Origin of the sequence: Leifsonia shinshuensis (genome assembly GCF_031456835.1) — a bacterium.
Lineage (GTDB): Bacteria > Actinomycetota > Actinomycetes > Actinomycetales > Microbacteriaceae > Leifsonia > Leifsonia shinshuensis_C.
This window is the reverse complement of the sequence record NZ_JAVDVK010000001.1, coordinates 3651808-3709478: the sequence shown is the minus strand read 5'-3', so window position 1 is coordinate 3709478 and position 57671 is coordinate 3651808. Positions and strand designations below refer to the sequence as shown.

Below are 57671 nucleotides of genomic sequence, written 5' to 3'. Positions count from 1 at the left end.
TCGGTCACCAAGGCGGCGAAGTGCTACGCCTTCGACATCCTGCACAGCGGGCGCTGCCCCGACGCGGGCTCGCAGGAGTTGACCACGTCGAAGCGCGGCACCTTCAACGACCACGGCTACCCGCCGGTGTTCTACCTGACGATGAGCGTGTTCGTGAGCCAGCACACCGCCGCCTCGGTGCTGGCGATGCGGGCGTTCAACGCCGTGCTGTTCGTCGGGCTGCTGACCGCGCTCTTCCTGCTGCTCTCGCCGCCACGGCGCGGCATCGTGCTGTGGGGAGGACTCATCGCGCTCGTCCCGTTCGGCATGTTCATCATCCCGAGCGTGAACCCGTCCGGATGGGCGGCGATCTCTGCCGTGACGCTCTGGCTCTGCCTGATCGGCTTCTACGAGGCGCAGACCCGCGGGCGGATGATCGGGCTCGGCGCGCTCGCGACGGTGGCGACCTTGATGGGCGCGGGCGCGCGATCGGACGCCGCGACCTACTCGGTGTTGGCGATGGTCGTCGTCGTGCTGCTGAAGGCCGAGCGGACGCGCGCCTTCTGGCTGAAGTCCATCCTCACGCTCGTGCTGGCGATCGTCTGCGTCGTCTTCTTCCTCACCGGCAGCCAGGGCGGTGTGATCAACCCGGAGACCGCCGCGCCGCTGTCCGGACGCCAGACGCTCGCCCTCGCCGTGGCCAACCTGCTCCAGCTGCCCTCGCTCTGGACGGGCACCCTGGGCACGTGGGGCCTCGGCTGGCTCGACACGCTGATGCCCGCGATCGTGTGGGTGCCGTCCGTCACGCTCGTCGCCGGTGTCGCGTTCGGCGCGCTGCGCTACGCGCCGCTGCGCAAGGCGCTCGCGGTGGGCCTCGTCGGCCTGGCGCTGGTCGCCGTGCCGCTGTACGTCCTCGTGCACGACCGGGTGACGGTCGGCAACGGCGTGCAGCCCCGGTACATCTACCCGCTCATCCTGCTGTTCGTCGGCGTCTGCCTCTGGGGCTTGCGCCGCCTCGGGCTGGGCCTCTCCGGCGTGCAGCTCATCCTGATCGTGGGCGGGCTGTGGCTCGCGAACCACGTCGCGCTCTACACGAACCTCCGCCGCTATGTGACGGGCGAGGCGGCGCAGGGGCTGAACCTGGATGCAGGCGCCGACTGGTGGTGGCACCTGCCGTTCGGACCGATCTGGGTGTGGGTGATCGGATCGCTGGCGTTCCTCGCCGCGCTCGCGGCCGCGGCCGTCGTGTCGTGGCCGGTCGGCACCTTCGGACTGCGGCGGCGCGCGGCCCTCGCCTGAGCGCCCAGCGACCGCGTGCGAAGATAGTAACGACCGAGCCAGGTAACCCAACCCGACGAAGGCCCCCTCCCCGACGTGACCATCGACATCATGATGCCGTTCTACGGCGACCCGGAGCAGCTCCGCGCCGCCGTGAACAGCGTCCTCGCGCAGACCGACCCCGAGTGGCGGCTGGTGGTCATCGACGACCAGTACCCCGACCGGGCGCCCGGTGAGTGGGTCCAGGGCCTCGGCGACCCGCGCGTCCAGTACCTGCTGAACGAGACGAACCTCGGTGTGAGCGGCAACTTCTCGCGGTCGCTCGAGCTCGTGGAGAGCGAGCACTTCGTGCTCATGGGCTGCGACGACGTGCTCGAGCCGGGCTACATCGCGCAGATGCGGGCCGCGGTGCAGCGCTTCCCCGGCACGTCGTACTACCAGCCGCAGGTGAGCGTCATCTCGGATCGCGGCGAGCCGTTCCTGCCGCTCGCCGACCGGGTGAAGCGCTGGTCGCGGCCGCGCAAGTCGCATCCCGTCATCCTGCAGGGCGAGTCGCTCGCCGTCAGCCTGCTGCGCGGCAACTGGACCTACTTCCCCTCGATCTGCTGGCGTACGGACGCCGTCCGCGCCGCCCATGGCTTCGACCCGCGGTACGAGATCGTGCTCGACCTGGCCCTGCAGCTGACCATCATCACCGGCGGCGGCACCATGGCCCTCCTGCCCGAGCGCACCTTCCAGTACCGGAGGCACGAGGCGAGCGTCTCGTCCGCGACCGCCCGGTACGGCGGCCGGTTCGACGAGGAGCGCCGCTTCTTCCACGACGTCGCCGCGCAGCTGGATGCGATGGGATGGCGCCGTGCGGCGCGCGCGGCCCGTCGCCACGTCACCAGCCGGCTCAACGCCGCGACCAAGCTCCCGGGAGCCATCCGCGGCGGCGACCGCGACGGACGCAGCTCCCTCCTCCGCCACGTGTTCACGAATCGGGCGGTGCGATGACCAGTAAGGTGAACCCCATGCCCCCGTCCCTCGAACGGACGCTCATCGTCATGCCGGCCTACAACGAGGAGGCCTCGGTCGCCTCGGTGGTCGCCGAGGTGCGCGAGAAGCTCCCGGGCACGGCCTGCCTGGTCGTCGACGACGGATCGCTCGACGCGACGGCGGAGCGCGCCGCGGAGGCCGGCGCCCTGGTCGCCCGGCTCCCGTTCAACATGGGCGTCGGCGGCGCCATGCGCCTCGGGTTCCAGTACGCCCTCACGAACGGCTACGACGTCGTCGTGCAGATCGACGCCGACGGACAGCACGACCCCGCGGGCGTCCCCGCCCTGCTCGAGGCGCTGGCGGACTCCGACATCGCGATCGGCGCCCGCTTCTCCGGCGAGGGCGCGTACGCGGTCCGCGGACCGCGTAAGTGGGCGATGCGCCTCCTCTCCGTGGTGCTGAGCCGCATCACCGGCACGCAGCTGAACGACACGACCAGCGGCTTCAAGGCGAACGGCCCCCGCGCCGTGGCCCTGTTCGCGCGGGCCTACCCTGCCGAGTACCTGGGCGACACGGTCGAAGCGCTCGTGATCGCCGCCCGCGCCCGCCTGACGGTGAGCCAGGTGCCCGTCTCGATGCGCCCGCGCACGACCGGGACGCCGAGCCACAACCCGTTCAAGTCGGCCGTGTACCTCGCACGCGCGTTCCTCGCGCTCGTCGTCGCGGTCATCCGCCCGCGCGCGGCCATCACCGAGACCACGATCGCCTGACATGTCGCTGCTCACCTACATCTTCGGAATCCTCGCTGCCCTCCTGACGCTCGGCGTCGTCATCGAGATGCTCCGCCGCGGCCGGATGCGCGAACGCCACGCGATCTGGTGGCTGGTCGCCGGCACGCTGGCGCTGATCATCGGCATCTTCCCGCAGATCCTGGACTGGCTCGGCGGCCTCATCGGGGTCGGCCTCCCGGTCAACCTCGTGTTCTTCGTGAGCATCGCCGTGCTGTTCCTGGTGTGCATCCAGCACAGCTCCGAACTGACCCAGCTCGAGAGCAAGACGCGCACCCTCGCGGAACGGCACGCCATCCAGCAGCTGGAGCTCGAGGAGCTGAAGGCACAGGTCGCCGCGCTGACCCAGAAGAAGGACTGAGCGGTGGCATCGACCGCTGACGGCCGCGCCACGGCCGCGGCCGTCCGCACCCCCTGGCCCGCCTCGCGCGTCTTCAGCGTCGTCTGGGCGCTGCTGTCGGCGCTGTCCGCCGTCTGGGCGCTCGCCACGCCGATCTCGGGCTCCCCCGACGAGCCCGCCCACATCGTGCGCGCCGCGAGCGTGGTGCGCGGCGAGCTGGTCGGCACCCCCTCCGCCGACGGCCACGTGGTGACCGTTCCGCGCTACATCGCCGACACCCAACGTGAGACCTGTTTCGCGTTCCACCCGCGGGTGACGGCGAACTGCCCCGTCGCGGACCACGGCGATCCGGGCGCGCTCACCTCGGGGACGACGACCGCCGGCCTCTACAACCCGCTCTACTACTACGCCGTGGGATGGCCGAGCCTGCTGTTCTCCACCGATGCCGGCATCTACGCGATGCGGATCGTCAGCGGCATCCTGTCCTCGCTCTTCGCCGCGCTCGCGCTGCTGGTGCTGTGGCGGCGCGACCCGTCCCCGTTCCTGGTGCTCGGCTTCGCCGTGGCCGTCACTCCGCTCACGCTGTTCCTCAACGGCTCCGTCAACCCGAACGGATTGGAGGCGACGGCGACGCTCGCCGTGTTCGCCGGCGTGCTGTCGATCGTGCGCGGCGGGGCGGACGTGCCACTCGGCCCGGCAGCCGCGGTCGTCGCCGCGGCGGGCTTCGTCGCGGTGAACGCGCGCGGCCTGTCCCCGTTGTGGGTGCTGCTCGCGGTCGTGCTGCCCCTGGTGCTGCTCGACCGGCGCGCGCTCTGGTCGCTGCTGCGCCGCCGGGCGGTCCTCATCGCCGCCGCCGTCGTCGCCGCGGGCACGATCGCCGCGCTCGCCTGGACGCTGGGAAGCAACTCGCTGCTCAACGCGGTCGACCATCCCGAGTCCACTCCGCAGCGGTTCGCCGGCGTCGGCACCAACTTCTTCAGCGGCTTCTTCATCACCATGGAGCGCACCGTCGAGTACGCCCACGGCGTGATCGGGCTGTTCGGATGGCTCGACACCCCGGCCCCACCCGAGGTGTTCTTCGTCTGGACGGCGCTGATCGGCGCCCTGCTGCTGGCCGCGTTCTCCCTCCTGCGGTCCCGGGCGCTGCTGCTCGCCGTGCTGCTGCTGGCGAGCTTCGTGCTGCTCCCTCCGCTCGTTCAGGGCGTGTACATCACGGGAGGCGGCGTGATCTGGCAGGGCCGCTACGTGCTCCCCCTGTTCCTGTGCCTGATCGTCGGCCTCGCCGTGCTGCTCGGCGGCCGGGTGCCGTTCACTCCGGAGGCGGCGCCCTGGCGGCGGCTCTCCTGGATCGTCGTGGTGGCACTGGCCGTCGCCCAGTTCTACGCGTTCGAGAACACGCTGCGCCGCTACTCCGTCGGCGACGGCGGATCGCTCAAGGCGTTCCTCCTGGGTTCGCCGCCGTGGGCGCCGCCGGGCGGGAACCTGGTGCTCCTCGTCCTGTTCGCCGCCCTCGTCGCCGCCGGCGCGTGGCTGGCGCTCCGCTCGGTGCTCCGCGTGCGGCACGACACGCCGACCCCGCTGGTGGCCGCCGGGGCCTGACGCCGGTCCGCTAGGGTGTGGCCGTGCTCCCCCGTCGGATCGTCGCGCTGGTGCGACCCTCACGGCGTCGCCCGCTGCGCGCCTTCCTGACCGCGTGGGCCGTGTTCGCCCTCCTCGGCGCCGTCTGGGCGTGGGCGACGCCGCCGTCCGCCTCCCCCGACGAGCCCGCGCACATCGTCCGTGCTGCCAGCGTCGTCCGGGGCGAGCTGTTCGGTCCGCCGTCCGCCTGGGGCAACCTCGTGCACGTCCCGCAGTACGTCGCCGACGCGCACCGCACGACCTGCTTCGCCTTCCATCCGGAGGTCCCGGCGGCGTGCCCGCTGCCCGCCGGCGAGGACCCGGCGGCGACCGTCGTCGCCCCGACGTCGGCCGGGCTGTACAACCCCCTCTACTACGCCCTGGTGGGATGGCCGTCCCTCGTGTTCCACGACGCCGCGGGGCTCACCGCCATGCGTGTCGCGAGCGCGGTGCTCTCCGCGCTGTTCGCGGCCCTGGCCTTCGCGGTCGTCTCGACGATGCGGCAACGGCGGCTCCCGCTGCTCGCCTTCGCCGTCGCGGCGACCCCCATGCTGCTGTTCCTGAGCGGCACGGTGAACCCGAGCGCCGTGGAGGCGACGGCCGTGCTCGCGGTCTTCTGCGGGATGCTCGCCGTCACCCTCTCCCCCGACCCGGCCCTTCTGCGTTTCCGCTCGACGGTGGTGGCCGTCTCCGCGGTCATGGCCGTGAACGCGCGCGGGCTGTCCCCGCTGTGGGTGCTGGCCGCCCTGGTGGTGCTGCTGCTGCTCGCCCGGGGCGGCACCGTGCGCCGGCTGCTGCGGCGTCCGGCCGTGCTCGTCGCCGTGGCGACGGTGGCACTGGGCACGCTGGCGGCCGTGGGATGGACGCTGTCGACGAACTCGCTCGCGAACGCGATCGCGCATCCGGACGACGCTCTGCAGTTCCCGGGGGTCGGCGCGTCGCCGGTGACGGGGTTCCAGCGCGTCCTGCTCGGCACCGTGGGCTACTCGCAGGGCCTCGTCGGGCTCTTCGGGTGGCTGGACACCCCGGCGCCGGATGCGGTCCTGTACGCGTGGGGCGTCGCCGTCGGCGCCCTCGCGATCGGGGCGCTCCTCGTGCTCCGCGGGCGGCGGCTGCTCGTCGCGGCCGTGCTGGTCGGCGGCTTCCTGCTGCTGCCCGCGCTCGTGCAGGCGGTCTACATCCACGGCGGCGGGATGATCTGGCAGGGCCGCTACAACCTCCCGCTGTTCCTGTGCCTCGTCGTCGGACTCGCCGCCCTGCTCGACGAGGACGCCTTCCGTTCCCGGCAGGCCTGGGCGCGGGTGCGCATCCTCATCGTCGGGGGCGCCGTCGTCGGGCAGCTGTGGGCGTTCGAAAGCGTTCTCCGTCGCTACGCCGTCGGATCGCAGGGGTCGATGAAGACCTTCCTGTTCGGCTCCCCCGCCTGGCAGCCGTCGGGCGGGGTCGTGACCGTGCTGATCGCGGCGACGATCGCCTACGCGGCCGCCGCCGTGCTGCTGCTGCGCGCCGTTCCGCGCGACGCCGCAGCGACCCAGCTCACGCTGGTTGCAGGAGATCCCGCAGCACGTCCAGCCGGCCTCGGCTGGCCAGCCGCGGATACTGCCCGCGGCGGGCGAGGCGCAGCACCGGCAGAGCCCGCGCCAGTCGACTAGCCGGGAACGCCGCCCGGGCGGCCTCGAACTCCGCCTTCTCCTCGGCGAGCGCGCGGTGCTCGCCGGGCACGTCGTCCGCCCCCGCCAGCCGGTCGGCCAGCAGCCGCGAACGGACCGCGAGCTGACGGTTCCGCTCGCCCCGGCGGCCCAGCACACGGCCGACCTTGTGACGAAGGGTCGGGTCGCCCGCGCCGATCTGGTTCTCGTCGTGGCGCCGGTAGCGGGTCAGCGGGCGCTCGCTGAGGTCGAGCCGGTCACGTGCGGCGGCCTGGATCGCGAGCCACTCGTCGTGGACCCACTCGGCGGGGAACGGCAGGGCCGCGGCGAGCAGGTCGGCGCTCACCATGGCGGTCGCACCCGTCGCGAGGTTGCGGCGCACGAAGACGTCGAAGGCACGGCCCGAGTGCACCGCCGCCCGCTCCTCGTCGCTCACCTCCAGCACGCCGAACAGGGTGCCCCCCGCGGGTCTGCTGTCGTCGTCGATCAGGGTGGCGTCGGTGTGCAGGAAGCCGAGACCGGGTCGGGAGGCGAAGTACGCCGCCATCCGCTCGAGCTTGTCCGGCTCCCACTCGTCGTCCTGGTCGCTCAGCGCGATGAGGGACCCCTCGCACGCGCGCAGCGCCTGCTCGAAGTTGGCGGTCACACCGAGCGGGTACGCATTGCGCAGCAGGACGACGACGGGCAGCGGCGCGCCCGAGGCGCGGTGGGCCGTCAGCTCCTGCTCGACGATCGCCACCGTGTCATCGACGGACGCGTCGTCCGAGATCACCAGCTGGGCCGGCGGGAGCGTCTGCGCGAGGATGCCCGCCAGCTGGCGCCGGACGAAGCGCGCGCCGTTGTGCGTGCAGAGCGCGACGGAGATCGCGGGAGCGGCGCCCGCGGGCTGCGGATCGCTCACCGCCGCCCCAGCCGGCTCCGGATCTTCTTCGCCACCACGGTCGGACCGCCGTTGCGCAGGTAGTGGAAGAACAGGCCGACGTCGTGCCGCACGCCGTGCTTCTTGCGCCGCGTCGTCGTGCGGCGCACGGGCGCACCCGAGCCGACGACGCCGCGCGCGATCAGGTCAGCCGCGTGACGCGGGTCGGCCACGAAGCGGACCAGCGGCGCGAGCACGACGCCCCAGAAGTAGCGCTGACGGACGCGGGCGACGTTCCGCTTGGCGGTGCGGATGAACTTCTCGTCGTACAGCACGGTCTCGAGGGCGGCGACCAGCGCATCCACGTCGCCGGACGGCACGACGACGCCGAGCTTCTCCTCCTCGACCAGCTGCGCGAAGTGGTCGCCCTCGGTCACCACCATCGGCAGCCCGGCCCAGAGGTAGTCCAGGATGCGCGTGCGGAACGAGAAGGTCGTCTCGACGTGCGAGAAGTGCGTGCTGACCCCCGCATCCGCCTCGGTGAGGTAGTTCTGCCGGTCGGCGTAGTCGACCCACGAGCTGTTGAAGAACACCGCGCGGTCGAGCACCCCGAGGTCGCGGGCGAGCTGGCGCGACTCCGCCACGATGCCCATCTCCGGGACACCGGGATGGGGGTGCTTGGTGCCCTGGAAGAACAGGCGGACGTCGTCGTGCGTCTCCGACAGCCGGGCGACCGCTTCGATCAGCGACTTGGGGTCGAACCAGTTGTAGAGGCCGCCGCTCCAGAGCAGGAGCTTGTCGTCCGCGCCGATTCCGGGGAGGACGCCCTTCAGCACGTCGCGCTCGTGCGCGGGCGGCGTCTCCGAGAGCCCGAACGGCACCACGTCGATCAGCCGGTCGAGGTCGGGGTCGTCGTCGTAGTTCGCCGGGTTGATGCGGCCGAGGGCGGCCAGCTGGCCGAGGTAGAAGTGCCGCTGCCGCTCGGAGGCGCAGAGGAAGAAGTCGCCGCGCTCCAGCTGCTCGTTGAGCACGTCGGTCGCATCCAGGACCTGCTTGTCCCACTGCGCCCGGCCGAGCTCCTTGCCCTGCTCGAGCTGCTCCAGGTGCATCGGGTCGTAGACGTCGGCCACGATGATCTTGTCCGTCTTGCGCAGGCTCTCGAACAGCGCCATGGCGAGACCCTGGAAGACGATGACGTCGGCCTCCCGCTCGAGCGCCCGCATCGCGCGGTCGTCGCCCGGCCGAACGTGCACCACGTCGAACGGCGCGGAGACCGGCTCGACGCCCGCGAGCGACACGAGCGTCACCACGTTGTCCTTCGCCAGCGCCTCGGCCATGCTCCAGGCGCGGATGGCCGGCCCGGCCATCTTGGCGCCGATCGGGTCGCCCGTGATCACAAGGACGCGCGTCACCGCCGGCCGCTCGGTCACCGGGAAGGCGGTCGCGAGCTTGTCGTAGCCCTCGAGGTAGTGCTCGTCGGTGTACGACGGGGCGTCGGTCTCGCCGAACAGCGACCAGATGCGGCTGTCGGCCACCACCCGGGTGCTCTGGATGCGCTCACGGTCGGCGGCGAGGCCCGGCAGGTGCTCGACGAACTGGTCGATGGCGTAGACCGCCGCGACCGTCTCCTTGTCGATCTCCATGGTCGGGTCGTTGGAACCGCCCTTGCGCAGGTCGAACTCGGTGGAGTCGAGGCCGCCCTTCGCCACCCCGCGCCGGACGGTCAGGGCGAGCGTCGCCGGGAGCGCGGTCGCGAGTGCCTCGTCGCCGAGGTTCTTGTACTGGGTGAACAGCGCGTTGCGCTCCAGGAGGTAGCTCTCCTTGAAGGCGCCGAACGACGACATCGACGCGTGGTGCTTGTGGAACGCCAGGGAGGCGGGCTCGTAGACGAACCGGTGGCCCGCCAGGTTGAGCCGCCAGCCGAGGTCCACGTCCTCGAAGAACATGAAGAAGCGCTCGTCGAAGCCGCCGAGCGCCTCGTAGACCGAGCGGCGGACGAACATGGCCGAGCCGGTGCCGAAGAGGACGTCCTTGGGGACATCAGGAGTCGACGGCACGGGCTGCGCGGTGAGCGGCTTGTAGCCCTGGCCGAACCAGGTCATCGCCGAGCCGATGTAGTCGACCTTCTCGCCGTCCCAGTCGAGGACCCGGCTGGCCACGGCGCCGACGCGCGAGCTCGACTCGAAGCGCTCGACCGCCGCCCGCACCCAGGCGGCGTCGGGCTTCGCGTCGTTGTTGAGGAACGCCACGTACTCGCCGGACGCCGACCGGACGCCGAGGTTGCAGCCTCCGGCGAACCCGAGGTTCGCCTTCGACTCGATGAGCACGACGTGCGGCGCCTCCCGCCGGATGCGCTCGGCGCTGTCGTCGCCCGAGGCGTTCTCGACGACCACGATCTCGAGCCGGTCGGCGGGCCAGTCCAGCCTGCCGAGGTGGTCGATGGCGGTCAACGTGTCGTCGGTGCCTCGGAAGTTCACGAGGACGACCGAGACGACTCCGGGGCGCGTGGTGGGCATGGGGTCCTTTCCCTGGCGGATCCGCCCGCCAGCCTACCAAGCGCCTTCCGTGAGCGACCGGAGCGCGACCTCCGAGCGGCTCCCGCTAGGCTGGTCGGGTCGTCCGACCGCCGTCCCGTGAGGCCCCGCAAACCATGAGCTCTGCCCCCGCCGTCGTGTCGAGCCGCCGGCTGAACTGGCGGCCGCTCCTCGCCCCCGTCCTCCTCGTCATCGCGTCGCTCCTCGTGGGCATCGTGCACGTGCCGCAGCACAAGACGCTGTCGCCCATCGACGAGTACCAGTACGTCGACTACCTGGCCAAGGTGCCGACGCAGGGGCTCGTCCACCGCGGCGAGGAGGCCGGAGAGTACGCACGGACGCAGCTCGGCTGCCGCGGCCTGCGGCTGCTGGCGCCGACCCCGGACGACCGCTGCTCGCGCTCGGTCGCGTCCGACGACGCGCGTTTCCCGATCGACGGCAAGACCTCCGCCGATATCTACAGCCCCGCGTACTTCGTGATCACCTGGGTGCTGGCCCAGCCCCTCACCTGGTTCGGGGTGGACCTGACCGACGCCGGGCGCTTCGTCGGCGCTCTGTGGCTGGCGGCCGCCGCGCTGCTCATGTTCTACGCCCTGCGACGGCTGCGCCTCCCGACGCCGGCGGCGTTCGGCGCCACGCTGCTGATCGTGGGCTCGCTGCCCGCGTACTGGTCCAACACGTACCTCAGCACCGACGCCACCGCCCTCCCCGCCGGCGCGCTCATGCTCTTCCTGGCGACCCTGGTGGATGCGCGCGGGCGCGGCATCCTCTGGTTCTCGCTCGGCGCCGCCTTCGTGACCCTGCTGAAGGTGCAGAACCTCGCCGCCGTCGCCGCCGCGGCCATCTTCCTCGTGATCCGGGCCGTCATCCCCGCGTACCGCGCCCGCTCCGGACGGTGGAGCTGGATCGGCGCGACGTTCCGCGACCGGCGCACCCTCTCCGCGATCATCGGGGTGGTGGCCGCCTTCATCGTGCAGCTCGCCTGGCTCGCGGTCCGCTCCGCCGTCGCGGTCGGCCCGGCGCCCGCGCTCGACGCTCCGCCGCCGCCGCTGAGCATCACGCAGCTGGTCGGCCAGGCCGGGTCCTTCCTGGGCGGTGCGGCGTCGGGGGTCGGCGACACCGGCTCCGTGATGCGCGCGCCCGGCCTCCTCATCCAGCTCGTCACCACGTGGCTCGCGATCGCGGGAGTCCTCGGACTGCTGATCGTGGCACGCTGGGGCCGCCGCCGTGCTGCGCTCGCGCTCGCCACCTTCATCGCCGTCGTCGTCTCGGCGCCGATCCTCACCATCGTCACCAAGCTGTCGCTCGGCACCTATCCGAACCCGCTGCCGTCGCGCTACGGCATCTCGCTGCTGCCCTTCTCGCTCGCCTGCGCGGCGCTGCTGTTCCCGAAGCGGCGCGTGCCCGTGGCCATCCTCGCGGGACTCGGCGTCGTGGTCTTCGCCGCGTCGCTGATCGTCCCCGCCGGCTGAGCCCCCGCCGGCTGAACCCCGCCGGCTGTATCCCGCCCCTCGGGCGGCTCCGGCCTCCGGTCAGGGAGCGGCCCAGGGGGGCGCCTGCGTCGGCCTGGCCTCGGCCTCCGGGTCGCACAGGAAGTCGTAGATCCCGTCGAGGGCGGCGTCCCAGTCGGAGTGCCGCTCGTCGATGGTCGCCGTCCCGGCCGCCGCGATGCGACGGCGCGTGTCCGCATCCCGCACCAGCTCGTCGAGCGCGGCGACGACCTCCTCGTACGTCATCATCGTCGTCCGCGCGTTCTCGCCGGGCTGGAACAGCCAGCGGAACCACGGAGAGTCGGGGACGACCATCGCGACGCCGCTGGCCATGAGCTCCAGCGGAAGGTACGACGGATGCCGCGAGATCTGCAGGGTGATGCCGATGTCGGTCTCGCGGTACAGCCGGCCGGTCGCGCGGTAGTCGAGCAGCCCGAGGTCGATGAAGTCGGCGCTCGGCGGCAGGTACTTCGCCCCGGCCGCCACGATGCGCACCCGGTCGCCGTACCTCCGCTTGATCTCGCTCAGGGCCGCGTACACGATCTCCCAGCAGTTGCGGAAGTGGTCGCGGGCGTACGCGAAGATCGTCACCGGATCGTCGGCGCCGTGCTCCGGGCGCCCCTCCGCATGGAAGACGGCACGGTCGACGGCCGGCTCGAACCACGTCGCCGTCCCGCCGTACCCGCCGGCGTAGATGTCGTGCATGCTCCGGGTGTTGCAGATGCCGTACAGCCCGAGGCGGTACGTCTGCTCCGTCATCGCGAACAGCGAGCTGGCCGGGTAGAACGACGGCTCGTAGTCCTGGATCAGGTAGAACTTGCGCGGTGTCCCGGGCGTCTTGGCCACATCCCGTGCGGTCAGCCAGAAGGTGGCGATGGCGGCGTCGGCCGGCGGGATCGCGGCCAGCCCCTCGTCCGTCCCGTAGTAGTTGCCCACCTCGGACCCGGCGAGCCCGGGGAACGCGGCGACGATCGCCGACTCGTAGAACTCGTTCGCCGGGTGCCCGTTGACCAGGAACCGGTTGACGACGCCGTGCTCGCGCGCCAGCTTGTCGGCGATGCGCAGCGTGGTGTTGACGCCGCCGAAGAACGGCAGGTCGAAACCGGGGAGCAGCCAGTTGATCGTCCGGACCTCGCGGCGGCCGACGGTCGTCCGGTGCGTCTCGACGACGCGTTCGACCTCCTCGGCGGTGATCGTCGCCAGCGGCAGCAGGGCGGTGGCGTCCTCGGAGATGGTCGACTGCTGGGCGTCCGACTTCCACGGGCGGCCGAGGCCCGCCATCGTCAGCTCGAGGGGCGACGGGTCGTCCGCCGCCGCGAAGCGCGGTACCTCGACCAGCCGGCAGACGTTCGGCGAGACGTACGGGTCGCCGGACGCGAGCCACGGCTGGTAGCGCCAGTAGCTGGCGAAGGAGTCGGAGCGCGGCGCGTGCGGCCCGCGCGTCAGCGACTCGAAGTGGCGGACGGCGTCGAACGGGATGACCACGTTCCGGCGGCCGCGGATGACCTGGTCCAACCCGAGCACCACGTCGCTCCCGGTGAGCTGGAAGCGCTCGTCGAACCCGCCGACCTCCTCGAACAGGTCGCGGCGGATGCCGACGCACGCCGCGGTGACCGCCAGCGAGTCGCGGTACCAGCGGACCGGTCCGATCAGGGAGTCGTCGTCCGGGTGCATCCCGGCGAACAGGTTGGCCGCGAAGCCGCCGGGGCCGATCATGACGCCGCCGTGCTGCACGACGCCGTCGCCCGTGCGGTGCTGGAACCCGACTGTCCCGACGCCGTCGCGGTGCAGCATCCCGACCAGTTCGCGCAGCCAGCCCGCGTCCACGACCTCCGTGTCGTCGTTGAGGAACACGAGGACCGCGCCCGAGGTGCCGCGCGCGGTCACGGTGTTGACGCGGGAGTAGTTGAACGGCTCCTCGTGCCACCAGACGTGCCGCACCGGGATGCCCGGGTCGAGCGCGGCGTACCACGCCTCGTTCTCCTCGGTCTCGCCGCCGTTGTCGACGACGGTGACGTCGAAGGCCGGGTAGTCGGTCGCCGCGAGGCTCGGCAGCAGCCGCTCCAGGTTGGCACGGCCGTGCCGCGTCGGGACGACGATGGAGACGGTGGGCCACTCCTCCGGCTGGAAGCGCACGCGGACGATGCCCTCCGCGACCTCGGCGGTCGCCTCCTCGCCCCGGTCGCGCAGCGCACGCGCGACCATCTGGGCGTCGGCGTCCGTCGCCGGCGCGTCCGGCGCATCCGGGACGGAGAGCAGCACGTGCGGGACGCGGCCGACCGACTCGTCGCTCAGGTCCGAGCGCAGCAGCAGCCGCCAGACCCCGTGGTCGTCGAGCGTCAGCCCCGGCACGGAGCGGGCGTCGGCGATGCGGATCGCGAACGCGCGCCCCAGATAGTTGGCCCCGAGCATCGTCTCCGGCGACCAGACCGGCCGGAACAGCGGGGAGACCCGGGCGCCGTCGGCAGTCAGGCGGTCCGAGTCGAATCCGATCACCCGGCGCACCGGGTCGACCCGGTGCTCCTTCGCGACCTGCTCCAGCGCGTGCGGGTCGAGCACCGACCCGGCCGTCAGGAACAGGACGAAGTCCTCGGACGCGTCCGGCAGCACCTCCCGCATCGGCGTCCCGGTCGGCAGCACGAGCGTCCGCGGCTGCAGGGCGACCTGTGCCCGGATGCTCTCCTCCGTGGCCAGGACGCGCGCCTGCTCCTCGTCGTCGCCCGACCCCGTCGTCTCGACGATGACCAGGAAGGTGGTGGCCTGACCGGCCGGCAGGGCCTCGAAGGGCGGCTGCTGGGCGCGCCACTCGGCGTAGTCCGTGAGGCCGGGACCCCGGTCCTCGGGCTCGGGCGCAGGCGCGGGCGGGCGCAGCTCGGTCCGGAAGGCGCGCGCGGCCTCTTTGCCAGCGCGAAGCACCTTCCCCGGCCCCGTCTCGGCGGGGAACAGACGGCCGAGCGCCCGCTGTGCGTCGCTCATCCTCGGGTTCATCCGGGCAAGTCTAGCCGGGCGGGGCCGCCGATCCGCCCGCCTAGACTGGTGCCCGTGAGACTAGCGATGACCCTGATGGTGCGCGACGAAGCCGACATCGTCGGCGCGATGATCGACCACCACCTCGCGCAGGGCGTCGACACGATCATCGTCACCGACAACGGCTCGGTCGACGGCACCGCCGAACTGCTCGAGTCGTACGCCTCCGACGGCAGGATCGTCCTGCACCACGACCCCGAGCACCGCAAGCAGCAGGCGCAGACGGTGACGCGGATGGCGCGGGAGGCCGCGACCGAGCACGGCGCGGACTGGGTGATCAACGCGGACGCCGACGAGTTCTGGCTGCCGCGTGCCGACGGTCTCACCCTCGCCGAGGCGTTCGCGGGCATCCCGAAGGAGATCCAGGCGTTCGACGTGCCCGTCCACGACATGATCGGTCCGGCGGCGCTCGACGGCACCGGACTGCAGCGGCTCGTCTATCGCGACCTCCGCGACACCGCGGCCCTGCACCGCGTCGGCCTCAAGGCGCACGCCACCCACGACGCCGTGCACATCGGCGACCCGTCGATCGAGGTCGTGCAGGGCAACCACTTCGTGAGCCTCGAGAACCGCGGGCCCGTCCCCGCCGGCCACGAGGTCGAGGTGCTCCACTTCCCGTGGCGCTCGTGGGAGCAGTACAGCCGCAAGGTCCGCAACGCCGGCAGCGCCTACGAGAACTCCGAGCTCACCCCCAGCCCCAACCATCACGGGATGCGCGACTACCGCCGGCTGCAGGCCGGTGTCCTCTATCCCCTCTACCTCTGCCGCCACCCCGACGCCGAGGAGCTCGACGCGGGCGTCGCGAGCGGCGCGTACGTGCCGGACACCCGGATCGCCGAGCGCGTGCCCTCGCCGGTCGCCGACCGCCCCGTCGACGGCGTGACCGAGCCGGTCGACCGGGCCATCGGCCTCGCGCTCGCCGACCTCGACCGCCGCGTCGCCGAGGCCCAGGACGGGCGCGCCCGCGCCGAGGCGGAACTGCACGCGGCGCACGAGGAGATCCGCGCCCTGCACGACCAGCTCGGGAGGCTCCGCTCCCGCCGCGTGGTGCGCCTCGCCGACCGCGCGGCCCGGCTGCTGCCGGGCCGGCGCTGAGAGTCCGCACAGCCCCGGAGCGCTGACCGCACACCGAGTTCTCCGGTAGCGGTGGTAACCTCCTGAGCGGCTTTCGTGCTCGGCGCTTACCCGTACGCGGGCGAGAGGCCTCCCCGCGGTGTCGCCTCCCTTCGGTCAAGCCCGGACCGGTGGAGGGCCGTCCCGCTCCGACTAGCAGCAAGGAGCACCATGCCGACGACCGACTCGAGCACCGGCACGAGCGAGGCGACCACGAGCCCGGCGGCGGGCCCGGCGAACACGGCCCCTCGGCGCCGCATCCTCGTCGTGACGCCGGACACCCTGGGCGAGCTCATGGCCGGGCCGGCCATCCGCGCCTGGGAGATCGCGCAGGCGCTCAGCGCCGTCGGCGACGTGCGGCTGATCTCCACGAACCGGGTGTCGGACATCACGGCCGACCGCTTCCACGTCGGCTTCGCCGACGACACCGCCCTGCGCACCCACGTCGACTGGGCCGACGTGCTCGTCTTCCAGGGCCACATCCTGCGCAGCCACCCGTGGATCAAGGCGACGGACACGATCATCGTCGCCGACATCTACGACCCGATGCACCTGGAGCAGCTCGAGCAGGGCAAGGACTTCCCCCCGGAGGACCGGCTCGCCGTCGCCATCGACACCGTCGAGGTGCTCAACGACCAGCTCGAGCGCGCGGACTTCCTGGTCTGCGCCTCCGAGAAGCAGCGCGACTTCTGGCTGGGCCAGCTGGCCGGCCTCGCGCGCATCAACCCGGCCACCTACGACCGCGACCCGAGCCTGCGCACGCTGCTGGACGTCGCGCCGTTCGGCGTGCAGAACGAGCCGCCGGTGCAGAAGAAGCACGGCATCAAGGGCACCGTCCCGGGCATCGGCCCGGACGATAAGCTGATCGTCTGGGGCGGCGGCATCTACAACTGGTTCGATCCGCTGACCCTCATCGAGGCGGTCGCGATCGCCCGGAAGGCCCACCCCGACCTGCGCCTCTTCTTCCTGGGCGCCGTGCATCCCAACCCCAACATCCCCACCATGCGGATGGCCGTCCAGGCCCGCGAGCGCGCCGACGAGCTCGGCCTCACCGGCGAGACGGTCTTCTTCAACGAGTCGTGGGTGCCCTACACCGAGCGCGCGGACTTCCTGCTCGACGCCGACCTCGGCGTCAGCACCCACTACGAGCACCTGGAGACGGCGTTCAGCTTCCGGACGCGCATCCTCGACTACCTGTGGGCGTCGCTGCCGATCATCAGCACCGACGGCGACACCTTCGCCGGGATCATCCGCGAGCACGACCTCGGCCGCGTGGTCCCGCCGGAGGACGTCGAGGCGCTCGCAAGCGCGATCGAGGAGCTCCTCTACGACGCCGGCGCCCGCGAGCGGATCGCCGCCAACATCGCGGCCTACGCCAGCCAGCACACCTGGGAGCAGACGCTCCGGCCGCTCGTCGCGTTCTGCTCCGACCCCTCGCCCGCGCCGGACCGCGTCGCCGGGATCGTCTCGGAGCGCACCCGCGTGACGAACGACCTCCGCACGCGGATCCGCGGCCTCGAGAGCAGCTCCTCCTGGCGGCTCACCCGGCCGCTCCGCGCCGCCTCCCACTGGGTGGCCGCGCGGCGCCGCAAGCTATAATCCATCGAACGCCCGACACAGATTGACGACTGAATGACTGCACTGGATCGATATCGTGCGCTCTCCCACGAGCGGATGGTGACGGTCAGCGGCGACGACAAATCCAGCGGCTCCTGGGCCGCGCTGCGGGACATCTTCCGCCACCGCGAGCTGCTCTCGCTGCTCGTCCGCCGCGACCTCAAGTCCCGCTACAAGGACAGCGTCCTCGGTTTCGTCTGGACCCTGGTCCGGCCGCTCACCCAGCTGCTGATCTACGCGATCGTCATCGGCAAGATCCTCGGCGCCGAGAAGGGCATCGACGACTTCGCCATCTACGTCTTCACCGGTCTGACGGCCTACGGCCTGTTCAGCGAGATCATCGGCGGAACGACCGCGTCGATCGTCAGCAATGCGGGGCTGATCAAGAAGATCTACCTGCCGCGCGAGATCTTCCCGCTCGCCAGCGTGGGCTCCGCGCTGTTCAACTTCATCATCCAGTTCGCGATCCTGCTGGTCGCGACGTTCGTGGTCGGCAAGCCGCCGTTCCACGCCCAGACCTGGTACCTCATCCCGTCGGTACTGCTGCTGGTGCTCTACGGCACGGCGTTCGGCCTGATGCTCGCGGCGGTCAACGTCTACCTGCGCGACGTCCAGTACCTCGTGGAGGTCGTGCTCCTGCTGCTCCTCTGGGCCTCCCCCATCGTGTACTCCTGGTCGATGGTCGCGGATCTGCTCGGTCACGGCATCTGGCTCGACATCTACACGGACAACCCGATCACCCTCTCGGTGCTCGGGTTCCAGAAGGCCATGTGGGTCGCCGGCCAGGGAACCGCCGAGTACCCCGACTTCCTCCTGCTCCGGATGGGCATCGCCTTCGTGATCGGCCTCGTCCTCCTGGTCGGCTTCCAGCGCGTGTTCTCGCGTCTGCAGGGCAACTTCGCGCAGGTGGTGTGACATGACGACCGATACGACGACGGCCGCCTCGGCGGCGGGCGAGGACGAGGCCCCCGAGATCGTGCGGGTGGCGGATGTCTCCAAGCGCTTCGTGATCCGCAAGGACAACTCGCTCAAGGAGCGGTTGGTCGCCTTCGGGCGCGGGCGCGAGCACCGCGAGGAGTTCTGGGCGCTGCGCGACGTCTCCGTCAGCATCCAGGCCGGCCACACCGTGGCCCTCATCGGCCACAACGGCTCGGGCAAGAGCACCCTGCTGAAGGTCATCGGCGGCATCATCGACCCGACGTCCGGCAGTGTCGCCCGCCGCGGCCGCATCGCCGCGCTCCTGGAGCTCGGCGCCGGGTTCCACCCCGACCTCACCGGGCGCGAGAACGTCTACCTCAATGCCTCGATCCTCGGGCTCAGCCGCGAGGAGACGGAGGAGCGGTTCGACGAGATCCTCAGCTTCTCCGGCATCGGCGACTTCATCGACACCCAGGTCAAGTTCTACTCGTCCGGCATGTACGTGCGCCTCGCCTTCGCGGTCGCGGTGCACACCGACCCCGACCTCCTGCTGGTCGACGAGGTGCTCGCCGTGGGCGACGAGGCGTTCCAGCGCAAGTGCCTCGACAAGATCCGCTCCTTCCAGCAGGAGGGGCGCACCATCATCCTGGTGACCCACAACCTCGGGCAGGTCACAGAGCTCGCCGACCGGGCGATCCTCCTCAACAAGGGCGCGGTCGTCTACGACGGCGAGCCGGGCGGAGCGGTCACCGAGTTCCGCAACATCCTCGAAGGCCGGCGCGTGATCGAGGCCGAGGCCGAGGCGGCCGTGCACGCGTCCAAGCACGGCGACGCCGTGGCCGCGGTCGACCCGGGCCGCGTGATCAGCGCCCGCGCCTGGGCGGACGGCCGCGAGCCGGGCGACCCGGTCGAGCCCGGCGACGACCTGCGCATCGAGGTCACCCTGGAGCACGACGAGGGCATCGACGACTGGATGTGCGCCATCCAGATCGACAACACGCTCGGTCAGCCCGTGTACGGCACCACCACGGCGCGCATCGGAGTGGACATGCCCCGGCTGAAGGAGCGCCGCACGGTCGCGTTCCTCCTCCGCGACGCGCGCTTCGGCGCCGGCAAGTACTTCGTGAACGCCTCACTGATGGCGCGCGCCGGCCAGCACCTGTCGGACATGCCGCAGGCCTGCTCGTTCGACGTCCCGTACTACCCGCTCGCGGTCGGGACGGTGCACTCCGTCCCCGAGGTCGTCGAGCCGACGGCGTGACGGGCCTCCCCGCCGGCGACGCCTCGCGCGCCACCCCGCGTGTGCTCGCGGTGACGGTGACCTACAACTCCGCCGACACCATCGAGCCGTTCCTGTCGTCGCTCGCGACCGCCGGGCGGATCGACGAGGTCGTCGTCGCCGACAACGCCTCCGCCGAGGCGGACGTGGTCGGCGCGGCGGTGCGTGCGGCCGGCTACCGGTTCGTCGAGCTGCCGGCGAACGAGGGGTACGGCGGCGGTGTGCGCGGAGCGGTGGACGCCGCCGAGGCGGTGCCCGACTACATCCTCGTCGCGAACCCCGACGTCGTCTTCTCCCCCGGCGCCGTGGACGCGCTGGTCGCCGCGGGCGAGCAGCTTCCGCAGGCCGGGTCGCTCGGCCCGAAGATCCTCGACGCCGACGGCACCGTCTACCCGTCCGCACGCCGGCTGCCGTCGCTGCGCACCGGTGTCGCGCACGCGCTGTTCGGCCGCATCTGGCCCACGAACCCGTGGACGGTCCGCTATCGCGCCGAGCGGGAGACGGAGACCCGCCGCAACGCCGGCTGGCTCTCCGGAGCCTGCCTGCTCGTCCGCGGCGAGGCGTACCGGCAGCTGGGCGGGTTCGACCCGGGCTACTTCATGTACTTCGAGGACGTCGACCTCGGCGACCGCCTCGGCAAGGCCGGGTGGAGCAACGTCTACGTGCCCGAGGCCGTGGTGACCCACACCGGCGCGCACTCGACGTCGCGGGAGCGCAAGCGGATGGAGCAGGCGCATCACGACAGCGCCTACCGGTACCTCTCGCGCAAGTACAACGCCTGGTACTTCGCGCCGCTCCGGCTCGCCGTGCGCCTGGGACTCTGGGGCCGGCTGTGGTGGGTCTCTCGGTGAGCGCCGCATCCTTCGCCCGTCGCGCCGTGTCGGCGGTCAGCTGGCGCGTCGCCATGCGCCGGTACCGGGCGGGCCGCTTCCGGATGCGCGAACTGCTGCGCAACGGCGAGCCGGACGGTGTGGCCGTCATCATGTGCCTGTGGAACCGGCGCGAGCGCATCGACGCCGTGCTCACCCAGCTGGACGCGCAGCAGGGCACCCGCGTCCGCCTCGTGCTCTGGAACAACAACCCCGCCGACGACGCGTACTACCGGGAGCGGATCGCCGCCTACCGCGCCCACGGCGCCCTGTCGTCCGTGTCGCTGGTCTCCAGCGGCGTGAATGTCGGCGGCCTCGGGCGCTTCTTCGTCGCGCGCCGCCTCTGGGCCGCCGGCGAGCGCGGCGCGTTCGTCATGCTCGACGACGACCAGGACGTCAGCGACCACTTCCTCGCCAACCTCCTCGACGCGTGGGAACCCCGCACCATCGCCGGCTATTGGGCGTGGACCATGGAGGGCGAGTACTGGGCGCGCACGCCCGCTGAGCCCGGCGACCGCGTCAGCTACGTCGGCACCGGGGGCTGCGCGTGCGATCTCGACATCGTCTCCGACCTGTCGTTCTTCACCGAGCTGCCGCGTTACTTCGCCTTCCTCGAGGACATCTGGATGTGCGGCTACGCCCGCAAGCGCGGCTGGGTGCTGCGCAAGGTCGACACCCCCGTGGAGTTCGTGCTCGACGAGACCAACCAGCACCACACGCTCGCCGAGCGCAAGGCGGAGTTCTACCGCTACCTGCAGCTCGACGACAGCCGCTGAGCGGCCACCGCCCCGGCGCCGGTCAGCAGGCGATGTAGCCGGTCACCGCACCGGTGAGGGCCGCGGGGCCGCCGACGAAGTAGACCTTCGAGGCTTTCATCTTCACGATGTCGTCGCCGACCGAGCGCGGGAGGCACCAGCTCGGCGACAGGTAGAGCGGCGCCTTGGCTGCGCCCGCCATCGCCGCGGCGGAGAGCGCGTCGGGGAAGTCGATGCCGGAGGCGACGAAGACGGTGCCCGCCGAGGCGAACCGCTGGCTGTTCACCAGGTGGCTGGTGTCGTAGCGGTCCGCTCCTCCCACCCTTGTCACGGCGACCCCGGCGGAGCGCAGCGACGTGTCGAAGCTGGGCGCCACGATCGCGGAACCGCCGACGACTGTGGCCGACGTCAGCTTGGCGGCGGAGACGAACCCGGCGGTCGCCGCGTCAGCCGGCCCGAACCCGCTGACGAGCAGCACGGGCTGGCCGCCCGCGCTCGCGGCGGACGCCGCGGACAGCGCATCCGGGAAGTTCAGGCCGCCGGCGAAGTAGGCGGCCGTCGCGCCCGGGAAGGCGTACTTCGCGAGCTGCCGCGAGGTCTCGAACCGGTCGAAGCCGGCGATGCGGACCACGTTGGGCTGCACGGTCGCGAGCTTCGCGAGCACGGCATCCGCGATGACGTTGGGCCCGCCGACGACCACGATCTTGGCCGGCGTCAGGCGCTTCACCTCGGCGAGGACGCCTGCGGGGACGTCTCCGCCCGTGGTGAGCAGCAGCGGGCCCTTCTGGGCGGCGGCCGCGGCGCTGGCGGCAATCGCGTCGGCGTATCCCTGCCCGGAGGCGACGTACACGACGGGCACGCCGGGGGTGGGATACGCCGCCTGCGACACGGCGACGGAGGTCGCGTAGCGGTCGGAGCCCTGCACGCGGTAGGCGCCCGGCGCTCCCCCGAGCGCGCTGGAGTAGAACTGCGCCCGGCATCCGAGGTCGGTGGGGCCGGACGGGTTCCCGGATGCGGGAAGCGCCGTCACGCACGCCGTGTACTGGCCGTCGCCGGTGCGCGGGACGCTCGCCGAGAATCCGTGGGCCGCTCCCGCGTTCGGGTAGGCGTTCGCGATGTCCGGCCGGCTGCCGTTCGCGGCCACGGTGGTCGTGGTGGTGCCCGCCGGCGTCTTCCAGGTGATCCGGACCGAGATGGACGTGGAGGCGAGCGTCTGGTCGAGCGCCCAGCCGCCGATGGCGAACGCGGTCGCCTGCAGGTTCGCCGCCTCGAAGTTGCCGATGGGCGGCACGCCCGACGTGGCCGATCCGAACCAGTCGGTGTAGAGGCGCCAGAAGTTGCGGTTGCCGTAGGCCGAGCATCCGTCGCCGGTGCCGTACAGGTTCGCGAGCGCCGCCGGGTTCGGCTGATACGGCGTGTAGTAGTAGAGGGCGGCCGTCGCGGCGTTGCGCACCAGCACGTTGGCCGCACCGCACGCGGCGTTCGGGCTGTAGCGGATGGCGCTCACCTGCCCGACCGGGATCCAGGTGAAGTAGCTGGAGGTGCCGGGCGGGTTGCCGTAGCGCTTGAACTGCCAGGCGGCCTTGTAGACCTGGTTGTAGAACCCGAGGGTCTGCGGGTCGCACGGACCGGTGTCAGGACAGGCGAAGCCGGTCGCCTTCTGGTACTGGCCCGTGGTCGGCCAGGTGTCCGTCACCAGGCTCTGCTCCTTCTCGAGCAGGACCAGGAGGACCTTCTGACTGATGCTGCAGGCCGCGCCGACCTTGGCGATGATCGCTGCCGCCGTCTCGCCGGCGGCGCCGGTGTAGGCGGCGCACATCGCGTCCGCCGCCCGGGAGTACGTGGTCTCGCGGTAGTCCTTGAGGCAGGTGTAGCCGGCGCGGCAGGCCGGGACCTGCGCGTTCAGGAAGTTCTGGATGGACCCCGCGTCCGCCGCTCCCCCGTTGTAGAAGTTGGAGTCGCTGATGATGTACCCGGCCTGGAAGTCCGAACCGGAGGCGGCCTGCGCACTCGGGCCGGGCGCGGTCAGCGAGCCGACGAGGACGACGGCGAGCACGGAGAGCGCGGCGGTGAGCAGGCGGAACCGGTGGCGAGGGGGCGTCACATCGCGAGCTTAGTTGTGCGGCGCAACGAAACAGCGTCGCGACGCAGTATTCCTGCGAATTCTTTCACGGAACGCCGGTTTGTTGAGCAATGCTCGCCTCAGCGTCCCGCGGTGGTCACTCCTGCTCGAGCAAGGCGCGCAGGTAGCTGCCGTAGCCGCTCTTGACGAGCGGACCGGCCAGCGCCTCCAGCTGCAGGTCGTCGATCCAGCCGGCGCGCCAGGCGATCTCCTCGATGCAGCCGACCTTGAAGCCCTGCCGGTCCTCGATCACGCGGACGTACTCGGACGCCTGCATCATCGACTCGAACGTGCCGGTGTCGAGCCACGCGGTGCCGCGGTCGAGCACCTGCACCTGCAGGCGGCCGGCCTCCAGGTAGCGCTCATTGACCGTGGAGATCTCGAGCTCGCCTCGCGCGCTCGGCTCGATGGTCTTCGCGATCTCGACGACCGAGTTGTCGTAGAAGTAGAGACCGGGGACGGCGTACTTCGACTTCGGGCGCGCGGGCTTCTCCTCGATCGAGATGGCCCGGAAGGCATCGTCGAACTCGACGACGCCGTACGCGGTGGGGTTGCTCACCTGGTAGGCGAAGATCAGCGCGCCCTCGATCGAGTTGTGGTTGCGCAGCGACGAGCCGAGGCCCGTGCCGTGGAAGATGTTGTCGCCGAGCACCAGGGCGACCGACTCGTCGCCGATGAACTCCTCGCCGATGATGAAGGCCTGCGCCAGTCCGTCGGGCGACTCCTGCACCGCGTACTCCAGCCGGATGCCGAGCTGCGAGCCGTCGCCGAGGAGGGCGCGGAACTGCTCGTTGTACTCCGGGGTCGTGATGATGAGGATCTCGTCGATCCCGGCCATCATCAGCGTGGACAGCGGGTAGTACACCATCGGCTTGTCGTAGATCGGCATCAGCTGCTTCGAGATGCCCTTGGTGATCGGCCAGAGTCGGGTACCGGAGCCCCCGGCGAGGATGATGCCGCGCATCGGTCAGTTGCCTCCGTTGTGGGTGGATGCGTCGAGCGACGCGTAGTAGGCGCGCGCGGCGTCCCAGGTGGGCAGCAGGCCGGCGGCCGCCGCCTCCGCGAGCGAGGGCGCCTCGGTGTCCTTCGGCGAGAGCAGAGGCTCGCCGGCCTCGTCGGGGAAGCGCAGCGCGATGTCGGGGTCGAGCGGGTTGATGCCGTGCTCGCGGCCGGGGTTGTACACGTCGGTCACCAGGTAGCTGACGGTGGCGTCGTCGGTGAGCGCCACGAAGCAGTGCCCCAGGCCTTCGGCGATGTAGATCGCGCGGCGGTCGACGTCGTCGAGGAGCACGGAGTCCCACTGCCCGTACGTCGGCGAGCCGACGCGGATGTCGATCACGTAGTCGAGCACCGCGCCCCGGGTCGCCGTCACGTACTTGGCCTGGCTCGGCGGGATGTCCGCGAAGTGGATGCCGCGCACGGAACCGCGACGGGACACCGAGGTGTTCGCCTGTCGCAGGTCGAGGCGGTGGCCCACGGCCTCCTCCAGCCGGTCGAAGCGGTACCACTCCAGGAACACGCCGCGATCGTCGGCATGCTGCTTCGGAGTGATCTCGTACGAGTCGGGGATGCTCAGTTCACGGATCTGCACCCCGGAAGTCTACTGGCAGACCTGAAGAGCCCCCACCTTGTCGCCCAGAGCCGCGGCTCCGCCGAGCGTGGTGAGCGCCGGCGAGCGCAGCGCGATCTCCGCCGATCCCGCGTACAGGCAGCCGGCCTGCGTCACGAGCAGCGGGCTGTGCGTCCCGCCCGCCCAGGCGGCGCCGGCCAGTGCGTCGGGGAAGGTGGTGCCCGAGGCGAAGTACGCGGCCGGTGTCGGGGAGCCGCCGAACGCGTCCTGGTTCACCACCATGCTGGTCGCGAAGCGGTCGCTCCCCCAGACGCGCGTGACGGTGAAGTGCAGGTTGCGCAGGCTCGCCTCGAAGTCCGGCGAGATGATCGAGGTGCCTCCCACGATCTTGACCGAGGTGATCCCCATGGCGACGAGTGCGTCGACCGTCCCCTGGTCTGCGGCGGTCAGACCGCCGTTGACGAGGATGACCGGCTGCCCGTGGGCGCCTGCGGCGCCGCCTGCCGACAGGGCGTCCGGAAATCCGAGGCCGGAGGCCAGGTAGGCGGTGTGCGCCCCGGCGCTCGTGCCGAAGATCTTCTCCGAGATCTGGATGGAGGTGTCGAAGCGGGACCCTCCGTAGATGCGCTCGACGGACTGGCCGGCTTGCACGGTCGCGAGCTGATCGAGCACTGCCTGGGTGATGACGGCGGGGCCGCCCGCCACGTAGATCTTCGCCGGCTTCAACCGCTGCAGCTCCGCGAATGTCGCGGCGGGGACGGCGCCCGGCATGGTCAGGAGCAGCGGGCCGCCGGCCTTGGCGGCGGCGGGCGCCGCGGCGAGCGCGTCCGGGAAGTCGAGCCCGTTCGCGACGAAGACGGTCAGGGTGCCGGGCGTGGGGCTCGGGAACGCCGCCTGCGAGATGGCGGCGGCGGTGAAGAACCGGTCGGCGCCCGAGACGCGCTGCGACGACGGCACCGAACCGGCCGTCGACGAGCCGTACCAGGCGTTGAAGAGCATCCAGAAGTTGCGGATGCCGTAGGCCGAGCAGTCGTCGCCCTCACCCGGGTAGCTGTCGAGAGACGCCTGGTTCGGGGTGTACGGCGTGTAGTAGTACAGCGCGGCGGTCGCCTTGTTCTGGATGGCGACCTGCTTGCTGCCGCATCCGGCGTCGAGGTTGTACCGAACCGGGCTGACCTTGCCGACCGGGAACCAGTCGAAGTCCGTACCGACCCCGTAGCGCTTGAACTGCCAGGCCGCTCCGTACACCTGGTTGAAGAAACCGGTGGTGTCGGCGTCGTTCGTGCTGCAGCCGAGATCGGTGTCCGGGCAGTTCCAGCCGGTGGCGAAGTCGTACGCGTCCTGCGTCGGCGCGGTGGACGTCACCAGGCCCTGCTCCTTCTGGAGCAGCACGATCAGAACGACCGGGTTGATGCCGCAACTGGTCGCCACCGTCGCGATGATGTGCGCGGCGTTCTGCGAGGCCGCCGCGGCGTAGCCGTTGCACTCGGCGTCGGCGGCCTTCGCCACGGTCGCCGTGGTGTAGGACTTCAGGCACGTTGGATTCGTACCGGCGCAGGTCGCCACCTTCGAGTTCAGGAAGGTCTGGATCTGCGTCTCGTTCCACGCCGTCCCGTTGAAGAAGACGGCGTCGCTCGCCAGGTCGCCGTCGATGAACTTCGACGGGTCGGCGTCCGCCGCCGCGAACGGCTGCAGGCCTCCCCGGGCGGTGACACCGCCGAGAGCCGCCGCCACGTTGGCGTTCTCCTGCTCCGGCGTCGCCGCGCGGCCCGCCGAGGCCTTCGCGACCGCCGCGTAGTACGCGTCCGCCTGTGCTCCGTCGTCGGCCGCAGCCGGCGTCCCCGTCGCTGTGAGCGCCAGCGCGGCGAGCGTCGCAGCGAGCACAGCGGTGACCAGTGCGCGGGTCCGTGCCCGCATTCCCCCCAAGACCATGAGCGGCAGCCTAGCGGTGCCCGCTTGTGCGAGCGCAAGAGCTTCCGCGCCCCACCCGGTAGAATCTCTCCGGTATTCCACGACTCCGTGAGGCAGGTCACCCACCCCCATGAAGATTCTCGTCACCGGCGGCGCCGGTTTCATCGGCTCCAACTTCGTCCGCCGTACCCTGCAGGACGCCTACCCCGGCCTCGAGGGCGCCGAGGTCGTCGTGCTCGACGCGCTGACGTACTCCGGCAACCTGGCCAACCTGGCGCCCGTGGCGGACTCGCCGCGCTACACGTTCGTGAAGGGCGACATCCGTGACGGCGGCCTGCTCGACGAGCTCTTCCCCACCGTGGATGCGGTGGTGCACTTCGCCGCGGAGTCGCACGTCGACCGCTCGGTGCGCGACGCCTCGATCTTCGTCGAGACCAACGTGCTCGGCACGCAGCAGCTGCTCGACGCGGCGCTGCGCAACAACCTGAAGCGCTTCGTCCACGTCTCCACCGACGAGGTCTACGGCTCGATCGCCGAGGGCTCCTGGGCCGAGGACCGCCCGCTCGAGCCGAACTCGCCCTACTCCGCGTCGAAGGCCGGAAGCGACCTGCTCGCCCGCAGCTACTTCCGCACGCACGGCCTCAACCTCTCGATCACGCGCTGCTCGAACAACTACGGGCCGTACCACTTCCCCGAGAAGGTCATCCCGCTGTTCGTCACGAACCTGATCGACGACAAGCACGTTCCGCTCTACGGCGAGGGCAACAACATCCGCGACTGGCTGCACGTCGACGACCACACCCGCGGCATCGCGATGGTGCTGGTGAACGGCCGCGCCGGCGAGATCTACAACATCGGCGGCGGAACCGAGCTCACCAACAAGGAGCTGACCCAGCTGCTGCTCGACGCGACCGGCAAGGACTGGTCGTACGTCGACCGCGTCGCCGACCGCCTCGGTCACGACCTCCGCTACTCGGTCGACATCTCGAAGATCCGCTCCGAGCTCGGGTACGAGCCGCTCGTCCCGTTCCAGCAGGGTCTGGCCGACGTGGTGCAGTGGTACCGCGACAACCGCGCCTGGTGGGAGCCGCTGAAGGCCCGCGCGGCGCTCGACAACTGATGACGCGCTACCTGATCGCCGGCGCGGCCGGCATGCTCGGCCGAGACCTGCAGAAGGCCCTCGCCGGGCACGACGTCACCGCGCTCGCCCGCGCGGACCTCGACGTGACCGACCGCGATGCCGTCCTCGCCGCCGTCGAGGGCCACGACGTCGTCCTCAACGCCTCCGCCTACACGAAGGTGGACGACGCCGAGACGCACGAGGACGAGGCCTACGCGATCAACGCGCTCGGCACCGAGAACCTCGCCATCGCGGCCGCCCGGAACGGCGCCCGGTTCGTGACCGTGTCCACCGACTACGTGTTCGACGGTCACGCGACCTCCCCCTACGCCGAGGACACCCCGCGCGACCCCATCAACGCCTACGGCCGCACCAAGGCCGCCGGCGAGGAGCTGGCGCTCGCAGCGCATCCGTCCGGCGCCTTCGTGGTCCGCACGGCCTGGCTCTACGGCGCCGACGGCCCGAACTTCGCCAAGACGATGGTGAAGCTCGCGGGCAGCCACGAGACCGTCAGCGTGGTGGACGACCAGCTCGGCCAGCCGACCTGGACCGGCGACCTCGCCGCCCGGATCGTCGAGCTGGTCGGGTCGGACGCCCCGGCGGGGATCTATCACGGCACGAATTCCGGCCAGGCGACCTGGTTCGAGTTCGCCCGGGCGGTCTTCGCGGAGGCCGGTCTCGACCCCGAGCGCGTCACGCCCACGGACAGCTCCACGTTCGTGCGCCCCGCGGCGCGTCCGTCGTACTCGGTGCTCGGCCACGACGCCTGGGCCGCGGCCGGGCTCGCGCCGCTGCGCCCCTGGCGGGAGGCCCTCTCCGACGCCACGCGCGCGGGTCTGTTCGCTTAACTCCCCCCGTGCGGCCGCACCCTGATCGGGGGATTTGTGGCTCCTCTCGCCGCGGCATTAGGTTGACTCGCAGCACCGACAATGCGGGGGATCGAAGGACACCGGTCCGACCTCGCCGGCTGACGAGGGACCTTCCGTGAATCGAGCACTCACTTTCGCCGTGGCGGCCGCTGCGGCGTTGGCCGTCATCGCGCCGGCGCCGGCGTTCGCCGCGACGGCCGGGTCCGAGCGCCGAGCGACGGTCGCCGCGGTCACCGCGCCGGCTCCGGCGACGGCCGATCCGGGCAGCGCCTCGCCCTCGGACGCCACGCCGCCCGCTCTGCCCCAGCTGCACCGCCGCTCGGCCGGATCGTTTGCGGGAGCCGCGGCGAAGCTGGCCCCGGAGGTGGCGAAGGCCGTCCAGCGCGACCTGGACATCTCCCCGGCCGAGTACCTGGCACGCGCAGCAGCGGCCCAGGACGGCGACGCCCTGGTCGATGCCCTGCGCGCGCGGACCGGCGCCCGCGTCGCCGCCACCCTCGATGGCACCGCTCTGACCGTCTACGCCTCCGACGCGCGAACCGCCGACCTCGCGCGACAGGCCGGGGCGACCGCGGTGGTCGGCTCGGCTCCGCAGCATCCGGTGGCCCCGCTGACGCTGCACCCCCTCGCGGGTGAGGTGTACGGCGGGGAGCCGTACCTGATCCCGGCGACAGCCGGCAGCTACCGCTGCTCGGCCGGATTCCCCGGCTTCGCCCTGGCGACCGGAGCGCCGCAGCTGCTGTCCGCGGGCCACTGCGCGATGGCGGGCTCCAGCGCCACCTACGAGCTCTCCATGCCGGGCGGTCCGTACGTGACGACAGGCTCCGACGGCACGGCCGTCGGACCGCTGGGGGCCTGGATCCCCGGTGCCGTCCAGTTCGGGAACTACGGCGACTCGTCCCTCATGTCGCTCACGGCCGGCCACTCCTCGCAGCCGTCCGCCCTCACCTGGGGCGGCGGAGCCGGGGCTCCGACCGCGACAGCGCCCATGACGGTCACCAGCGTGGCGGCGGCCGTGGTCGGCGCTCCGCTCTGCAAGAGCGGCTCGACCACGGGATGGACGTGCGGCACGGTCCTCGACACCGACACCACGGTCTACGTTCAGGACGAGCAGGGCACGCACACCGTGAACTCGATCATCGCGTCGACCTGCGCGGACCACGGCGACAGCGGCGGCGCTGCCCTCATCGGGAACGCGGCCGTGGGTGTCGTCTCCGCCGGACCGGACGTGGCCTGCTCCGACCCCGACTACTACACCGCGTTCTACCCGATGGCGTCGTCCACGGGCGGCTCGAGCGTGACCTCGCGCTACGCCTCCACCTGGGAGCCCGCGGTCTCCGTGTCCGCGACCGTCGCCGTCACCTCGCTGCCCGCGACGAACCGCGTGTCGCAGGGCGGCGTGATCTCGGGGACGATCAGCGGCGCGACCCCCGGGACCACGGTCCGTCTCCAGCTCGCGAACGAGGCCACCGCCCGCGTCGCGACGGTCGTGAACGGCGCCTGGTCCGTCTCCCTGGTCGGCGCCCCGACCGGCGCCACGACCTTCACCGCGCGCGCCGCGTACGGCACCTACTCGCTCGGAGCCGCCGTCTCCGGCCCGTTGTCGATCGTGCCGATCCCGACCCAGCGGGTGGCCGGCTCCGACCGCTTCACGACGAGCGTGCAGATCGCCCAGCAGGCCTACCCCACCACCGCGGACGTCGTCTACGTCGCGACCGGCCTCAACTACCCGGACGCACTGAGCGCTGGTCCGGCCGCTGCGAAGCAGGGCGGACCGCTGCTGCTCGTCGGGTACACGCTCTCGGACGCTGTCCGCAGCGAGATCCTGTCGCTCCAACCGAAGAAGATCGTCATCGTCGGCGGCGTCAACGCCGTACCGCCCGCGGTCGAGGATTCGCTCCAGCAGGTGGGACAGCAGCTCAGCGCCACCGTGTCGCGCGTCGCCGGCGTCGACCGCTTCGACACCTCCCAGCGGCTGGCCACCCTCGCGTTCGGTGGCTCGATCCCCTCCGCGTACGTCGCGACCGGCACGAACTTCCCCGACGCCCTCGCGGCGGGTGCGGCCGCGGGTGCGCACGGCGCACCGGTCCTCCTCGTGAACGGCGGCGCCGGAGGGATCGACGCCGGCACCACCGCCTTCCTCAACGCGAAGGGCACCACGTCGGTCATGGTCGTCGGAGGTCCGACGGTCGTCACACCGGGCGTGGCCTCGGGCCTCGCGGCCAACGGCCGCACGGTCACGCGGTACTACGGCGGGGACCGCTTCGAGACGGCGGAGGCCGTCGGGCGCGGCGCCTTCCCCACCTTCACGACGGCCTATCTCGCCAATGGCTTCGGGTTCCCCGACGCGCTGGCGGGCTCCGCGCTGGCGGCGAGCAAGGGCGCGCCGCTGTTCACCACCAACGGCAGCTGCGTGCCACGCTCGGTCCTCGGCGATCTGGCCGCGCAGAACACCGGAATGGTCTACCTTCTGGGCGGGACGTCCGTGCTGAGCCCGGGCCTGCAATCCCTCCCCGCCTGCTGATCTGCGAAGCCGGCGCCCAGGGTCTTCCTGGGCGGCTCGTGGTTTCATAGGAACCTGGACGAGCCGGCGCGTGGAGACGGGAGCAGGATGACCACCCTCAGAGTGATCGTCGACGACCTCGTCGGCGACGAGCCGCGAGGGACCCGCCGCTACACGGAGGAGCTCACCCGGCAGCTCATCGCCACGGCCCCCGCCGGGTGCGATGTCGAGGCCATCGTCTCCGCCGTGACCGAGGAGCAGCTCGCCCGCGTGAACGACCGGCTCCCCGGCGTCGCCACGGTCACCCGGCTGTCGGTGGGCCGTCGGGAGCTCGCGCTCGCCTGGCAGTCCGGCCTCTCCGTCGGCGGACCGCTCGGGATGCTGCACGCGCCGACCCTGCTCGCGCCGCTGCGCCGCCACGAGCGCGGCGACACCACCCAGCAGCTCGCCGTGACCATCCACGACACCCTCGCCTGGACGCATCCGGCGGCACTCGGCCAGACCGCCACCGCCTGGACCAAGGCGATGACGCGCCGGGCCCGCCGCTTCGCGGACGCCGTCGTCGTGCCGACCCACGCCGTCGCCGACCGGCTCTCCGAGCGCTTCGACTTCGGCGACCGCATCCGGGTGATCGGCGGTGCGCCCGCCACCACCCTCCGCCTGCCGGAGGACGCAGACGAGCGCGCGGAGCGCCTCGGCCTCCCCGAGCGCTACGCGCTGACGCTCGGCACCATCGAGCCGCGCAAGGGCGTCGCCGACCTGATCCGGGCCGTCGCGCGGCCCGAGGCGCACGACATCCCGCTCCTCATCGTGGGGCCGGACCGCCTCGGCGAGACGTCCGCCTCCGGCGTCGCCGCCGCCGCGGGGCTGCCGGAGGACCGGGTGCGAGCGCTCGGCCGGCTCGACGACCCCGACTTCGCCGTAGTGCTCGACCGCGCCACCCTCTTCGTCTTCCCCAGCCGCGCCGAGGGCTTCGGCCTCCCGGTCGTCGAGGCGTTCAAGTTCGGGCTGCCGGTCATCCACTCGGACGACCCCGCCCTGGTCGAGGTCGCCGGAGGCGCGGGCCTCGCGGTCGAGCGTCCCACCGCGGACGGCGACACCGGCTATCCGGAGCGGCTCGCGGCCGCGATCGCGCGGGTGCTCGACGATGCCGAACTGAGCGCCCGCCTGCGCGTGCTAGCCTCGGACCGCGCCCGAGCGTTCAGCTGGCGGGACTCCGCCGAGCGCGTCTGGCAGCTCCACGCGGACCTCTGACCCCCGGTCACCCTCACACTCATGTCACCTGCCACTCCGACCTCCGTCACCCCGTCGGCCTCCCGCCTCACCTCGCTGGACGGCCTGCGCGGCATCGCCGCGCTCATCGTGCTGGCCCACCACGCCTCGCTGCTCACCCCCGCCATCTCCGCCGCGTACATCGCGACGCCCGGGATGAGCGGACCGGTCGCGGGCAGCATCGGCTGGTGGTTCACGTACACGCCGCTGAAGATCTTCACCGCGGGTCCGGAGGCCGTGGTGGTCTTCTTCGTGCTCTCCGGCTTCGTGCTCAGCCTGCCGGTGCTCGGACCGCGCGCCTTCGACTGGATGTCGTACTACCCGCGACGCATCGCCCGGATCGGCGTCCCCGTCGTGGGCTCGCTGCTGTTCGCGACGGCGCTCGCCCTGCTCGTCCCGCAGCTCCCCCAGCACGCCATGAGCTCGTGGGTGTCGACCACCTCGGTGCCGCCGCCCTCGTTCTGGGATGTCGTCCACTACCTCGATCCGAGCCTGGGCAGCTGGTTCATCAACAACCCGCTGTGGTCGATCTACTGGGAGATGGCGTTCTCGCTGCTGCTCCCGGTGTTCGTCGGGCTCGCCGTGCTGCTGCGTCGCTGGTGGCCGCTGCTCATCGCGCTTGTGGTCGCGATCGTGATGTGCGGCTTCTTCGCGAACGCGCCGGCGTTCCGGTACCTGCCGGGGTTCTTCCTCGGCGCCGTCGCGGCCACGCAGCTGGAGCGCATCCACCGCGCGGGCGCTGCTCTGGCGGCACGCCGCTGGGGCTGGCTGGTCTGGCTCGCCGTCGCCGTGGCGTCCGCTGTGCTGCTCGTCGCGCACTGGATGACCACGTCGTCGACGCTCGCGGTGTGGCTCCAGGCGCTCCAGCCGGTCGCCGCCCTCGGCCTCCTGGTCTGCTGCCTCGAGTGGCGGCTGCTGGCCCGGGTGCTGTCGCACCAGCCGTTCCGCTGGCTCGGCATGATCTCGTTCAGCCTCTACCTCGTCCACGTGCCGATCATCGTCACGTTCAGCTACCTCTTCGGCAGCTGGGGCCCCACGCGCGTGGCCGCACTCGCCATCCCGACGGCTCTCGTCGCGGGGTCGCTGTTCTACCTCGCGGTGGAGAAGCCCGCGCACCGGTTCTCGAAGCGGGTGGGCAGCACGGTGGGACGCGCCTTCGCGGCGCGTGCCGAGCCCGCCGGGGCGCCCGAGCGGGAGTTAGCGCCGAGCGTCCGCGACTGAGCCGGCCTCGCGACCGGCCGCGGGCTCCTCCGTGGTCCCGGACTTCGCCTCCGGGGTGGCGGCCTCGTCGCGGCCGAACCAGGTGCTGTAGCGCTTCGAGGCCCAGACTCCGGCCGCCTTCGCCCAGCCGTGGCTGCGCTTCTCGATCAGCCAGGTGAAGCCGACCGCAACCACCACGGCGACGGGGATGCCGAAGATCAGGGCGACGTACCACGGCTGGTCGGCGAACAGGTAGGTGCTGAAGATCAGGATCGGCACGTGCACCAGGTACAGGCTGAACGAGATCGTTCCGGAGAACTGCACCGGCCGCGTCTCGAGCGTCGCACGCAGCGGGCGCCATCCGAGGGAGACGACCACGAGCCCCGCCGCGGCGAGCGGCACGAGCCCCTTCAGGACCGCGTCCAGGTCCGGCATGTCGGCGATACTCGGGCCGACGAGCCACGGAGCGATCAGGAGCAGGAGGCTGGCCACCGCGAGCGCCGCCCAGAGCGGGTGGCGGTACCAGTGCGTGTTGATCCGGTCCGCGACGTTGCGCACGGCGTCCAGACGGACCGCGATGACTGCGCCGACGAAGAACGCGGGAAGGTACTGCAGCTCGCCGGAGTCGGCGTGCACGCCGAGGTACGTGAGGGCGCACGCGGCCGCGAGACCGCCGATCCACCACTTCCGCACCGCGAGCGCGAGGACGGCGAAGATGGGCAGCGCCAGCGAGAAGACCAGCTCCCAGCGCAGGGACCACAGCGGGTTGTTGATCTGCCCGTCGCCGCCGAGCAGGTCCCAGCCCTTGACGATGTACTCCCAGCCGAAGTTCGGGGTGGAGGAGTCGCTGAGCCACGTACCGTCGGGCTGCGTGGACTTCTGCGGGATGGCCATGACCCACACGGCGGCGAGCAGGACAGACGCCATCACCGGCACGAGGAGGCGGACCGCACGGCGCGGGAAGTACGCGATCCAGTCGAACCCGCGCTTGCGGATCACCGGGAGCGTGACGACGAGTCCCGAGAGCACGAAGAAGACGATCACCGACTCGACGCCGGCGGTGAAGAGCTTCAGCGGCGTGTAGCTGATCCACCACATGGCCGAGCCCACCGGCGCCGATCCGCTGCCGGGTGCTCCGGGGAAGTCGGGGTTCGTGTACATCGCGTGGTGCAGCAGCACGACCACTGCCGCGAGACCGCGCAGACCGTCGAGTGCGGCCAACCGGCCGCCCGTCGCCTGTTTCGTCTTCTCTTCCACCCTCACACCTGTACCCGTCATAGGCGGGAGACGCTACGGGGTTGCTCTGGGCAGTTCCTGTGACCTGTTCAGGGGTCAGCTGGGTGCGCTCCGCGTGGCGCGCGGGCCGCGCGCGGAGCGCCACCTACCATGATCGCTATGCCTGCATCCCCCTCTCCGCTGGTCTCCGTCGTCATGGGGTCCGACTCCGATTGGTCGGTCATGCAGGAGGCGTCCCGCGTCCTGAGCGAATTCGACGTCGCCCACGAGGTGGAGGTCGTCTCGGCCCACCGGACGCCGGAGAAGATGATCGCGTTCGGCAAGGCCGCCGCGTCGCGCGGCGTGAAGGTCATCGTCGCGGGAGCCGGCGGAGCGGCGCATCTGCCCGGGATGCTCGCCGCCGTCACCACCCTGCCCGTCGTGGGCGTCCCCGTGCCGCTCGCCCGCCTCGACGGCCTGGATTCGCTCCTCTCGATCGTGCAGATGCCCGCCGGGGTCCCGGTCGCGACCGTGTCGATCGGCGGCGCGCGCAACGCCGGCCTGCTGGCGGTGAAGATCCTCGCCACCTCGGACAGCGCGCTCGAGCAGCGCCTCGCGGACTTCGCCGCCGACCTCGAGGCGAGCGTCGAGCAGAAGAACCAGGCCCTCAAATCCCAGCTGTGAGCCCGACGTCATGACCATCGCCACGCCCCTGCGCCACCCCGACGCCTCCTCGTCGCACACCATGACGAAGCGCGGCTGGTGGCTGGTGACCATGAACGTGCTCCTCCCGGGTTCCGCCCAGCTCGTCGCCGGCAACCGCACGCTCGGCCGCGTCGGCGTCCTGTCCACGCTGCTGCTGTGGGCGCTCGGGATCGTCACCCTCGTCACCTACCTGATCGCTCCGCAGGCCGTCTACACGCTCTTCACGCAGGCCGGCAGCCTGACGCTCGTGCAGTCGCTGCTGATCGCGTACGCGGTGCTGTGGGTCGTGCTGACGCTCGACACGCTGCGACTCGTCCGGCTGGTGCGCACCGCTCCGCGCTCGCGCGGCTGGATCGCGGCGTTCTCCGTGCTGGTGCTCGTCGGCGTCACCGGCACGGCGGGGTACGCGTCGATGGTGGCGGGGTCCGCCCGCGGCGCGCTCGGCGACATCTTCTCGGCCGGCCCGTCCCAGCCCCCCATCGACGGCCGCTACAACATCATGCTGCTCGGCGGCGACGCCGGCCCCGACCGCGACGGGCTGCGCCCGGACAGCATGTCGATCGTGAGCGTGGACGCGAGCACCGGCCAGGCCGTGACCATCGGCCTCCCCCGCGACCTCGACCCCGTGCCGTTCCCGAAGAAGTCGCCGCTGCACGCCCTCTACCCCGACGGCTACGGGTACAAGGACCGCTGCGACGTCGACGTCTGCCAGCTGAACTCGATCTACACCGAGGTCGAGCTCTACAAGCCCAAGCTGTACCCGGACGCGGCGAAGAACAACAGCGAGCCCGGCATCGAGGCGATGCGCGACGCGCTGGAGGGCGCGACCGGCCTCACCATCCAGTACTACGTGCTCATCGACATGCAGGGCTTCGCCGACCTGGTGGATGCGGTGGGCGGCGTCGACGTGACCGTGAAGGACCGCATCCCGATCGGCGGGGACGAGAACCTGAACGGCGTCGTCGAGTGGATCGAGCCGGGCAACCGTCACCTCGACGGCTACCACGCGCAGTGGTACGCCCGGGCGCGGCACGGTTCGAGCGACTACGACCGGATGGCGCGTCAGCGCGAACTGCAGGACGCCATCCTGAAGCAGGTGAACCCCGTGAACGTCGTGTCGAAGTTCCAGGACATCGCCAAGGCCGGCGCCCAGGTGATGAAGACGGACATCCCGCAGTCGATGCTCGGCTACTTCGTCGACCTGGGGCTCAAGACCCGCAAGCTGCCGGTGCAGCAGCTGGAGCTCGTCCCGCCGACGATCGACCCGACGGACCCGGACTACACGCAGATCCGCCAGCTCGTGCAGCAGTCGCTGCACCCGGCCACGGCGAAGCCCGCCGGCAGCTGACGCCGCCGACGCCGCCGGCCGAGGCGCTCAGCCCTCGAAGAAGGCCGCCGCTGCCCGCGCCCGGTACACCACGTCGTCGAGGTCCTCGCCGCTCACGGTGACGTGCCCGACCTTCCGGCCCGGCCGGGGCGCCTTGCCGTAGCCGTGGAACTTGGCTTCGGGATGCGCGGCGAGCGCGGCCGGGTAACGGTCCTGCAGCGTCCCTTCGGACGGCCCGCCGAGGATGTTCACCATCACGGACCAGTCGGCACGCGGCTCCGTGGAGCCGAGCGGCAGGTCGAGGACGGCGCGCAGGTGCTGCTCGAACTGCCCGGTCACCGCGCCCTCGATCGACCAGTGGCCGCTGTTGTGCGGGCGCATGGCCAGCTCGTTGACGAGGACGCGACCGTCCGTCGTCTCGAACAGTTCCACCGCCAGCACACCGGTGACGCCGAGACCCTCGGCCACGCGGCGCGCGATCTCCTCCGCGGCCTCCGCGACGCGGCCGGTCGCGCCGGGGGCCGGCGCCAGCACTTCGGCGCAGACGCCGTCGCGCTGGACCGTCTCGACGACCGGCCACGCGGCGATCTCGCCGGAGGGCCGCCGTGCGACCAGCTGCGCGAGCTCGCGGCGGAACGGCACCAGCTCCTCCACGAGGAGGGCGCCGCCGCGGCCGTCCTCGGCGAGCGCCAGGAACCAGTCGTCCGCGCCGGACGCGTCCGAGACGCCCCGGACCCCCTTGCCGTCGTATCCCCCGCGGGCCGTCTTGACGACGGCCCGTCCGCCGTGGTCCGCGAGGAAGGCGCCGAGCTCGTCGGCCGACTCCACCGCGGCCCAGTCGGGGACCGGCAGCCCCAGCTCGCTGAGCTTCGCGCGCATCTGCAGCTTGTCCTGCGCGTAGAGGAGGGCATCCGGACCGGGATGCACGGGGATGCCGCGCGACTGCAGCTCGCGCAGGATCGCCGGGGGCACATGCTCGTGGTCGAAGGTGATCACGTCGACGGTCTCGGCGAACGCGAGCACCGTGTCGAGGTCGCGGTAGTCGCCGACGCCGGTCGCGGCGAGGTCCGCGCTCATGCCCTCGGCCTCCTCCAGCACGCGCAACTCGATGCCGAGCTCGACCGCCGGGGGGATCATCATCCTGGCCAGCTGACCGCCGCCGATCACGCCGATGATGCGATTGGGCATGGGCTCTCTGCTCCTCTGATACTTTTCATCCTGGGCCGGGGGATTCACAGGAACGCGAAACCTGTCCCGCGTACTGTGACGACAACACAGACCATCTTCCCGCATCTCCAGGCAGGGGCATGACGACCGAAACCGCGACACCGGCGCACAAGGCGCGTCTCCTCCCGCAGCTGATCAAGTTCGGCGCGGTCGGCGCCGTCGGCTTCGTGGTGAACCTGGTCGTGTTCAACGTCCTGATGGTCGTCGTTCTGGTGAACGTGCCGCACAAGACGCTCTACGCCACGGCCATCGCGACGCTCGTCGCCATCGGCGCCAACTGGCTGGGCAACCGCTACTGGGCGTTCTCGAGCAACCGGAGCGACAACGCGACGCGCGAGGGCGTCGAGTTCTTCGTCGTCAGCCTCGCCGGCATGGCGATCCCGCTGCTGTGCGTCTGGGTGTCGCACTACCTGCTCGGGTTCCAGAGCCTGCTGGCGGACAACATCGCCAACAACGTCGTGGGGCTCGCCCTCGGCACCGTGTTCCGGTTCGCCTTCTACCGCTGGTGGGTGTTCTCCCCCGACCGCGCCGCGTCGAGGGCGAAGCGCGCGGGCCGTCGCCGCCCGATCACCGGGTCGACGCTAGCGGCTGCCCCAGACCGTGGTCTCGTCGGAGACTGACTCCGACTGCTGACGGCGGACGGCGACCACCGTCTGCGAGTGGTCCATCAGCTCCGACAGCGCGCGCTGCACCTGGTCGGCCTTCGGCACGTCCTTGAGCACCACCGGATGCTCCAGCCCCGAGTTGATCAGCACGTCGCCGGAGCGGAACAGGCTCTGCAACCAGGTGCGCCGCACCGACACGTCGTAGCCGCGGCTGTGCAGCAGCTCCTGCCGCACGCGGACGAAGAAGCCGTGGCGGAGGATCAGGCGCCGCGTCGTGATCGTGTACCGGCGGCTCAGCCACGCGGCCAGCGGCAGCAGGAACAGCAGCAGCACGACGGCGGCCGCGGCCGACCACAGCAGCACGATCTCCCACACCTCGCCGACCCGTCCGGCGAGGTAGCCGACGGCCCCGGCGGCCACGATCAGCACCAGGCTCGGCCAGAACAGGCGCCGGGCGTTCGACCGCAGCCGGGCGATGACACGCTCGGGTGGCTGGGCGGGCTGCGCGGCGGTCCCGTCCGGGGTGCTGGTCATGCTCAATTAATACCGCAGGTGCGTCACGTCGCCCGCTGCCACCGCGGTGCGGCCCGCATCCGACTCGACGATCAGCCGGCCGTCCTCGTCGATGCCCACCGCCGTGCCGAGCAGATCGTCGCCGGAGGGCAGCTGCACCCGCACCGGCCGGCCGATCGTGTGGCAGGCCTCGACGACCTCGTCGCGCAGCGCGCTCCGCAGCGGGTCGCCGCTCGCGGAGAGGAAGTCGCGGTAGAGGGTGGTGAGCTGGATGAGGTACGCCGACAGCACGCGGTCCGCGTCCTCGTCCTCGGCGCCCGCCAGCCGGAGCGATGTGGAGGTGTCGGTGGGCAGCTGCTCGCGCGTCTGGGCGAGGTTGACGCCGGCGCCGATGACGAGCCCGGACATCCCGGGCAGCAGCTCGGCGAGGATGCCGCACACCTTGTCCCCGTCGATCAGGACGTCATTGGGCCACTTCACCTGCACGCCGCCCGGGACCAGCGGACCGAGTGCGCGGCTCATGGCCAGCCCGGCCAGCAGCGGGAACCAGCCGTACGCGGTCGGCGGGAGCCCGGCCGGCTTGAGCAGCACCGAGATCGCAAGAGCCGTGCCCGGCGGCGTGACCCACACCCGGCCCAGGCGCCCGCGGCCGCCCGTCTGGTTGTCCGTGACCAGCACCGCGAGGTCCGGCAGGTCGCCGGCGCGCGCGCTCAGGACGTCGTTGGTCGAGCCCGCCTCGGGCAGCACCTCGAGGACCGGGACGATGGATCGGCTGCGTCGGAACTCCACGCGCCCAGTCTCTCGCACTGGGACTCTCCGCCAGCGCAGGCGGGCGGATTTGTAGGGTTTCGTCAACGGCACGGCCGTTCGGCTGGCCGGTAGAGTGAACGGCGTGACCGACACCGAACCCCGTCAGACCGAACAGCTCCCCGACCTGACCACCACCGCCGGCAAGCTCGCCGACCTGAAGGAACGGTTCCACGAGGCCGTGACCGCCAGCGGCCAGGCGGCCATCGAGAAGCAGCACGCGAAGGGCAAGCTGACCGCGCGCGAGCGCATCGAGCTCCTGCTCGACCAGGGCTCCTTCGTCGAGCTCGACGAGTTCGTCCGCCACCGCACGCACGCCTTCGGCATGGAGGCGAAGCGCCCCTACGGCGACGCCGTCGTCACCGGTGTCGGCACCATCCACGGCCGCAACGTCGCGGTGTTCAGCCAGGACTTCACCATCTTCGGCGGCTCCCTCGGCGAGGTCGCCGGCGAGAAGATCATCAAGGTGATGGACCACGCGCTCAAGACCGGCGTCCCGATGATCGGCATCCTCGACTCGGGCGGCGCGCGCATCCAGGAGGGTGTCGTCGCCCTGGGCAAGTACGGCGAGATCTTCCGCCGCAACACCGCGGCCTCCGGCGTCATCCCGCAGATCTCGATCGTGATGGGCCCGGCGGCCGGCGGCGCGGTGTACTCCCCCGCGCTCACGGACTTCGTCATCATGGTCGACAAGTCGAGCCACATGTTCGTCACCGGCCCGGACGTCATCAAGACCGTCACGGGCGAGGACGTCGGCTTCGAGGAGCTCGGCGGCGCACTCACCCACAACAAGGTGTCGGGCGTCTCGCACTACCTGGCGAGCGACGAGGAGGACGCGCTCGACTACGCGCGCACCCTGCTCAGCTACCTGCCGCAGAACAACCTGGCCGAGCTCCCCGCCTTCCAGTCGGAGCCGGAACTGGAGATCACGGATGCCGACCGCCGCCTCAACACGGTCATCCCCGACTCCCCCAACCAGCCCTACGACGTGAAGACGATCATCGAGGGCATCGTCGACGACGGCGAGTTCCTCGAGGTCCAGCCGCTGTTCGCGCCGAACATCGTGATCGGCTTCGCCCGCGTCGAGGGCCGCTCGGTCGGCATCGTCGCGAACCAGCCCAGCTCGATGGCCGGCACGCTGAACATCGACGCGGGTGAGAAGGCGTCGCGCTTCGTGCGGTTCTGCGACGCGTTCAGCATCCCGATCCTCACCCTCGTGGACGTGCCCGGCTATCTGCCCGGCACGGACCAGGAGTGGACGGGCGTCATCCGCCGCGGCGCGAAGCTCCTCTACGCGTACGCGGAGGCCACGGTGCCGCTGGTCACGATCATCACGCGCAAGGCCTACGGCGGCGCGTACATCGTGATGGGCTCCAAGCAGCTCGGCGCCGACATCAACCTCGCCTGGCCGACCGCGGAGATCGCCGTGATGGGCGGCCAGGGCGCCGTCAACATCCTGTACCGCGGCGAGATCAAGCGTGCGGAGGAGGCCGGCGAGGATGTGGCCGCCGTGCGCACGAAGCTCGCCAACGAGTACACCTACAACGTCGCCAGCCCGTTCCTCGCCGCCGAGCGCGGCGAGCTGGACGGCGTGATCGAGCCGGCGGCGACGCGCGTGTCGGTCATCAAGGCCCTGCGGGCGCTGCGCACCAAGCGGGCCTCGCTGCCGCCGAAGAAGCACGGGAACATCCCGCTGTGAGCGGCGCGCACGCGGCCGAGCCCCGCGGTTCGGCGCTCGACCCGTCCCAGCTCCGCTTCCTCACTCGCGGCGTGACCGCCGAGGAGGTGGCGGCCGTGACCGCCGTCCTCGCGGCCGCTGCCGCGGAGCAGGCCGCCGCCGCCAAAGAGGCGCAGGCCGAGCACGGCCCTGACGCGTGGGCGCGGACCCAGCGTGCGCTGCGCGGCGAGCTGCGCCCGGGTGGCGGAGCCTGGCGCTCGTTCTCGGGCTGAGGGGCGTTTGTACCCCTCTTGGGGCATCCCCCGAGTACGGGTCATACGGAAAGCTCGGGATGCGCCTCGAACGGGGGTCGTGAAATGTCCCCCAAGTGTCCTCCAAAATGACGACTATGTATTTATTGGGAGCGCAGCCACTATAGATATTGCTAGGTGTCTCTCCTCGTGAGTCACACCGCCAATCACTCGCCGACTAGGGTAAGCGGGCGAGTGCTTTGGGGGCGAGTCAGGGCGATATTCGGGTTGTCGCCCTGACTCGGGGTTTGAAAAGGGGCCGACAATTCGGGTGTCGGCCCCTTTCTCCGTTAACGCCCACCGAGTGGTGACTTCATGTCGCAATTCACGCCGCTTTCGCGCATCCACTCACCACTCGCCGGCCTCGATCGCCGAGGTGCACGTTGTTGTGCGGTTCCGCGGCGTGTCGGGCGCAACAACGTGCACCTCAGCGAGAGGCGGTCGCTTCCAGCGAGTGGTGACTTCATGTCGCGATTCGCTCCGCATTCGCGCATCCACTCACCGTTCGCCGGCCTCGATCGCCGAGGTGCACGTTGTTGTGCACCCGCGCGGCGCGGCGGGCGCAACGACGTGCACCTCAGCGGGCGGCGGTCGCTTCCGCCGAGTCGTGAGTGGATGTCGCAAAGTGCGGCGTTTTGGCGCGACTACTCACCGTTCGCGGGCACCGGCGGGCGAATCAGCACGGCAGCGCGCGGCGGTCAGCCGACGGGGCGGGGGATCTCCAGCCAGAGGTCGACCTCGTCGTCCTCGGACTCCGCGCCGAGGGCGTTCGCGGCGCCGTCGTCGGACATGCGGAGGCCCACCACGGTCACGGCCGTCTTCGACGAGCGCGGCACCGTGCGCACGATCAGCTTGTCGGTGGTCGTTCCGCGGATCGCCTCGGCGAGACGGTGGAGCACGCCCTCCAGCCCGCGCTGGTCCAGGTCGTCGATGCCGCCTTCGTCGAGGAGGCTCACCACGACGCCGCGGCGCCGCGCATCCATCACCTCTCGGCGCACGTCGTCGTTGAGGAGGCGGCGTCCGCGGATCTCGTCGCGGATCGCGCCCTCCAGGTAGCGGCACTCGCGCCGTTCCGCCTCGGTCAGGTCGCCGCCACGGCGCACGATCTCCGCGAGCATGGGGGCCGCGACCCGGTACGTCTGCCGCAACCGCAGCTGCCGCTCCATGACGTGGGCCTCCTGGGCCGCCTGCCACTCCGTCGCCTCGCGCTCGGCGCGGGCGAACTGCAGGGCGTCGCGGCCCGCCTTGGCGAGCGAACCGGCGATCACGACGGCGACCCCGACCCAGACCACCGAGCCGATGACACCGAGCCCGGCGAGTGCGCCCAGACCGGCCCAGACGACGGTCTGCACGGCCAGGAACGCGACACCGGCCCACGCCACGATCTGCTGGCGGCGGACGGCGCAGATCGTCATCAGCGTGCCCACCGCGGCCACGTACCAGGTCGCGTAGCCGTTGTCCTTCGCCGGATCGAGCTGGCTCGTCACCAGGATCGGGATGACGACGCAGACCGCGAGGTCGAACGCGGCGAGCCAGAGCGGCATCTTGGTAGGGCTGGTCGGCCAGAGGCTGAGCACGGTGGCGATCCCGTAGAGCACCATCGCGACGATGGCCGGGCCGGCCGTCCGCGGGGTGCTGAGCGACGAGAGCGCCAGGAAGAGGTGGTACGCCGAGAACAGCGCACCGAGGCTGAGGAAGAGGACGCGGTTGAGCGTGATCACTCGGCCGCCTCCTGCCCGCCCGCGGCCACCGGCTCGTGCATCCCGGTACCCACCGAGGAGGAACCGAGGACGGACTGGTCGGCCGAGGGCCAGAGGATGGTCACCGTGGTCCCAGCGCCAGGCTCCGACTCGATGCGGGCACGTCCGCCGATCTTCGCGAGGCGGTCGCGGATGCTGATGCGCAGGCCCAGTCGCTCGGCCGGGACCTCCGACTCGGTGAAGCCGCGGCCGTCGTCGCGGACGACGACCTCGACCGTCGCGGCGGGGCCTCCGCCGCGGATGGACACGCTGCGGTGCACCTCCGGGCCGCCGGCGTGCTGCATGCTGTTCACCATCGCCTGGACCGTGGCGGAGTAGACCGCCTCCGCGACGTTCACCGGCAGGGTGTGCACCTCGACGTCGTGCACGTCCACGTCGAACGGCGACGAGAACGCGTTCGCGGCGGTCACCAGCCTCTCGGTGAGGCGGTCGAGCCCGACGGCGGACTGGTCCTCCGGCGTCGCCGCCTCCGCGGCGTGCAGGTGGCCGATGGCGTCGGCGGCCATCGCGGCCGCCAGCTCCTTCTGCTCCGGCGTCCGGGCGGAGGCCGCTGACAGCAGGGTGGTGAGGACGCTGTCGTGCACGATCGCATCCACCTGCACCCGCTCCACCTCGGTGGCGTGCTGGCGGACCGCGTTCGCGTACCGCGCGAGCGCCTGGCTCTGCGCCGCGTCCACAGCGCTGGACGCCTGGCGCATCATCGCGATGATGGCGAGGATGACGCCGCCCAGGATGGTGGCGTAGATCGCGTCGAGCGCGGCCAGCTCGAGCCCGGCGCCGCCGCCGGCGGGGAGCGCACGCACGATGCCGTAGGCCAGCGGCGCGGCGAACGTGTAGATGATGGCGAGCCACAGCGGGTACGCCACCGCGGCGAACGCAGTGAACACGGAGCAGAGGAACCAGACCCACGGCTTCTCCGTGCCGAAGGCGACCGGGTCCGCGACCAGGAAGGGCCAGGTGACGATCGCGCCGAGGTAGACGATCGACAGCACGCCCATCGCGATCTTCACGCCGCGCTGGATGACAGCGAGGATCACGGTCAGGGCGAGGCCGCCGAAGACGGCGATCATCCACACGCCGCCCCACGGCTCGCGCAGATCACTGAGCTGGCCCAGGGCGGTGGGCAGCGTCTGCAGCCCGAAGACGAGGCCGAACGCCGACACCGTGCGGTCGGAGATGCGCTCGATCCGAGCGCGGCTGAGGGGGTTCCTGGGCTTCGCCGCCTCCAGCGGCAGCCCGGGGCGGACCCCGCTAGGGGCGCTCATTGCCGGTCTCGGGATCGAGTCCCGGAAGGATGCCGTCCTCCACCGCGCGCCGCAGCAGGTCCACCTTGGTGGGCGCCGGGCGCCCCACCTCGACGTACTTCACGCGGATGCGGTCGAGGTACTCGCGTGCGGTGGAGTTCGCGATGCCGAGCTGCGCGGCCACCGCCTTCAGCGGGAGGCCGGAGGCGTACAAGTGCAGCACATCCCGCTCGCGCCGGCCGAGCTGCGCTTTCGCGAAGTCGCTGTCCGCGTCGATCGCGGTCGCCCACTCCAGGTTGTTGAGCACATCCCCGCGGGCCACGGTCGCGATCGCGCTGATGACGGTGGTCGTCGGGGACGACTTGGGGATGACGCCGGCGGCGCCCGCGGCGAGCGCCTCCCGGACGCTGGCGACACGGTCGGCGATGCTGTGCACGAGCACGGCGGCGCCGGTCGCCTGCGCGCGCTTGACGTTGTCGGTGACCTTCGAGCCGTCGCCGAGCGACAGGTCGAGCACCACGACGTCGCACTCCTGCGAGCCCAGCTGGGCGACGAAGTCGTCGACCGTGGCCGCCGTCAGGACGACCTCGTAGCCGGCGTCCTGACAGGCCGCCTTCAGCCCCAGACGCACAGATTCGTGATCGTCGACGATTGCCACCCGCACCATGCTGACCATCGTAGGGGGTGAATGCATTTGATCGGTCAGCGCGTCAGCGCGTCAGCGTGGCGACGGCCTCCACATGGTGCGTGTTCGGGAAGAGATCGAAGGCCCGCATCCCCCGCATCCCGTAGCCGTGGCCGTCGAAGAACGCGAGGTCGCGGGCGAGCGCGACGGGGTCGCAGGCGACGTACACGATCTGCGCCGGATCGAGGGATGCGATCGCGTCGACGACCTCGCGGCCCGCTCCGGAGCGCGGAGGGTCGAGGACGACGGTCGCCGCCCGCAGCCGGCCCCGCTCGGAGGCCGAGGCGTCGGCGGCGAGGCGAGTCACGTAGCGCTCCACGCGGTCGGTCAGCGCCTGCGCGCCGACCCACTCGGCCAGGTTGTCGGCCGCGTCGTCGGTCGCCGCCTCGTCGCTCTCGACGGAGGTGATGCGCAGCGTCGACCCGAACCGGTCTCCGAGGGCCGCGGCCAGCAGGCCGACGCCACCATAGAGGTCGAGGTTGGCCGCGCGCGGGTCGAAGAGCGCCTCGTCGACGGCGGACTGCACGGCCTCCGTCAGCGTGCGGGCGGCCTCGCGGTGCACCTGCCAGAACCCCCGGGCGTCCAGGCGGAACTCGCGGTCGCCGACCCGCTCGCGGATAGGGACCGGCCGGCGGCGCGGACGGGGCTGCCGTTTCTGCGGCCCTCCGGCGCGTCCGCGGGAGCGCTGACCGCGCCCGCCGGCGCGCGGCGCCGCCTCGTTGACGAGCACATGCGACGTTCCGAGACCGGTGGCCACCACATCCACCGACTCGGCGCCCGGGAAGAGCTGGCCGAACGGCGTCGCCTCCTGCACGAGCGCGGTGGCGAGCGGGAGGTCCTCCACGGGGACGACGGTGTGCGAGCGCGGGGCGAACGGGCCGATGCGCCCGCGGTCGTCGACCTGGAGGCGGACGCGGGTGCGCCATCCGGTGCCGTCCTCCGTCTCCCCGGTGACGGGCTCGACGCGGAGGGGACGGCCGTCCGGGCCGACCGACGCGATGGCCTCGGGCGAGAGCTTCGCCTGCCGCTGCAGCGCATCCTCGATCACCCGGCGCTTCAGCTCGCGCTGGTGCTCCAGCCGGATGTGGCCGAACTCGGCGCCCCCCGCGCGCTGGGCGGCCGGCCGGTCGGCTGCGGCGGCGGGCCAGACGTGCGGCCGGCGCTCGGGCGACGCCTCCAGCACCTCCACGAGCTCGCCGCGCCAGAACCGGTCGTGGCTGGTGTCGCCGATGCGGGCGCGGATGCGCTCGCCCGGCATCGTGTCGGGCACGAAGACGACCCGGCCCTCGTGGCGCGCGACGAACACGCCGCCGTGGGCGACGTTGGTAATGTCGAGCTCGACCTCGTTCGTCGCGCGGTTTCCGTCGTCTTCTTCAGGCATCCTTCGAGCATCCCATAGGTGACCATGCGCCTCTACCTCGCCTCCACCTCCCCCGCCCGTCTCGCGCTGCTGCGGGCGGCCGGCATCGAGCCGGTCGTGGTGCCGTCGCACGTCGACGAGCCCGCCGCGGTCGCGGCCGCGGAGGCGGAGCACGGGCCCCTGAGCGCCGACGCGATGGTGCAGCTGCTCGCGCGGCTGAAGGCGGAGGCGGTACGCGGCACGCTCGACGGCGAGCCCATCGACGGCCTCATCCTCGGCGGCGACTCGGCCTTCGCCATCGACGGCGCCATCCACGGCAAACCGCACCTGCCGGAGGTCGCGCGCGACCGCTGGCGGCAGCAGCGCGGCCGCACCGGCGTGCTGCACTCCGGGCACTGGCTGATCGACCACCGCGACGGCCGGGAGAACGCGGCCGCCGGAGCGGTGGCGCGCGCCTCGGTGACGTTCGCCGACGTGACCGACGCCGAGATCGATGCGTACGTCGCGAGCGGCGAGCCGCTCGAGGTGGCCGGCGCGTTCACCATCGACAGCCTGGGTGGTCCGTTCATCACGAGCGTCGAAGGCGACCCGAGCACCGTGGTCGGGCTGTCGCTGTCCACCCTGCGCGAGCTGGTCATCCGCCTCGGAGCGGAGTGGACCTCGCTCTGGACGCCCGCCCGCTGAGCAGCTCGACCGAGCCGCGTTGTAGGCTGTCGGAGTTTGCGGTCGGCCATTTTTGTGGGGATCGACCAAATCTCGTTCGATATCGAGCAATAGGCTAGGGAACTGTGCCCCGTATCACCAAGGTTCTGATCGCCAACCGCGGCGAGATCGCCGTCCGCGTCATCCGTGCAGCGAAGGACAGCGGCATCGCCTCCGTCGCCGTCTACGCCGACCAGGACCGGGATGCGCTCCACGTCCGGCTCGCGGACGAGGCGTACGCGCTCGACGGCTCGACCAGCGCGGAGACGTACCTGGTCATCGACAAGATCCTGTCGGTCGCGCGCCGTTCCGGCGCCGATGCGGTCCACCCCGGCTACGGCTTCCTGGCCGAGAACGCCGACTTCGCCCGCGCCGTGATCGCGGCGGGTCTCACCTGGATCGGCCCGTCCCCCGAGGCGATCGAGCGCCTGGGCGACAAGGTCTCGGCGCGCCACGTCGCCGAGAAGGTCGGTGCTCCGCTCGCCCCCGGCACCCTCAACCCGGTGGCGGACGCCGCCGAGGTGCTCGACTTCGTCGACGTCTACGGCCTGCCCGTCGCCATCAAGGCGGCCTTCGGCGGCGGCGGACGTGGCCTCAAGGTGGCCAGAACCCGCGAGGAGGTCGGCGAGCTCTTCGAGTCGGCCACCCGCGAGGCGATCGCGGCCTTCGGCCGCGGCGAGTGCTTCGTCGAGAAGTACCTCGATGAGCCGCGTCACGTGGAGACGCAGTGCCTCGCGGACGCCTACGGCAACGTCGTCGTGGTGTCCACGCGCGACTGCTCGCTGCAGCGCCGCCACCAGAAGCTCGTCGAGGAGGCGCCCGCGCCGTTCCTCACGCCCGAGCAGACCGAGAAGCTCTACTCGTCGTCCAAGGCCATCCTCAAGGAGGTCGGCTACCAGGGCGCCGGAACCTGCGAGTTCCTCATCGGCAAGGACGGCACGGTGTCGTTCCTGGAGGTCAACACGCGCCTCCAGGTCGAGCACTGCGTCTCCGAGGAGGTCACCGGCATCGACCTGGTGCGCGAGCAGTTCCGGCTCGCCGAGGGCGGCGAGCTCGACTACGACGACCCCGCCCCGCGCGGCCACTCGTTCGAGTTCCGCATCAACGGCGAGGATGCCGGCCGCGGTTTCATCCCGTCGCCCGGCCCGGTGCACATCTTCAAGGCCCCCGCGGGCCCCGGTGTCCGCGTCGACAGCGGCATCCAGGCGGGCGACGTCATCAGCGGCGCGTTCGACTCGATGCTCGCCAAGCTGATCGTGACCGGCTCCAGCCGCGAGGAGGCGCTCGAGCGCTCCCGCCGCGCCCTCGACGAGTTCGAGGTCGCCGGGCTCCCCACCGTGCTCCCCTTCCACCGCGCCATCGTCCGCGACCCCGCCTTCGCTCCGCAGGACGGCGAGCCGTTCTCGGTGTACACGCGCTGGATCGAGACCGAGTGGAACAACACGATCGAGCCGTGGTCCGGCGAACTGGGCGACCAGCCCGCCGCCGAGCGCCGCAGCAACGTGGTCGTCGAGGTCGAGGGCAAGCGCATCGAGGTCTCTCTGCCCGCCAAGCTGCTCAGCGGCGGCGGCGCCGGTGAGCCGGCCGCGGCCCCCGCTCCCCGCCGTCGCGGCGGCGCGCACGCCGTCGAGACCGCGACCGGCGACTCCGTCACCGCCCCGATGCAGGCGACCGTGGTCAAGGTCGCGGTGGCCGACGGCGACCCGGTGGTGAAGGGCGACCTCGTGCTGGTCCTCGAGGCGATGAAGATGGAGCAGCCGCTCACCGCCCACAAGGACGGCACGGTCTCCGGCATCAACGCGTCGGTCGGCGAGACGGTCTCGTCCGGTCACCTGCTGCTCAACATCGTCTGACGCCGCCGCCGCGTTCGGCGCGGCAGTCGCACGATTTGTGCCAAATCGTCGTTATGCGCGGCGCATTGCCGCGATTTGTGCCGAATGGACGCTTTACGTGCGGCATCCCCTCGATTCGTGCCGAATGTGCGTCTGCCGCTCGAGCGCGATTCGTGCCAAATGAAGGCTCTGCGCCGAGCGTCACGGTGATTCGTGCCGAATGCGCGCTTCGTGCTCGGTCGCCATTCGTGCCGAATGAAGGCTTTGCGCGCGGCATCCCGGTCATTCGTGCCGAATGTGCCTTCGATGTCGGCCGCGATTTGTGCCGAATCGTCGTTATGGGCTGCGCATTGCCACGATTTGTGCCAAATCGTGAGCAGACGGGTGCGTGCGGGGCGGGCGGGGCGTCAGCCCGTGGGGTCGCCGGGGTCGCCCTTGAGGTCGATGCTGATCTCGTCGGCGTCGAGGTTGACGAGTGCGCCCTCCAGCACGTCCGCGCTGAACGTGCCGTCGTCGCGCGCGTCCAGCAGCGCGTCGCGCTGAGCCCGCAGCTGGGCCAGCCGCGCGGCCTTGTACTCGGCGAAGACCTCCGGGGTGCGCTCGGTGGTGGATGGGAGCGGTACCGTCTTGCCCGCCTCGAACAGCAGCTCCATCAGGCGGCGGCGCTCGTCGCGTTCGGCCTGCGGGTCGATCCCTGCGGGCTTCACGAGCCGCAGCACAAGGGTGAGGGTTCCGCCCTGCAGCAGGAGCGAGCCCGCCGCGACGAGGAACGCGATCAGCACGAGCACCGAGCGTCCCGGCGTCTCCGTCGGCAGCGACTGGGCGGCCGCGACGGTCACAGCGCCGCGCATCCCGGCCCACACCACGATCGCGCCCTCCCGCCAGCCGAGCGGCGCGCCGGTGAAGTAGTCGATGTCCGCGAGCACCCGGCGCAGGCGCGTTCCGAAGCGGGTCAGGTTCTCGACGGTGGGGATGCCGCGGCGGGCCAGGCGACGCCGGCGACGTTCCGCCCGCTGGGGCGAGATCGCCCGCTGGCCCTCCGCGCGCGGGTAGGCGAACACCTGATCCGCCACGGCAGCGTCCCCCACGGCAGCCTCCCCCACGGCAGCGTCCGCCCCGGCGGCGTCCGTCCCGGCAGCATCCACCCCGCCGGCATCCACCCCGTCGCCCGAGCCGTCCGCATCCGCCGCCCGCGCATCCGCCTCCCCCGGCCCCGCCGTGAGCGCCGCCGGCCCCGCCGGCGCCACCCGCCGCGCGATCCCGCGCTGCAGCGCCTCCGGGTCGGACAGGTGCTCCTGCAGCTGCTGCAGCCGCGGGCGCATCCGCTCGCCCCGCCGGTGCCGCCGCGCGAGCAGCGCGAGCAGCGGCGCGACGAAACCGGCGCGCACCAGGATGGTCAGCACCAGTGCCCCGGCCGCAACCCCGATCGCCGGCAGCACGCCGGCGTGGTCGTTCTGCACGTTCTGCAGGATGCCGAACAGCTCCAGCCCCATGGTGAGGAAGATCAGGCCCTCGAGGATGAGCTCCACCGTCCGCCAGTTCTGCGCGTCCGAGAGGCGGTGCTCCGGCGAGAGCAGGCGCGGCGCCCGGCTGCCCGTCACGAGTCCGGCGACGACGGCCGCCACGAGGCCGGAGGCGCCGAGCGCTTCCGCGGGCAGCGAGGCGAGGAACGGGACAGTGAACGAGATGACCGTGTTGACCGTCGCATCCTTCACCCGCTGGCGAACCTTCAAATTGAGCCAGCCGACGAGCACTCCGAAGGCCACGGCGACGGCGACGGAGTAGAAGAACGACAGGGTAACGCTGCCCAGGGTGAAGGATGCGGCCGCGGCCGCGACCGCCGAACGCAGCAGCACCAGCGCGGTCGCGTCGTTGAGCAGGCTCTCGCCCTCGAGGATCGCGACGACGCGCGGAGAGATCCCGGCGCGCTTCACGATGCTCGTGGCGACAGCGTCGGTCGGGCTCACGATGGCGCCGAGGGCGATGCCCCAGGCGAGCCCCAGGCCGGGGATCACCCACGCGAAGAACAGTCCGAGCAGCACCGAGGTGACGATGACCAGCAGCACCGAGAGCCCGCCGATGGCGCCGAACTCGCGCCGGAAGTTCATGGCGGGCATGGAGACCGACGCGGAGTAGAGAAGCGGTGGGAGGACGCCCGCGATGATCCACTCGGGCTTCAGCTCCAGCGCGGGCACGAACGGCAACAGGCTGACCAGGATGCCGGCGACAACCAGGATCAGCGGGGACGCCACCCCGAATTTTGGCCCGATCGTGCCGGCCGCCGCGATCGCCAGCACGGCGAGGACGCCGACGGTCAGCGCGAGCTCCATCCCCCGGGCCTTCCGATCAGAGCACGATGTGCATCGCGCGTGCCGCGTCGGTGATGGAGCCGGAGAGCGACGGGTACACCGTGAACGCCCGGGCCACCTCGTCGACGGTCAGCCGCTGCTCGACGGCGAGCGCGAGCGGGAAGATCAGCTCGGAGGCGCGCGGCGCGACGATGACACCGCCGATGACCGTGCCAGAGCCGGTGCGCGCGAACAGCTTCACGAAGCCGTCGCGGATGCCCAGCATCTTGGCCCGCGGGTTCGATTTGAGCGGCAGCTTGTAGACGTCGCCCTGCGCGATGCCCTCCTCGATCTGCTTCTGGCTCCACCCGACCGTGGCGATCTCCGGCTGCGTGAAGATGTTCGAGGTCACGTTGCGGAGCTCGATCGGGTTGACCGCGTCGCCCATCGCATGGAAGACCGCGGTGCGGCCCTGCATGCTGGCGACGGAGGCGAGCGGCAGCGAGTCGGAGCAGTCGCCCGCGGCGTAGATGTTCGGGATGGACGTGCGCGCCACGCGGTTGACCCGGATGTGGCCGGACTTCGTGACCTGGACCCCGGCCTCCTCGAGCCCGATCCCGGATGTGTTGGGCACGGAGCCGACGGCCATGAGGCAGTGGGACCCTTCGACGGTGCGTCCGTCGGTGAGGGTGGCGATCACGCCGTTCTCGGTGCGCACCACCGACTCGGCGCGGGACTTCGACAGCACCTGCATGCCGTTGCGCTTGAAGACGTTCTCGATCACGGCCGCCGCGTCCGCATCCTCGCCGGGCAGCACCTGGTCGCGGGAGGAGATGAGCGTGACCTTCGAGCCGAGCGCCGTGTACGCCGAGGCGAACTCCGCGCCGGTGACACCCGACCCGACCACGATGAGGTGCGACGGCACCGACTGCAGGTCGTAGAGCTGGGTCCAGGTGAGGATGCGCTCCCCGTCCGGGACGGCGGACGGCAGGATGCGCGGGCTCGCGCCGACGGCGATGACGATCGTGTCGCCCTCGACCCGGTCGAAGTCGGTGCCGGAGTCGCCCTTCGCGGTGGACACGATGATCGCGCCGTCGCCGTCGAGGCGGCCCTCCCCGTTGACGATGCGCACGCCCGAGCGGACGAGCTCCGCCCGCATGTCCTCCGACTGCTGCCGGGCGAGCCCGACCAGCCGCTTGTTGACCGCCGACAGGTTGACCGCGATCTCGGGACGGACCGGCTTCCCGGTGTCTCCCCGCGAGAAGAACTGGACGCCGAGGTCGGTGGCCTCGCCGATCGAGTTGGTCGCCTCCGCGGTCGCGATCAGGCTCTTGGACGGCACCACGTCGGTGATGACCGCGGAGCCACCCACCCCGGAACGCTCCACCAGGGTCACGTCGGCGCCGAGCTGCGCGCCCGCCAGGGCCGCCTCGTAGCCGCCCGGGCCGCCGCCGAGAACCGCGATGCGCTGCTTCCGCTCGAATTCATACGCCATGCCGACCATTCTTCCGTATGGGGGTGCACCGATGCGCATCCTGCCGCCGCCCTGTGGAGAGCCGGCGCCTCAGTAGAGTTGGTCCATGCTGGATTCCACCACCAACCCGCTCGACGACCCCGCCGCCGACCCGTTCGACGTGGCCCGCCAGGCCGCCGCCCAGCTGGCCGAGAAGACCGGGGTGGAGCGCCACGACATCGCTCTCACCCTCGGCAGCGGCTGGGGCAGGGCCGCCGACCTCATCGGGGAGACGGTCGCGACCGTCCCCGCCACGGAGATCGTCGGCTTCAGCAAGCCGGCACTCGAAGGCCACGTCGGCACCGTGCGGTCGATCCGTCTGCCGAACGGCAAGCACGCCCTGGTCATCGGCGCCCGCACGCACTACTACGAGGGTCACGGCGTCCGCCGCGTCGTCCACAGCGTCCGCACTGCCGCGGCCGCGGGCGCGACCACCATGGTGCTCACGAACGGGGCGGGCGGCATCAAGGACCACTGGAAGCCCGGCACACCCGTGCTGATCAGCGATCACATCAACCTGACGGCGGACTCGCCGCTGGAGGGCGCGACGTTCATCGACCTGACGGACCTCTACGCGCACCGCCTCCGTGAGCTCGCGCGCACGATCGACCCGTCGCTCGACGATGGCGTGTACACGCAGTTCCGCGGCCCGCACTACGAGACGCCCGCCGAGGTGCAGATGGCGAAGGCGATGGGCGGCCACATCGTGGGCATGTCCACCGCGCTCGAAGCCATCGCGGCCCGGCAGGCCGGCATGGAGATCCTCGGGATGTCGCTGATCACGAATCTCGCCGCCGGCATCCAGAAGACCCCGCTCAGCCACCAGGAGGTCATCGACGCCGGCCGTGCCGCCGAGCCGGTGATCAGCGCCCTCCTCGCCCAGATCGTGGAGGCCCTGTGACCACCGAGCACACCGTGAGCACGAAGGACACGCCGCAGCTGCTCGAGGAGGCCCGCGCCTGGCTGGCGCAGGACCCGGACCCGGAGACCCGCGCGGAGCTCGACTCCCTCATCGTGGCCGCCGAGGCGGGGTCCGCCGAGGCCGTCGCCGACCTCCACTCCCGCTTCGACGAGCGCCTCGCGTTCGGCACGGCCGGACTGCGCGGGGAGATCGCCGCAGGCCCCAACCGGATGAACCGGGTGCTCGTCGCCCAGGCCGCCGCGGGCTTGGCGCGCTGGCTGCTGGAGCACGCCGAGGGCGGGACGCCGTCGGTCGTGATCGGCTACGACGGCCGCAAGAACTCCGACGTGTTCGCCCGCGACACCGCCGAGCTCATGGCCGGGGCGGGCATCCGCGCCGTGCTGCTCCCGCGTCTCCTGCCCACGCCGGTGCTCGCCTTCGCGGTGCGGCACCTGGAGGCGAGCGCGGGCGTCATGGTGACGGCGAGCCACAATCCCCCGAACGACAACGGCTACAAGGTGTACCTCGGCGGCGAGGACCACGGCTCGCAGATCGTGCCGCCGGTGGATGCGGAGATCGCCGCGCACATCCTCGACGTCGCCACGGGAAGCGTCGCCGACCTCCCCCGGTCCGACCGCTACGAGGTGGCGCCCGACGAGGTCGAGCAGGCGTACATCGACGCGACCGTCGACGTCGCCTCGTCGCCGGCTGCGCGCGACGCCGTCTCGTTCGTCTACACGGCGATGCACGGCGTCGGCTGGCGCACCGCCCGCGAGGTCTTCGCGCGGGCCGGCTTCGCCGCCCCCACGCCCGTCGCCGCCCAGATCGACCCGGACCCGGCCTTCCCCACGGTGGCGTTCCCGAACCCGGAGGAGCCGGGGGCGATGGACCTCTCCTTCGCGACGGCTCGCGACGCCGGGGCCGACCTGATCATCGCCAACGACCCGGACGCGGACCGCCTCGCCGTCGCCATCCCTGACCGGGCCAGCGCCGACGGCTACCGCCGGCTCTCCGGCAACGAGGTGGGCGCACTCCTCGGCTGGCGCGCCGCCGAGCTCGCCACCGCGTCCGCCGACGAGCGGGGCGCCTTCGGCACCCTGGCCTGCTCGATCGTGTCCTCCCCCGCCCTCGCCGCCGTGGCCCGCGCGTACCGGCTCGACTTCGCGGACACCCTGACCGGCTTCAAGTGGGTCTCCCGGGCCCCGGGCCTCGTCTACGGCTACGAGGAGGCCCTCGGCTACCTCGTGAACCCCGGCACCGTCCGCGACAAGGACGGCATCTCCGCGGCCGTCGCGTTCCTCGACCTGGCCAACGCGCTCGCGGCCGGCGGCGTCACGATCGCGCAGCAGCTGGACGCCTTCGCGGAGCGGTTCGGATTCTTCGCGAGCGACCAGATCTCGCTCCGGGTGACCGAGCTGTCGCGCATCGGCGAGATCATGGCGGCCCTGCGGTCGGCGCCCCCGAGCCACCTGGGCGACGTCCGCGTCACGCAGATCGACGACCTTCGTGACGGCTTCGGCGGCCTCCCGCCCAGCGACGTGCTGCGCATCCTCCTGGAGGACGGCTCCCGCGTCATGGTGCGACCGAGCGGCACCGAGCCGAAGCTCAAGATCTACATCGACGCGTCGAGCGACGAGGGAACGGTCGAGGAGCGTCGCGCGACGGCGACGGCGCGGGTCACGGCCCTCGCCGAGGCGATGCGGCTGCTGACGGCCTGAGCGAGCGCCGCAGCGGGCCGCGCCGACCCCGACGAAGGGGCGGCGCGGCCCGCTGGGCGGCTCCCGTCAGGCGGTGACGGCGCGCGGAGCGCGCGCCAGGTAGCCGAGCAGGAACGCGGCGAGGGCTGCGACGGTGACGACCGCACCGGCCAGCGGCACCGCCACCGGACCGCCGGCCGCCAGCGCCAGCGTGCCGATCGGCGGGGCGATGGCGATCCCGACGTACATCGCGGTGGAGTACCACGAGAGGGCGAGCGCCGCGTTCTCCGGCTCCACGTGCACCAGCCGGTGCTGCACCGGGATGGCGATGGCGAACGCCGCGACGCCCCAGAGCGCGAAGACCACGACCGACGCGACGAACGACGCCTCCGTCGCCGCGAGCACGACCAGGGTGACCGCCTGCGCGGCGAGCGCGAACGTCGCCACCGCCCTGCTCCCGAACCGGTCGGTGAGCGGGCCGGCCACCGCGTTGCCCGCGACACCCGCGACACCGTAGGCCAGCAGCAGGACCGCGAGCAGGGTTCCCGATCCGCCGGTGGAGGCGTGGGTCACCGCCGCAGAGAAGATGTAGACGATGTTGAAGCCCGCGATCATCAGCAGCGTGGTGGCGAGCGGGGCGACGATCCGCAGGTCGGCGAGCGGCGCGAGCCTCCGCCCCAGCGAGACCGCCGGCGGGACCGGCACCCCGTGCACCAGCAGCGGGATGGCGACCACGAGCACCGCGGCGAGCGCCACGATGCACCACAGGGCGAACCGCCAGCCGGCGAGTCCGCCGAGCGCGGTTCCGAGCGGCGACCCGACCGCGGTCGCGAGCGTGAACCCGGCGCCCACGATGGCCAGCGCCTGCCCGCGCTTGCCCGACCGGGCGAGCGACGCGGCTGCGGCGGTCGCCGTCGGCACGAGCGCGGCCCCGCCGAGGCCGGAGAACGTGCGGCCCGCGATGAACACGGTGAGGTTCGGGGCGAGCGCCGAGACGGCGGTGCCGAGGGCGAAGACGCCGAGGCCCGCGGCCATGAGGCCGGCGCGGGGAACCCGCGGCAGCAGGATGGAGACCGCCGGGGCGGCGACGGCCACGACGAGGCTGTACGTGGTGATGGACCAGCTGACCTGGGTGGGGGTCGCCCCCAGCCCGGTGGCGACGCGGGGCAGCAGCCCGGCGATCACGAAGGCGTTCGTGCCGACCACGAACAGCGCGAGTGCGAGCACCAGCAGTGCGGGGAGCGTTCTGCGGTACGATTGTTCGACGGATGTCATACCGTTAAGGTACGACTATTGTTCGATGATTGTCAAACAATTGGTGCGCATGACCGACTACCCCACCCCCGACATGTCCGAGGTCCAGCTCGTGGATGTGCTGCGCGCGGTCGGCGACCCCATCCGGCTGCAGATCGTGCGCGTGCTCGCCGACGGGCGCCCGCATCCGAAGACTCTCACGGAGTGGGGCGTCGACGTGCAGAAGTCGACCATGGCGCACCACTTCAAGACGCTCCGCGAGGCCGGCGTCACGCGCACCATCGTGTCCGGCCGCACGCACGAGATCCAGCTGCGGCGCGACGAGCTCGACGCCCGGTTCCCCGGGCTCGTGGAGGCGCTGCTGCGAGGCTGACGACCTCAGCCGAGGGCTTCGTCGAGCTTCTGCTCGAG

General features: G+C 71.6%; 47 protein-coding genes (2 of these 47 only partly in view). 28 read left to right on the top strand and 19 right to left on the bottom strand.

Annotated features, from left to right (window positions below; all coding sequences use genetic code 11):
• The 6 genes from J2W45_RS18050 to J2W45_RS18025 form a co-directional block, all read left to right on the top strand.
• On the top strand, positions 1-1278 hold the 3' portion of the coding sequence (locus J2W45_RS18050) for a DUF2142 domain-containing protein (RefSeq protein ID WP_310134674.1). The gene continues 258 nt to the left of window position 1, outside the view; 1278 of the gene's 1536 nt are visible here — the last part of the coding sequence; its start codon lies off the left edge, out of view; the stop codon is at positions 1276-1278.
• A 75-nt stretch (positions 1279-1353) separates the two neighbouring features.
• Positions 1354-2253, top strand: a complete 900-nt coding sequence (locus J2W45_RS18045) for a glycosyltransferase family 2 protein (protein ID WP_310134672.1) — start codon at positions 1354-1356, stop codon at positions 2251-2253.
• A 17-nt stretch (positions 2254-2270) separates the two neighbouring features.
• Positions 2271-3005: a glycosyltransferase family 2 protein gene (locus J2W45_RS18040; RefSeq protein ID WP_310134669.1), complete on the top strand. Its 735-nt coding sequence runs from the start codon at positions 2271-2273 to the stop codon at positions 3003-3005.
• A gap of 1 nt (position 3006) precedes the next feature.
• A complete protein-coding gene (locus J2W45_RS18035; RefSeq protein WP_310134668.1) occupies positions 3007-3384 on the top strand; it encodes a DUF2304 domain-containing protein in 378 nt (125 codons plus the stop codon).
• Positions 3385-3387: 3 nt separating this feature from the next.
• The gene (locus J2W45_RS18030) at positions 3388-4962 is read left to right on the top strand and encodes a DUF2142 domain-containing protein (RefSeq protein WP_310134666.1); all 1575 of its coding nucleotides are present in this window, start codon (positions 3388-3390) and stop codon (positions 4960-4962) included.
• Between the two features lie 23 nt (positions 4963-4985).
• Positions 4986-6632, top strand: a complete 1647-nt coding sequence (locus tag J2W45_RS18025; RefSeq protein ID WP_310134663.1) for a DUF2142 domain-containing protein — start codon at positions 4986-4988, stop codon at positions 6630-6632.
• Here the strand turns inward: J2W45_RS18025 and J2W45_RS18020 are convergent.
• Both J2W45_RS18020 and J2W45_RS18015 read right to left on the bottom strand, forming a co-directional pair.
• Positions 6517-7530, bottom strand: coding sequence for a glycosyltransferase family 2 protein (locus J2W45_RS18020; RefSeq protein WP_310134661.1), 1014 nt, complete (start codon positions 7528-7530; stop codon positions 6517-6519). The genes J2W45_RS18025 and J2W45_RS18020 overlap by 116 nt on opposite strands.
• Positions 7527-10004: a glycosyltransferase gene (locus J2W45_RS18015; RefSeq protein WP_310134660.1), complete on the bottom strand. Its 2478-nt coding sequence runs from the start codon at positions 10002-10004 to the stop codon at positions 7527-7529. Before J2W45_RS18015 ends, J2W45_RS18020 begins: the two co-directional genes overlap by 4 nt.
• A gap of 134 nt (positions 10005-10138) precedes the next feature.
• Between J2W45_RS18015 and J2W45_RS18010 the strand changes: the two genes are divergently transcribed.
• The gene (locus J2W45_RS18010) at positions 10139-11494 is read left to right on the top strand and encodes a hypothetical protein (RefSeq protein WP_310134658.1); all 1356 of its coding nucleotides are present in this window, start codon (positions 10139-10141) and stop codon (positions 11492-11494) included.
• 60 nt (positions 11495-11554) lie between these two features.
• On the opposite strand, the gene J2W45_RS18005 is transcribed toward J2W45_RS18010, so the two are convergent.
• Positions 11555-14488, bottom strand: a complete 2934-nt coding sequence (locus J2W45_RS18005; protein ID WP_310134655.1) for a rhamnosyltransferase WsaF family glycosyltransferase — start codon at positions 14486-14488, stop codon at positions 11555-11557.
• 66 nt (positions 14489-14554) lie between these two features.
• Here J2W45_RS18005 and J2W45_RS18000 point away from each other — a divergent pair, with 66 nt between their 5' ends.
• The 6 genes from J2W45_RS18000 (at position 14555) to J2W45_RS17975 (ending at position 21111) form a co-directional block, all read left to right on the top strand.
• Positions 14555-15634: a glycosyltransferase family 2 protein gene (locus J2W45_RS18000; protein WP_310134652.1), complete on the top strand. Its 1080-nt coding sequence runs from the start codon at positions 14555-14557 to the stop codon at positions 15632-15634.
• 189 nt (positions 15635-15823) lie between these two features.
• Complete coding sequence (locus J2W45_RS17995) at positions 15824-17251, top strand: glycosyltransferase family 4 protein (protein ID WP_310134649.1); 1428 nt, start codon at positions 15824-15826, stop codon at positions 17249-17251.
• 33 nt (positions 17252-17284) lie between these two features.
• Entirely contained in the window at positions 17285-18184 is a 900-nt protein-coding gene (locus J2W45_RS17990) for an ABC transporter permease (protein ID WP_310134646.1), read from the top strand.
• A gap of 1 nt (position 18185) precedes the next feature.
• Positions 18186-19448 (top strand): ABC transporter ATP-binding protein, encoded by a 1263-nt coding sequence (locus J2W45_RS17985; RefSeq protein ID WP_310134643.1) that lies wholly within the window; start codon positions 18186-18188, stop codon positions 19446-19448.
• Positions 19445-20317 (top strand): glycosyltransferase family 2 protein, encoded by an 873-nt coding sequence (locus J2W45_RS17980; RefSeq protein WP_310134641.1) that lies wholly within the window; start codon positions 19445-19447, stop codon positions 20315-20317. The genes J2W45_RS17985 and J2W45_RS17980 overlap by 4 nt, the downstream gene beginning before the upstream one ends.
• Positions 20314-21111 carry a glycosyltransferase family 2 protein gene (locus J2W45_RS17975; RefSeq protein ID WP_310134640.1) on the top strand — a complete coding sequence of 266 codons (798 nt, stop codon included), beginning with the start codon at positions 20314-20316 and terminating at the stop codon, positions 21109-21111. The genes J2W45_RS17980 and J2W45_RS17975 overlap by 4 nt, the downstream gene beginning before the upstream one ends.
• A 22-nt stretch (positions 21112-21133) precedes the next feature.
• Here the strand turns inward: J2W45_RS17975 and J2W45_RS17970 are convergent, their stop codons facing one another.
• From J2W45_RS17970 to J2W45_RS17955, 4 genes are all read right to left on the bottom strand, one after another.
• On the bottom strand, positions 21134-23194 hold the full coding sequence (locus J2W45_RS17970; RefSeq protein ID WP_310134638.1) for a cell wall-binding repeat-containing protein: 2061 nt from the start codon (positions 23192-23194) through the stop codon (positions 21134-21136).
• A 115-nt stretch (positions 23195-23309) separates the two neighbouring features.
• Positions 23310-24176 carry a glucose-1-phosphate thymidylyltransferase RfbA gene (gene rfbA / locus J2W45_RS17965; protein WP_310134635.1) on the bottom strand — a complete coding sequence of 289 codons (867 nt, stop codon included), beginning with the start codon at positions 24174-24176 and terminating at the stop codon, positions 23310-23312.
• 3 nt (positions 24177-24179) lie between these two features.
• The gene (locus tag J2W45_RS17960; RefSeq protein ID WP_310134633.1) at positions 24180-24803 is read right to left on the bottom strand and encodes a dTDP-4-dehydrorhamnose 3,5-epimerase family protein; all 624 of its coding nucleotides are present in this window, start codon (positions 24801-24803) and stop codon (positions 24180-24182) included.
• A gap of 9 nt (positions 24804-24812) precedes the next feature.
• The gene (locus J2W45_RS17955; protein ID WP_310134631.1) at positions 24813-26714 is read right to left on the bottom strand and encodes a cell wall-binding repeat-containing protein; all 1902 of its coding nucleotides are present in this window, start codon (positions 26712-26714) and stop codon (positions 24813-24815) included.
• A 109-nt stretch (positions 26715-26823) separates the two neighbouring features.
• On the opposite strand from J2W45_RS17955, the gene rfbB reads away from it, so the two are divergent.
• From rfbB to J2W45_RS17930, 5 genes are all read left to right on the top strand, one after another.
• A complete protein-coding gene (gene rfbB, locus J2W45_RS17950; protein ID WP_089913306.1) occupies positions 26824-27813 on the top strand; it encodes a dTDP-glucose 4,6-dehydratase in 990 nt (329 codons plus the stop codon).
• A complete protein-coding gene (rfbD, locus tag J2W45_RS17945; protein WP_310134628.1) occupies positions 27813-28661 on the top strand; it encodes a dTDP-4-dehydrorhamnose reductase in 849 nt (282 codons plus the stop codon). Before rfbB ends, rfbD begins: the two co-directional genes overlap by 1 nt.
• A 136-nt stretch (positions 28662-28797) precedes the next feature.
• Positions 28798-31206, top strand: a complete 2409-nt coding sequence (locus J2W45_RS17940; RefSeq protein ID WP_310134625.1) for a cell wall-binding repeat-containing protein — start codon at positions 28798-28800, stop codon at positions 31204-31206.
• A gap of 87 nt (positions 31207-31293) precedes the next feature.
• The gene (locus J2W45_RS17935; RefSeq protein ID WP_310134622.1) at positions 31294-32439 is read left to right on the top strand and encodes a glycosyltransferase family 4 protein; all 1146 of its coding nucleotides are present in this window, start codon (positions 31294-31296) and stop codon (positions 32437-32439) included.
• A 21-nt stretch (positions 32440-32460) separates the two neighbouring features.
• Complete coding sequence (locus J2W45_RS17930; protein WP_310134619.1) at positions 32461-33678, top strand: acyltransferase family protein; 1218 nt, start codon at positions 32461-32463, stop codon at positions 33676-33678.
• Here J2W45_RS17930 and J2W45_RS17925 read toward each other — a convergent pair.
• Complete coding sequence (locus J2W45_RS17925; RefSeq protein WP_310134617.1) at positions 33655-34914, bottom strand: acyltransferase family protein; 1260 nt, start codon at positions 34912-34914, stop codon at positions 33655-33657. The genes J2W45_RS17930 and J2W45_RS17925 overlap by 24 nt on opposite strands.
• 138 nt (positions 34915-35052) lie before the next feature.
• Between J2W45_RS17925 and purE the strand changes: the two genes are divergently transcribed.
• Both purE and J2W45_RS17915 read left to right on the top strand, forming a co-directional pair.
• Positions 35053-35556, top strand: a complete 504-nt coding sequence (gene purE / locus J2W45_RS17920) for a 5-(carboxyamino)imidazole ribonucleotide mutase (protein WP_310134615.1) — start codon at positions 35053-35055, stop codon at positions 35554-35556.
• A gap of 10 nt (positions 35557-35566) precedes the next feature.
• A complete protein-coding gene (locus tag J2W45_RS17915) occupies positions 35567-36925 on the top strand; it encodes an LCP family protein (RefSeq protein ID WP_310134613.1) in 1359 nt (452 codons plus the stop codon).
• Between the two features lie 27 nt (positions 36926-36952).
• Here the strand turns inward: J2W45_RS17915 and J2W45_RS17910 are convergent, their stop codons facing one another.
• Complete coding sequence (locus tag J2W45_RS17910; RefSeq protein WP_396427099.1) at positions 36953-38092, bottom strand: 5-(carboxyamino)imidazole ribonucleotide synthase; 1140 nt, start codon at positions 38090-38092, stop codon at positions 36953-36955.
• A 119-nt stretch (positions 38093-38211) separates the two neighbouring features.
• On the opposite strand from J2W45_RS17910, the gene J2W45_RS17905 reads away from it, so the two are divergent.
• Positions 38212-38751, top strand: coding sequence for a GtrA family protein (locus tag J2W45_RS17905; RefSeq protein ID WP_310134611.1), 540 nt, complete (start codon positions 38212-38214; stop codon positions 38749-38751).
• Here J2W45_RS17905 and J2W45_RS17900 read toward each other — a convergent pair.
• Positions 38713-39270 (bottom strand): PH domain-containing protein, encoded by a 558-nt coding sequence (locus J2W45_RS17900; RefSeq protein WP_310134610.1) that lies wholly within the window; start codon positions 39268-39270, stop codon positions 38713-38715. The genes J2W45_RS17905 and J2W45_RS17900 overlap by 39 nt on opposite strands.
• A 6-nt stretch (positions 39271-39276) precedes the next feature.
• Positions 39277-40038 (bottom strand): biotin--[acetyl-CoA-carboxylase] ligase, encoded by a 762-nt coding sequence (locus tag J2W45_RS17895; RefSeq protein WP_310134609.1) that lies wholly within the window; start codon positions 40036-40038, stop codon positions 39277-39279.
• Between the two features lie 94 nt (positions 40039-40132).
• Between J2W45_RS17895 and J2W45_RS17890 the strand changes: the two genes are divergently transcribed.
• Together J2W45_RS17890 and J2W45_RS17885 are read left to right on the top strand one after the other, a co-directional pair.
• Complete coding sequence (locus J2W45_RS17890; RefSeq protein WP_310134606.1) at positions 40133-41755, top strand: acyl-CoA carboxylase subunit beta; 1623 nt, start codon at positions 40133-40135, stop codon at positions 41753-41755.
• Entirely contained in the window at positions 41752-42006 is a 255-nt protein-coding gene (locus J2W45_RS17885; protein WP_310134603.1) for an acyl-CoA carboxylase epsilon subunit, read from the top strand. Before J2W45_RS17890 ends, J2W45_RS17885 begins: the two co-directional genes overlap by 4 nt.
• A gap of 716 nt (positions 42007-42722) precedes the next feature.
• Here the strand turns inward: J2W45_RS17885 and J2W45_RS17880 are convergent.
• Genes J2W45_RS17880 through J2W45_RS17865 form a run of 4 tightly spaced genes read right to left on the bottom strand, consistent with a single transcriptional unit; the run spans position 42723 to position 47094 of the window.
• Positions 42723-43745: a hypothetical protein gene (locus J2W45_RS17880; protein ID WP_310134601.1), complete on the bottom strand. Its 1023-nt coding sequence runs from the start codon at positions 43743-43745 to the stop codon at positions 42723-42725.
• On the bottom strand, positions 43742-45049 hold the full coding sequence (locus J2W45_RS17875) for a sensor histidine kinase (protein WP_310134599.1): 1308 nt from the start codon (positions 45047-45049) through the stop codon (positions 43742-43744). Before J2W45_RS17875 ends, J2W45_RS17880 begins: the two co-directional genes overlap by 4 nt.
• Positions 45036-45695 carry a response regulator transcription factor gene (locus J2W45_RS17870; protein WP_310134597.1) on the bottom strand — a complete coding sequence of 220 codons (660 nt, stop codon included), beginning with the start codon at positions 45693-45695 and terminating at the stop codon, positions 45036-45038. The genes J2W45_RS17875 and J2W45_RS17870 overlap by 14 nt, the downstream gene beginning before the upstream one ends.
• Positions 45696-45738: 43 nt before the next feature.
• The gene (locus J2W45_RS17865; protein WP_310134595.1) at positions 45739-47094 is read right to left on the bottom strand and encodes a class I SAM-dependent RNA methyltransferase; all 1356 of its coding nucleotides are present in this window, start codon (positions 47092-47094) and stop codon (positions 45739-45741) included.
• A gap of 24 nt (positions 47095-47118) precedes the next feature.
• Here J2W45_RS17865 and J2W45_RS17860 point away from each other — a divergent pair, with 24 nt between their 5' ends.
• Both J2W45_RS17860 and J2W45_RS17855 read left to right on the top strand, forming a co-directional pair.
• Positions 47119-47757, top strand: a complete 639-nt coding sequence (locus J2W45_RS17860) for a Maf family protein (protein WP_310135086.1) — start codon at positions 47119-47121, stop codon at positions 47755-47757.
• A 104-nt stretch (positions 47758-47861) separates the two neighbouring features.
• Entirely contained in the window at positions 47862-49628 is a 1767-nt protein-coding gene (locus J2W45_RS17855; protein WP_310134594.1) for an acetyl/propionyl/methylcrotonyl-CoA carboxylase subunit alpha, read from the top strand.
• A gap of 386 nt (positions 49629-50014) precedes the next feature.
• Here the strand turns inward: J2W45_RS17855 and J2W45_RS17850 are convergent, their stop codons facing one another.
• Complete coding sequence (locus tag J2W45_RS17850; RefSeq protein ID WP_310134592.1) at positions 50015-51937, bottom strand: sodium:proton antiporter; 1923 nt, start codon at positions 51935-51937, stop codon at positions 50015-50017.
• A 16-nt stretch (positions 51938-51953) separates the two neighbouring features.
• The gene (locus J2W45_RS17845) at positions 51954-53390 is read right to left on the bottom strand and encodes an NAD(P)H-quinone dehydrogenase (RefSeq protein WP_310134591.1); all 1437 of its coding nucleotides are present in this window, start codon (positions 53388-53390) and stop codon (positions 51954-51956) included.
• An 85-nt stretch (positions 53391-53475) separates the two neighbouring features.
• Here J2W45_RS17845 and J2W45_RS17840 point away from each other — a divergent pair, with 85 nt between their 5' ends.
• Positions 53476-54309, top strand: coding sequence for a purine-nucleoside phosphorylase (locus J2W45_RS17840; RefSeq protein WP_310134589.1), 834 nt, complete (start codon positions 53476-53478; stop codon positions 54307-54309).
• Positions 54306-56027: a phospho-sugar mutase gene (locus tag J2W45_RS17835; protein WP_310134587.1), complete on the top strand. Its 1722-nt coding sequence runs from the start codon at positions 54306-54308 to the stop codon at positions 56025-56027. The genes J2W45_RS17840 and J2W45_RS17835 overlap by 4 nt, the downstream gene beginning before the upstream one ends.
• 66 nt (positions 56028-56093) lie before the next feature.
• Here the strand turns inward: J2W45_RS17835 and J2W45_RS17830 are convergent, their stop codons facing one another.
• Positions 56094-57281 (bottom strand): MFS transporter, encoded by a 1188-nt coding sequence (locus tag J2W45_RS17830; protein ID WP_310134586.1) that lies wholly within the window; start codon positions 57279-57281, stop codon positions 56094-56096.
• Positions 57282-57330: 49 nt separating this feature from the next.
• On the opposite strand from J2W45_RS17830, the gene J2W45_RS17825 reads away from it, so the two are divergent.
• Positions 57331-57633 carry an ArsR/SmtB family transcription factor gene (locus J2W45_RS17825; RefSeq protein WP_310134584.1) on the top strand — a complete coding sequence of 101 codons (303 nt, stop codon included), beginning with the start codon at positions 57331-57333 and terminating at the stop codon, positions 57631-57633.
• Positions 57634-57638: 5 nt separating this feature from the next.
• On the opposite strand, the gene J2W45_RS17820 is transcribed toward J2W45_RS17825, so the two are convergent.
• A protein-coding gene (locus tag J2W45_RS17820; RefSeq protein WP_310134583.1) for a PTS sugar transporter subunit IIB crosses the window boundary here: on the bottom strand, positions 57639-57671 show its 3' end. Its footprint extends 240 nt past the window's final position; 33 of the gene's 273 nt are visible here — the last part of the coding sequence; the start codon falls outside the window, past its right edge — the gene reads right to left on this strand; its stop codon occupies positions 57639-57641.

Excerpts from the sequence above, each read along its gene's own strand:
- J2W45_RS18040 (WP_310134669.1), top strand. The coding sequence starts at position 2,271 with ATGCCCCCGTCCCTCGAACGGACGCTCATCGTCATGCCGGCCTACAAC.
- J2W45_RS18035 (WP_310134668.1), top strand. The coding sequence starts at position 3,007 with ATGTCGCTGCTCACCTACATCTTCGGAATCCTCGCTGCCCTCCTGACG.
- J2W45_RS18015 (WP_310134660.1), bottom strand. The coding sequence starts at position 10,004 with ATGCCCACCACGCGCCCCGGAGTCGTCTCGGTCGTCCTCGTGAACTTC.
- J2W45_RS18010 (WP_310134658.1), top strand. The coding sequence starts at position 10,139 with ATGAGCTCTGCCCCCGCCGTCGTGTCGAGCCGCCGGCTGAACTGGCGG.
- J2W45_RS18005 (WP_310134655.1), bottom strand. The coding sequence starts at position 14,488 with ATGAGCGACGCACAGCGGGCGCTCGGCCGTCTGTTCCCCGCCGAGACG.
- J2W45_RS17995 (WP_310134649.1), top strand. The coding sequence starts at position 15,824 with ATGCCGACGACCGACTCGAGCACCGGCACGAGCGAGGCGACCACGAGC.
- J2W45_RS17990 (WP_310134646.1), top strand. The coding sequence starts at position 17,285 with ATGACTGCACTGGATCGATATCGTGCGCTCTCCCACGAGCGGATGGTG.
- J2W45_RS17985 (WP_310134643.1), top strand. The coding sequence starts at position 18,186 with ATGACGACCGATACGACGACGGCCGCCTCGGCGGCGGGCGAGGACGAG.
- rfbA (WP_310134635.1), bottom strand. The coding sequence starts at position 24,176 with ATGCGCGGCATCATCCTCGCCGGGGGCTCCGGTACCCGACTCTGGCCG.
- J2W45_RS17955 (WP_310134631.1), bottom strand. The coding sequence starts at position 26,714 with ATGGTCTTGGGGGGAATGCGGGCACGGACCCGCGCACTGGTCACCGCT.
- rfbB (WP_089913306.1), top strand. The coding sequence starts at position 26,824 with ATGAAGATTCTCGTCACCGGCGGCGCCGGTTTCATCGGCTCCAACTTC.
- rfbD (WP_310134628.1), top strand. The coding sequence starts at position 27,813 with ATGACGCGCTACCTGATCGCCGGCGCGGCCGGCATGCTCGGCCGAGAC.
- J2W45_RS17935 (WP_310134622.1), top strand. The coding sequence starts at position 31,294 with ATGACCACCCTCAGAGTGATCGTCGACGACCTCGTCGGCGACGAGCCG.
- J2W45_RS17930 (WP_310134619.1), top strand. The coding sequence starts at position 32,461 with ATGTCACCTGCCACTCCGACCTCCGTCACCCCGTCGGCCTCCCGCCTC.
- purE (WP_310134615.1), top strand. The coding sequence starts at position 35,053 with ATGCCTGCATCCCCCTCTCCGCTGGTCTCCGTCGTCATGGGGTCCGAC.
- J2W45_RS17915 (WP_310134613.1), top strand. The coding sequence starts at position 35,567 with ATGACCATCGCCACGCCCCTGCGCCACCCCGACGCCTCCTCGTCGCAC.
- J2W45_RS17910 (WP_396427099.1), bottom strand. The coding sequence starts at position 38,092 with ATGCCCAATCGCATCATCGGCGTGATCGGCGGCGGTCAGCTGGCCAGG.
- J2W45_RS17905 (WP_310134611.1), top strand. The coding sequence starts at position 38,212 with ATGACGACCGAAACCGCGACACCGGCGCACAAGGCGCGTCTCCTCCCG.
- J2W45_RS17900 (WP_310134610.1), bottom strand. The coding sequence starts at position 39,270 with ATGACCAGCACCCCGGACGGGACCGCCGCGCAGCCCGCCCAGCCACCC.
- J2W45_RS17875 (WP_310134599.1), bottom strand. The coding sequence starts at position 45,049 with ATGAGCGCCCCTAGCGGGGTCCGCCCCGGGCTGCCGCTGGAGGCGGCG.
- J2W45_RS17870 (WP_310134597.1), bottom strand. The coding sequence starts at position 45,695 with ATGGTGCGGGTGGCAATCGTCGACGATCACGAATCTGTGCGTCTGGGG.
- J2W45_RS17865 (WP_310134595.1), bottom strand. The coding sequence starts at position 47,094 with ATGCCTGAAGAAGACGACGGAAACCGCGCGACGAACGAGGTCGAGCTC.
- J2W45_RS17860 (WP_310135086.1), top strand. The coding sequence starts at position 47,119 with ATGCGCCTCTACCTCGCCTCCACCTCCCCCGCCCGTCTCGCGCTGCTG.
- J2W45_RS17850 (WP_310134592.1), bottom strand. The coding sequence starts at position 51,937 with ATGGAGCTCGCGCTGACCGTCGGCGTCCTCGCCGTGCTGGCGATCGCG.
- J2W45_RS17845 (WP_310134591.1), bottom strand. The coding sequence starts at position 53,390 with ATGGCGTATGAATTCGAGCGGAAGCAGCGCATCGCGGTTCTCGGCGGC.
- J2W45_RS17840 (WP_310134589.1), top strand. The coding sequence starts at position 53,476 with ATGCTGGATTCCACCACCAACCCGCTCGACGACCCCGCCGCCGACCCG.
- J2W45_RS17830 (WP_310134586.1), bottom strand. The coding sequence starts at position 57,281 with ATGACATCCGTCGAACAATCGTACCGCAGAACGCTCCCCGCACTGCTG.
- J2W45_RS17825 (WP_310134584.1), top strand. The coding sequence starts at position 57,331 with ATGACCGACTACCCCACCCCCGACATGTCCGAGGTCCAGCTCGTGGAT.